At 62.0% G+C, this 56,718-nt stretch carries 51 protein-coding genes, 1 tRNA gene and 2 pseudogenes (2 of these 54 cut by a window edge); 24 read left to right on the top strand and 30 right to left on the bottom strand.

Going from position 1 to position 56,718, the window contains the following annotated elements; all coding sequences use genetic code 11:
* Both K1X12_RS09550 and K1X12_RS09555 read left to right on the top strand, forming a co-directional pair.
* On the top strand, window positions 1-266 hold the final stretch of the coding sequence (locus tag K1X12_RS09550; protein ID WP_220987372.1) for an RNA degradosome polyphosphate kinase. 1,909 nt of this gene lie to the left of the window's left edge; only the last 266 of its 2,175 coding nucleotides appear in the window; the start codon falls outside the window, past its left edge; the stop codon is at window positions 264-266.
* Window positions 263-1,750: a Ppx/GppA phosphatase family protein gene (locus K1X12_RS09555; RefSeq protein WP_220987373.1), complete on the top strand. Its 1,488-nt coding sequence runs from the start codon at window positions 263-265 to the stop codon at window positions 1,748-1,750. The genes K1X12_RS09550 and K1X12_RS09555 overlap by 4 nt, the downstream gene beginning before the upstream one ends.
* A 6-nt stretch (window positions 1,751-1,756) precedes the next feature.
* Here K1X12_RS09555 and rnd read toward each other — a convergent pair whose 3' ends face one another.
* Window positions 1,757-2,923, bottom strand: a complete 1,167-nt coding sequence (rnd, locus tag K1X12_RS09560) for a ribonuclease D (protein WP_220987374.1) — start codon at window positions 2,921-2,923, stop codon at window positions 1,757-1,759.
* Window positions 2,924-3,020: 97 nt separating this feature from the next.
* Here rnd and aspS point away from each other — a divergent pair, with 97 nt between their 5' ends.
* Entirely contained in the window at window positions 3,021-4,850 is a 1,830-nt protein-coding gene (aspS, locus tag K1X12_RS09565; protein WP_220987375.1) for an aspartate--tRNA ligase, read from the top strand.
* A gap of 89 nt (window positions 4,851-4,939) precedes the next feature.
* On the opposite strand, the gene K1X12_RS09570 is transcribed toward aspS, so the two are convergent.
* Together K1X12_RS09570 and K1X12_RS09575 are read right to left on the bottom strand one after the other, a co-directional pair.
* Window positions 4,940-5,677, bottom strand: coding sequence for a pentapeptide repeat-containing protein (locus tag K1X12_RS09570; RefSeq protein ID WP_220987376.1), 738 nt, complete (start codon window positions 5,675-5,677; stop codon window positions 4,940-4,942).
* A gap of 160 nt (window positions 5,678-5,837) precedes the next feature.
* Entirely contained in the window at window positions 5,838-8,108 is a 2,271-nt protein-coding gene (locus K1X12_RS09575) for a TSCPD domain-containing protein (RefSeq protein ID WP_220987377.1), read from the bottom strand.
* A gap of 220 nt (window positions 8,109-8,328) precedes the next feature.
* Here K1X12_RS09575 and K1X12_RS09580 point away from each other — a divergent pair, with 220 nt between their 5' ends.
* The 3 genes from K1X12_RS09580 to K1X12_RS17200 are packed head-to-tail and all read left to right on the top strand — an operon-like array spanning window position 8,329 to window position 9,813.
* A complete protein-coding gene (locus K1X12_RS09580; RefSeq protein WP_220987378.1) occupies window positions 8,329-8,721 on the top strand; it encodes an NADH:ubiquinone oxidoreductase subunit NDUFA12 in 393 nt (130 codons plus the stop codon).
* Window positions 8,714-9,262 carry an outer membrane lipid asymmetry maintenance protein MlaD gene (mlaD, locus tag K1X12_RS09585; RefSeq protein ID WP_220987379.1) on the top strand — a complete coding sequence of 183 codons (549 nt, stop codon included), beginning with the start codon at window positions 8,714-8,716 and terminating at the stop codon, window positions 9,260-9,262. The genes K1X12_RS09580 and mlaD overlap by 8 nt, the downstream gene beginning before the upstream one ends.
* On the top strand, window positions 9,259-9,813 hold the full coding sequence (locus K1X12_RS17200) for a DUF2155 domain-containing protein (RefSeq protein ID WP_369426084.1): 555 nt from the start codon (window positions 9,259-9,261) through the stop codon (window positions 9,811-9,813). The genes mlaD and K1X12_RS17200 overlap by 4 nt, the downstream gene beginning before the upstream one ends.
* 11 nt (window positions 9,814-9,824) lie before the next feature.
* Here K1X12_RS17200 and aat read toward each other — a convergent pair.
* The 4 genes and pseudogenes from aat to aroQ form a co-directional block, all read right to left on the bottom strand.
* Window positions 9,825-10,433: pseudogene (aat, locus tag K1X12_RS09590) on the bottom strand (leucyl/phenylalanyl-tRNA--protein transferase); the annotation flags it as partial.
* 70 nt (window positions 10,434-10,503) lie between these two features.
* Entirely contained in the window at window positions 10,504-11,880 is a 1,377-nt protein-coding gene (gene accC / locus K1X12_RS09595) for an acetyl-CoA carboxylase biotin carboxylase subunit (RefSeq protein WP_220987381.1), read from the bottom strand.
* Window position 11,881: 1 nt separating this feature from the next.
* Window positions 11,882-12,355 (bottom strand): acetyl-CoA carboxylase biotin carboxyl carrier protein, encoded by a 474-nt coding sequence (gene accB / locus K1X12_RS09600; RefSeq protein ID WP_220987382.1) that lies wholly within the window; start codon window positions 12,353-12,355, stop codon window positions 11,882-11,884.
* Window positions 12,356-12,361: 6 nt separating this feature from the next.
* Window positions 12,362-12,805, bottom strand: coding sequence for a type II 3-dehydroquinate dehydratase (gene aroQ / locus K1X12_RS09605; protein ID WP_220987383.1), 444 nt, complete (start codon window positions 12,803-12,805; stop codon window positions 12,362-12,364).
* 62 nt (window positions 12,806-12,867) lie between these two features.
* Between aroQ and thiS the strand changes: the two genes are divergently transcribed.
* From thiS to K1X12_RS09625, 4 genes are all read left to right on the top strand, one after another.
* Window positions 12,868-13,080, top strand: coding sequence for a sulfur carrier protein ThiS (thiS, locus tag K1X12_RS09610; protein ID WP_220987384.1), 213 nt, complete (start codon window positions 12,868-12,870; stop codon window positions 13,078-13,080).
* Between the two features lie 116 nt (window positions 13,081-13,196).
* Window positions 13,197-13,994 (top strand): thiazole synthase, encoded by a 798-nt coding sequence (locus tag K1X12_RS09615; RefSeq protein ID WP_369426086.1) that lies wholly within the window; start codon window positions 13,197-13,199, stop codon window positions 13,992-13,994.
* Window positions 13,995-14,036: 42 nt separating this feature from the next.
* Window positions 14,037-14,669 carry an HAD hydrolase-like protein gene (locus K1X12_RS09620; protein WP_220987385.1) on the top strand — a complete coding sequence of 211 codons (633 nt, stop codon included), beginning with the start codon at window positions 14,037-14,039 and terminating at the stop codon, window positions 14,667-14,669.
* Window positions 14,670-14,796: 127 nt separating this feature from the next.
* On the top strand, window positions 14,797-16,338 hold the full coding sequence (locus K1X12_RS09625) for a leucyl aminopeptidase (protein WP_220987386.1): 1,542 nt from the start codon (window positions 14,797-14,799) through the stop codon (window positions 16,336-16,338).
* A gap of 81 nt (window positions 16,339-16,419) precedes the next feature.
* On the opposite strand, the gene K1X12_RS09630 is transcribed toward K1X12_RS09625, so the two are convergent.
* Entirely contained in the window at window positions 16,420-17,367 is a 948-nt protein-coding gene (locus K1X12_RS09630; RefSeq protein ID WP_220987387.1) for an isopenicillin N synthase family dioxygenase, read from the bottom strand.
* 139 nt (window positions 17,368-17,506) lie between these two features.
* On the opposite strand from K1X12_RS09630, the gene K1X12_RS09635 reads away from it, so the two are divergent.
* A complete protein-coding gene (locus K1X12_RS09635) occupies window positions 17,507-18,901 on the top strand; it encodes a GumC family protein (protein ID WP_220987388.1) in 1,395 nt (464 codons plus the stop codon).
* Here the strand turns inward: K1X12_RS09635 and K1X12_RS09640 are convergent.
* The 9 genes and pseudogenes from K1X12_RS09640 to K1X12_RS09675 form a co-directional block, all read right to left on the bottom strand.
* Window positions 18,898-19,695, bottom strand: coding sequence for a TlpA disulfide reductase family protein (locus tag K1X12_RS09640; protein ID WP_220987389.1), 798 nt, complete (start codon window positions 19,693-19,695; stop codon window positions 18,898-18,900). The two genes, K1X12_RS09635 and K1X12_RS09640, sit on opposite strands and share 4 nt — an antisense overlap.
* A 217-nt stretch (window positions 19,696-19,912) precedes the next feature.
* Window positions 19,913-20,617: an IS6 family transposase gene (locus tag K1X12_RS09645; RefSeq protein WP_220987390.1), complete on the bottom strand. Its 705-nt coding sequence runs from the start codon at window positions 20,615-20,617 to the stop codon at window positions 19,913-19,915.
* Window positions 20,618-20,675: 58 nt separating this feature from the next.
* Window positions 20,676-21,212 (bottom strand): hypothetical protein, encoded by a 537-nt coding sequence (locus K1X12_RS09650; RefSeq protein WP_220987391.1) that lies wholly within the window; start codon window positions 21,210-21,212, stop codon window positions 20,676-20,678.
* A gap of 89 nt (window positions 21,213-21,301) precedes the next feature.
* Window positions 21,302-21,388, bottom strand: a pseudogene (locus K1X12_RS17205) (IS6 family transposase); the annotation flags it as partial.
* Window positions 21,389-21,726: 338 nt separating this feature from the next.
* Window positions 21,727-21,816: transfer RNA gene (locus K1X12_RS09655), tRNA-Ser, on the bottom strand.
* 190 nt (window positions 21,817-22,006) lie between these two features.
* Window positions 22,007-22,690: a P-loop NTPase family protein gene (locus tag K1X12_RS09660; RefSeq protein ID WP_220987392.1), complete on the bottom strand. Its 684-nt coding sequence runs from the start codon at window positions 22,688-22,690 to the stop codon at window positions 22,007-22,009.
* 125 nt (window positions 22,691-22,815) lie between these two features.
* Entirely contained in the window at window positions 22,816-23,520 is a 705-nt protein-coding gene (locus K1X12_RS09665; protein WP_220987393.1) for a hypothetical protein, read from the bottom strand.
* Entirely contained in the window at window positions 23,505-26,453 is a 2,949-nt protein-coding gene (locus K1X12_RS09670; RefSeq protein WP_220987394.1) for a hypothetical protein, read from the bottom strand. Before K1X12_RS09670 ends, K1X12_RS09665 begins: the two co-directional genes overlap by 16 nt.
* Complete coding sequence (locus tag K1X12_RS09675; RefSeq protein WP_220987395.1) at window positions 26,450-26,896, bottom strand: hypothetical protein; 447 nt, start codon at window positions 26,894-26,896, stop codon at window positions 26,450-26,452. Before K1X12_RS09675 ends, K1X12_RS09670 begins: the two co-directional genes overlap by 4 nt.
* 147 nt (window positions 26,897-27,043) lie before the next feature.
* On the opposite strand from K1X12_RS09675, the gene K1X12_RS09680 reads away from it, so the two are divergent.
* A complete protein-coding gene (locus K1X12_RS09680; RefSeq protein ID WP_220987396.1) occupies window positions 27,044-29,431 on the top strand; it encodes a serine/threonine-protein kinase in 2,388 nt (795 codons plus the stop codon).
* Here the strand turns inward: K1X12_RS09680 and K1X12_RS09685 are convergent.
* From K1X12_RS09685 to K1X12_RS09710, 7 genes are all read right to left on the bottom strand, one after another.
* Window positions 29,426-29,986, bottom strand: a complete 561-nt coding sequence (locus K1X12_RS09685; protein WP_220987397.1) for an ECF-type sigma factor — start codon at window positions 29,984-29,986, stop codon at window positions 29,426-29,428. The genes K1X12_RS09680 and K1X12_RS09685 overlap by 6 nt on opposite strands.
* A gap of 96 nt (window positions 29,987-30,082) precedes the next feature.
* A complete protein-coding gene (locus K1X12_RS17080; RefSeq protein ID WP_255563934.1) occupies window positions 30,083-30,211 on the bottom strand; it encodes a hypothetical protein in 129 nt (42 codons plus the stop codon).
* A 131-nt stretch (window positions 30,212-30,342) separates the two neighbouring features.
* Window positions 30,343-31,185: a fumarylacetoacetate hydrolase family protein gene (locus tag K1X12_RS09690; RefSeq protein ID WP_220987398.1), complete on the bottom strand. Its 843-nt coding sequence runs from the start codon at window positions 31,183-31,185 to the stop codon at window positions 30,343-30,345.
* Window positions 31,186-31,196: 11 nt separating this feature from the next.
* Window positions 31,197-31,934, bottom strand: coding sequence for an SDR family oxidoreductase (locus K1X12_RS09695; protein ID WP_220987399.1), 738 nt, complete (start codon window positions 31,932-31,934; stop codon window positions 31,197-31,199).
* 1 nt (window position 31,935) lies between these two features.
* Window positions 31,936-32,778, bottom strand: a complete 843-nt coding sequence (locus K1X12_RS09700) for an amidohydrolase family protein (RefSeq protein ID WP_220987400.1) — start codon at window positions 32,776-32,778, stop codon at window positions 31,936-31,938.
* Window positions 32,775-33,764, bottom strand: coding sequence for an aldo/keto reductase (locus K1X12_RS09705; RefSeq protein ID WP_225907930.1), 990 nt, complete (start codon window positions 33,762-33,764; stop codon window positions 32,775-32,777). The genes K1X12_RS09700 and K1X12_RS09705 overlap by 4 nt, the downstream gene beginning before the upstream one ends.
* On the bottom strand, window positions 33,764-35,065 hold the full coding sequence (locus K1X12_RS09710) for an enolase C-terminal domain-like protein (RefSeq protein WP_220987401.1): 1,302 nt from the start codon (window positions 35,063-35,065) through the stop codon (window positions 33,764-33,766). Before K1X12_RS09710 ends, K1X12_RS09705 begins: the two co-directional genes overlap by 1 nt.
* Window positions 35,066-35,434: 369 nt before the next feature.
* Between K1X12_RS09710 and K1X12_RS09715 the strand changes: the two genes are divergently transcribed.
* On the top strand, window positions 35,435-35,764 hold the full coding sequence (locus K1X12_RS09715; RefSeq protein ID WP_220987402.1) for an L-rhamnose mutarotase: 330 nt from the start codon (window positions 35,435-35,437) through the stop codon (window positions 35,762-35,764).
* A gap of 4 nt (window positions 35,765-35,768) precedes the next feature.
* Here K1X12_RS09715 and K1X12_RS09720 read toward each other — a convergent pair whose 3' ends face one another.
* From K1X12_RS09720 to K1X12_RS09735, 4 genes are all read right to left on the bottom strand, one after another.
* Window positions 35,769-36,545, bottom strand: coding sequence for an IclR family transcriptional regulator (locus K1X12_RS09720; protein WP_220987403.1), 777 nt, complete (start codon window positions 36,543-36,545; stop codon window positions 35,769-35,771).
* Between the two features lie 112 nt (window positions 36,546-36,657).
* Window positions 36,658-37,353: a TetR/AcrR family transcriptional regulator gene (locus K1X12_RS09725; protein WP_220987404.1), complete on the bottom strand. Its 696-nt coding sequence runs from the start codon at window positions 37,351-37,353 to the stop codon at window positions 36,658-36,660.
* A gap of 63 nt (window positions 37,354-37,416) precedes the next feature.
* Complete coding sequence (locus K1X12_RS09730) at window positions 37,417-38,865, bottom strand: MFS transporter (RefSeq protein ID WP_220987405.1); 1,449 nt, start codon at window positions 38,863-38,865, stop codon at window positions 37,417-37,419.
* 10 nt (window positions 38,866-38,875) lie between these two features.
* Entirely contained in the window at window positions 38,876-41,446 is a 2,571-nt protein-coding gene (locus K1X12_RS09735) for a TonB-dependent receptor (protein ID WP_369426088.1), read from the bottom strand.
* Between the two features lie 210 nt (window positions 41,447-41,656).
* On the opposite strand from K1X12_RS09735, the gene K1X12_RS09740 reads away from it, so the two are divergent.
* Genes K1X12_RS09740 through K1X12_RS09760 form a run of 5 tightly spaced genes read left to right on the top strand, consistent with a single transcriptional unit; the run spans window position 41,657 to window position 46,347 of the window.
* On the top strand, window positions 41,657-42,817 hold the full coding sequence (locus K1X12_RS09740; RefSeq protein ID WP_220987406.1) for a DUF2891 domain-containing protein: 1,161 nt from the start codon (window positions 41,657-41,659) through the stop codon (window positions 42,815-42,817).
* On the top strand, window positions 42,814-44,028 hold the full coding sequence (locus tag K1X12_RS09745; protein ID WP_220987407.1) for an Nramp family divalent metal transporter: 1,215 nt from the start codon (window positions 42,814-42,816) through the stop codon (window positions 44,026-44,028). Before K1X12_RS09740 ends, K1X12_RS09745 begins: the two co-directional genes overlap by 4 nt.
* Complete coding sequence (gene pxpA, locus K1X12_RS09750; RefSeq protein WP_220987408.1) at window positions 44,025-44,777, top strand: 5-oxoprolinase subunit PxpA; 753 nt, start codon at window positions 44,025-44,027, stop codon at window positions 44,775-44,777. Before K1X12_RS09745 ends, pxpA begins: the two co-directional genes overlap by 4 nt.
* Entirely contained in the window at window positions 44,774-45,409 is a 636-nt protein-coding gene (locus K1X12_RS09755; RefSeq protein ID WP_220987409.1) for a 5-oxoprolinase subunit B family protein, read from the top strand. The genes pxpA and K1X12_RS09755 overlap by 4 nt, the downstream gene beginning before the upstream one ends.
* Window positions 45,406-46,347 carry a 5-oxoprolinase subunit C family protein gene (locus K1X12_RS09760; protein ID WP_220987410.1) on the top strand — a complete coding sequence of 314 codons (942 nt, stop codon included), beginning with the start codon at window positions 45,406-45,408 and terminating at the stop codon, window positions 46,345-46,347. The genes K1X12_RS09755 and K1X12_RS09760 overlap by 4 nt, the downstream gene beginning before the upstream one ends.
* Here K1X12_RS09760 and K1X12_RS09765 read toward each other — a convergent pair whose 3' ends face one another.
* Window positions 46,348-46,494 (bottom strand): hypothetical protein, encoded by a 147-nt coding sequence (locus tag K1X12_RS09765; protein ID WP_220987411.1) that lies wholly within the window; start codon window positions 46,492-46,494, stop codon window positions 46,348-46,350. It lies immediately after the preceding gene.
* 516 nt (window positions 46,495-47,010) lie between these two features.
* Here K1X12_RS09765 and K1X12_RS09770 point away from each other — a divergent pair.
* From K1X12_RS09770 to katG, 3 genes are all read left to right on the top strand, one after another.
* The gene (locus K1X12_RS09770; protein ID WP_220987412.1) at window positions 47,011-47,658 is read left to right on the top strand and encodes a TetR/AcrR family transcriptional regulator; all 648 of its coding nucleotides are present in this window, start codon (window positions 47,011-47,013) and stop codon (window positions 47,656-47,658) included.
* 118 nt (window positions 47,659-47,776) lie between these two features.
* Window positions 47,777-48,874 carry an NAD(P)-dependent alcohol dehydrogenase gene (locus tag K1X12_RS09775; RefSeq protein WP_220987413.1) on the top strand — a complete coding sequence of 366 codons (1,098 nt, stop codon included), beginning with the start codon at window positions 47,777-47,779 and terminating at the stop codon, window positions 48,872-48,874.
* 176 nt (window positions 48,875-49,050) lie between these two features.
* Window positions 49,051-51,210, top strand: a complete 2,160-nt coding sequence (gene katG, locus K1X12_RS09780) for a catalase/peroxidase HPI (protein WP_220987414.1) — start codon at window positions 49,051-49,053, stop codon at window positions 51,208-51,210.
* Between the two features lie 157 nt (window positions 51,211-51,367).
* Here katG and K1X12_RS09785 read toward each other — a convergent pair whose 3' ends face one another.
* Window positions 51,368-51,940 (bottom strand): TetR/AcrR family transcriptional regulator, encoded by a 573-nt coding sequence (locus K1X12_RS09785; RefSeq protein ID WP_220987415.1) that lies wholly within the window; start codon window positions 51,938-51,940, stop codon window positions 51,368-51,370.
* A gap of 136 nt (window positions 51,941-52,076) precedes the next feature.
* Here K1X12_RS09785 and K1X12_RS09790 point away from each other — a divergent pair, with 136 nt between their 5' ends.
* The 3 genes from K1X12_RS09790 to K1X12_RS09800 form a co-directional block, all read left to right on the top strand.
* Window positions 52,077-53,267: an efflux RND transporter periplasmic adaptor subunit gene (locus K1X12_RS09790; RefSeq protein ID WP_220987416.1), complete on the top strand. Its 1,191-nt coding sequence runs from the start codon at window positions 52,077-52,079 to the stop codon at window positions 53,265-53,267.
* A 64-nt stretch (window positions 53,268-53,331) separates the two neighbouring features.
* The gene (locus tag K1X12_RS09795; RefSeq protein WP_220987417.1) at window positions 53,332-56,538 is read left to right on the top strand and encodes an efflux RND transporter permease subunit; all 3,207 of its coding nucleotides are present in this window, start codon (window positions 53,332-53,334) and stop codon (window positions 56,536-56,538) included.
* Window positions 56,535-56,718, top strand: the 5' portion of a protein-coding gene (locus K1X12_RS09800) for an efflux transporter outer membrane subunit (RefSeq protein ID WP_220987418.1). The gene runs 1,220 nt beyond the window's last position; 184 of the gene's 1,404 nt are visible here — the first part of the coding sequence; the start codon lies at window positions 56,535-56,537; its stop codon lies off the right edge, out of view. Before K1X12_RS09795 ends, K1X12_RS09800 begins: the two co-directional genes overlap by 4 nt.

A 56,718-nucleotide genomic window follows, 5' to 3' on the forward strand; every position in this document is an offset into this window, starting at 1 on the left:
GTGTTGAAGTGCTCGTGCCTGCCACGAACCCAACCGTTCATCGCCAGATCGTGAACCAGATCATGGTTGCCAACCTGAATGACGAAAGCCAGACTTGGCTGATGCACTCGGATGGCACCTATGAGCGCTTCCACAGCGCGGACCCCGAAACTGCTTTCTCAGCCCACGGATACTTTATGGACAATCCAAGCCTTTCAGGCCGGGGCAGCGCGCTGGAGGTCAGCCTTCCGCCGCGCCTTTCCTATCGTGAGACCCATCCGAAATGAGTTTTCCCCGGTCCAAGCTGGTGGGTATTATCGACATCGGGTCCAACTCGGTGCGCCTCGTCATTTGTGAAGTGATGGGCGCCTCGATCCTGCAGAACTTCAATGAGAAGGTCATGGCAGGGCTCGGAGAGGGGTTGCCGAAGAATGGGCATCTTTCGAAGAAAGGCGTGGAGGCTGCGCTGAGCGCGCTCAGCCGTTACCGCGCCATCCTGCGCGCGCTGAATGTCGAGACATGGCAGGCTGTGGCAACGGCAGCCGTTCGCGTCGCCAGCGATGGGCCGGAATTTCTCAAGCATGCCGGCAAGGTGCTTGGGCGCCCCGTGCGGCTGCTCAGCGGTGAAGACGAGGCGCGGCTTTCTTCGCGCGGGGTTGATCTCAGCATCCACAATCCGACCGGCCTGATCGGCGATCTTGGCGGCTCCAGCCTTGAACTGAAGCGGATCGGCCAGGAGAATGGTCCGGAAGAGGGCGAAAGCCTGATGCTCGGGCCGTTGGCGCTGGGTGATGTGGTCAATGATCCGAAGGAACTACGCAAACGCATCCGCGAGGCCCTCGCCGCCAGCGCCGTTATGCAGGGAACCAAGGGGCGTTTCTACGCTGTCGGCGGCGCCTGGCGCGCCTTTGGCCGCCTAGTGATGGAGCTGGAGCGGTACCCACTGCATGTGCTTCAGGGCTTCCAGATCAATGAGGGGCAAGTGGTACGAGCGGCCAAACTTTGCGTCGACTCCTACACCAATGCAAACGCGCGCCAGCAATTGGAAGTGATCGACAAGAAGCGCGCCAAGCATCTGCCGATGGCAGCCATGCTGATGGAAGAAATCCTCTCCCACAGCGCGCTGGAAAGCGTCATCGTTTCGGCCACTGGCGTGCGTGAAGGTGTTTTGCACGACCTGTTGAATATGCAGCTCGATGATCCGCTGACGGATGGGATAGTTGCCTATGCGCGGCTGGACCATAACCAGATCGCATTCGGGCGCGCGCTGCACAACTTCATCGCGCCAGCGCTACTCGCGCAAACCGATCTGTTCGGCTCGCCCGATGCCGATGTCCGGATTGAGAAGGCGGCCTGTATGATGGCGGACAGTGCTGGCCGTTTCCATCCCGATCACCGTGCCGAGATGGCCTATGACCAGGCCTTGCGCGCGCCCTATCTGGGCGTCACCCATCCCGAGCGCGCGATGATCGCGCACGCGATCGGGTGCCGCTATGAAAAGGACTTCAAGCGCCCCTCAGAGCATATCATCCTGACGACCGAGCCGCAGGCCGAGCGCGCCAAGCAGATTGGCCTGCTGATGCGGCTGGGGGCTGTGTTTTCCGGGAGGTCTGGCCCGATCCTGCAGCGTGCGTCCTTGCGGCGCAAGGGCGATGTGCTGACGCTGGAAGTGGGCCGCAAAGATCAGGATCTGCTGTCCGACACGGTGCAGCGGCGCCTCTCTCAGGCGGCAAGCGTGTTGCGGGTGAGGCCGGCGACGGCGGTGCGCTAGCGCCGCTTACACATCGAACAGGCGAACCTGTCCGCCCTCGAACGAAACAGCCAGCTTGCCGGACAGCAACGCAATCGCGCGCTTGCCGAACATCTCATAGCGCCATCCGGTCATTGCGGGGATGTCCGTGGTCGTCTCGCCGCGGGCGATGCGATCGATGTCTGCCGAGTTGGCGATCAGGCGCGGAACAACATTGTTCTCGTCGGAGACGTGTTTCAACAGGACTTTCAGAAGCTCCGGCGCGCCGGCGGGGATCTGGGGGTTCTGAACGGGGCGGCCCATCTCAGGTGCGAATGCATCGGGGTTGGCCAGTGCGTCGCGGATGGCGTCCACGAGGCCGTGACCATGCTTGGAGCGGACAAAGCCGTTGGGAACCGCGCGCAGCTGGTTGAACTCGTCTTCGGTGCGCGGCTTCTGCGCGGCGATTTCCTGGATTGCGTCGTCCTTGAGGATGCGGCGGCGAGGCTTGTCCAGCTCCTGCGCCGTGCGCTCGCGCCAGGCGGCCACGGCAACCACGACGGCGGCATAATCTTTCTTCGGCATACGCAGTTTGAGGCGCTGCCAGGCATTCATCGGGTCGGTGTCGTAGGTAGCCGGGTCTTCAAGCTCGGCCATCTCCTCGCGTACCCAATTGAGGCGGTCGGTCTTCTCCAGCTCGTCCCGCATCTTCTGATAAGCGTCGCGCAGATGGGTCACGTCGCCCAGCGCGTAGACAAGCTGTTTCTGGCTCAGCGGGCGGCGCATCCAGTCGGTAAACTGGCTCGATTTGTCGATCTGCTTACGCAGGACACGCTGGATCAGGTTGTCGTAAGAGATCGAATCACCGAAGCCGAGCGCCATCGCGGCGACCTGCGTATCGAAGATCGGGCCGGGCGGATGGCCGATCAGCCGGTTGAAAATCTCGATGTCCTGACGGGCTGCGTGAAACACCTTCAGCTGCTTGTCCGAGGCGATCAGGTTCAGGAACGGCCCGATGTCCAGATCTTCCGCGCGTGGGTCGATCAGGCCCTCAACCCCCGGTGCAGAGGCCTGAATCAGGCACAGTTCCGGCCAATAGGTTGTTTCCCGGTGGAACTCGGTGTCCACGCAGATAAACTCGGATTCGGAGAGCGCGCCGCACAGATCTTCGAGCGCCGACTGCTCTGTGATGGGGGTCAGGGTGTTGTCAGTCATCCCCTGAGCGCTTATCGCACCAGCTTGACAAAGGCGAGGGGGTCTGTGCCCTACGCCGCTTCTTTCTGTTTGACCGATTTTCCGGAGTTTTCGCCCGATGCACGCCTATCGCACCCATACCTGCGGGGAGTTGCGCAAGTCCCATGTGGGAGAAACCGTCAAGATTTCAGGCTGGCTGCACCGCCGCCGGGACCATGGCGGCGTCATGTTCATTGACCTGCGCGACCATTACGGCCTGACGCAGATCGTGTTCAATCCGGGCTCTGCGGGCTTCGCCACGGTTGAGCGCCTGCGGGCCGAGAGCGTCATCACGGTTGAGGGCAAGGTGGTTGCCCGCGACGCCGAGCTGGTTAACACGAACCTTGGCACGGGCGAGATTGAGGTGGTCGGCGCGGCGGTTTCGGTCCAGTCGGAAGCCGCTGAGCTGCCGATGCCGGTGTTTGGCGACCATTCCTATCCCGAAGAGATCCGCCTGAAGCACCGCTACCTGGACCTGCGGCGGGAGCAGCTGCACAAGAACATGATCCTGCGCAGCCAGGTGATCGCCAGCCTGCGCCGCCGCATGGTGGCCGAGGGTTTCACCGAATACCAGACGCCGATCCTGACGGCTTCCAGCCCGGAAGGCGCGCGCGACTTCCTGGTGCCGAGCCGCCTGCATCCGGGTGAGTTTTATGCGCTGCCGCAGGCGCCCCAGCAGTTCAAGCAGCTGCTGATGGTGTCGGGCTTTGACCGCTATTTCCAGATTGCGCCGTGTTTCCGCGATGAAGACGCCCGCGCAGACCGCTCACCCGGCGAGTTCTACCAGCTCGATATCGAGATGAGCTTCGTGACGCAGGAAGACGTGTTCGGCTCCATCGAGCCGGTCATGCGCGGCGTGTTCGAAGAATTCGCAGACTGGGAAGGCAAGGGTCGCAAGGTCGCCGAAGGCCCGTTCCCGCACATTCCTTACGCCGAAGCGATGCTGAAATACGGCGTCGACAAGCCGGACCTGCGCAACCCGATCATCTGCTCGGATGTCTCCGACATCATGCTGCGCGATGACGTGACGCTGGGCGTGTTCAAGAAGATCGTTGGCGGCGGCGGTATCGTGCGCGCCATTCCGGCGCCAAATTCGGGCGAGCAGCCGCGTTCGTTCTTCGACAAGATGGACGCCTGGGCGAAGAAGGAAATGCAGGCGCCGGGCCTCGGCTATATGCGCTTCGTGGAAGAGAATGGTGCGCTGACGGCAACCGGCCCGATCGCGAAATTCTTCGAGCCGGCGGCGCTGGCTGCGCTGGCAGAAAAAGCCGGCGTGAAGGCGGGCGACGCCCTGTTCTTCTCCGCTGGCGACAAGACCGCCGCTGTACGCCTCCAGGGACAGGCGCGTATCCGCGTGGGCGAAGAACTCGGCCTCATCGAGCCGGGCATCTTCCGCTTCTGCTGGATCGTCGATTTCCCGATGTATGAATGGGACGAAGACAACAAGAAGGTGGATTTCAGCCACAACCCGTTCTCGATGCCCCAGGGCGGCATGGAAGCGCTGCTGGCAGCAGACACGGTCGAGAAACAGCTGGACCTCAAGGCGTTCCAGTATGACATCGTGTGTAACGGCGTGGAGCTGTCTTCCGGCGCGATCCGGAACCACCGCCCGGAAGTGATGCTGAAAGCCTTCGAATTGGCCGGGTATGGCCCGGAAGTGGTCGAGGCGAAGTTTGGCGGTATGCTGAACGCATTCCGCTTTGGCGCCCCGCCGCATGGTGGCATCGCGCCGGGTGTGGACCGTATCGTGATGCTGTTGGCGGAAACCGAAAGCCTGCGCGACGTGATCCTGTTCCCGATGAACCAGCAGGCCCGCGACCTGCTGATGGGCGCGCCGAGCCCGGTGGACGAGCGCCAGCTGAAGGAGCTCAACATCCGCCTGGCGCCGGTGGTGAAGCCGCAAGGCTAAGCCACTGCCTCAGGGCAGCGCTCAAAAACAAACCGCCGGGTGTTGAGCCCGGCGGTTTTTGTTTTGTGGCTTCAATGTCTGGAAGAAGCTCAGTCCGCCTCGTCGAACTCAGCGCCCGCGCACATCGGCAGGGACATATTCGCAGGCAGGCGGGTGGTGAGCGATCCGCAAGCGCCGGCGAAGTCCGCCGTCTCGGCGCCGGTAACGCCCGTCAGGTCAGCGCCCGGCAGGCGCGCATCGCGGAACGAAGCCTGGGAAAGGTCGGCCCCGGTGAAGCTCACAGCCGTCAGATTTGCACCATTGAACACCGCGCCGCGCAGGGTGGCCCGGTCCATCACGGCGTCGGTGCAGTTTGCGCCGGACAGGTCGGCGGTATCGAGGCGGGAAAACAGCAGGGTGGCGCCCTGGAAGTTCACACCGATCAGCTTTGCACGCTCGAGGTTGGCACCTTCCATGCGGGCGCGGCTGAAATCCGCGCCGGAGGCGAGTACGTTCTGCATGCGGGCATTGTTCAGGACTGCATCTGCAAGGCGGCCGCTGGTCAGATCTGCGCCGCGCAGATCTGCGCCTGTGATGTTGGCACGCTGCAGGTTCACAGCCGTCGCCCGGACACCGCGCATGAACGCATAATCGAAGCGCGCGCCGGAATAATTGGCACCGTTCAGCGTCCAGCCAGTGAGGTTTTTGCCAGAGAGGTCGCAATCAGCGCAGGAGCCACCATAGCTGGGGGACCAAGCGACCGGCTGGCTTTGTGCCAGGGCGGTGTTGGCAAACATAGCCGCAATGAGACCGGCTAGAGAAATGAGACGCTTCTGTGGCGTAAACATGTGACTTGGATAATGGCAATTCCGAAAAGTCTAAACTGAACAAACAGTAAGAAGTGTAAAAGCCCGGTAACTGTTGCAGGCGTGCAATATGTTCTGACGCAGCGGCATGGTTAACCGCCCCGCATTTTGCGGGCTTCAAAGGCAGAATTCGCCTGGCGCGCTACTGGCTGGCGCGGCTTTCCTCGCCACAGGTGTCGCACGCATGCAGGCCGCCGGGCGTGGCTTCATACAGCGTGAATGACCCGCAAGCCGGGCAGGCCTGGTTGAGATAGGCTGGGGTCAGGTCGGTTGCTTCGCTTTCCGTTTCCCCTTCCTTCCCTTCCTCCGCTTCCTCGGTCGATTTTTCGCCGCGGCGTGCGCCCAGGATCACGATATTGTCCGGCAACTGCCCGCGCGAGAAACCGCGAGAGATCAGCTGCGCGGCCTCCCCGGTGAAGGCGGCGGCCTGCTGCTCGGCGCGTGTCGCGTCGCCGGCGCCCCGGCCAAGGCCGTCATGGGTAACATCGGCTTCCGCCAGATCTTCCCGGGCGAGGTAGGACACAGCAAGTTCCCGGAAGATATAATCCAGGATCGAAGTTGCCCGCGTGATCCGGTCGTTACCGGTCACTTCGCCAGCCGGTTCGAACCGGGTGAAGACGAAGGCATCGACATACTCTTCCAGCGGCACGCCATATTGCAGGCCGAGCGAAACAGAGATGGCGAAGTTGTTCATCAGGCTGCGGAAGGCGGCGCCTTCCTTGTGCATGTCGATGAAGATTTCGCCGAGGCTGCCATCATCGAATTCGCCGGTGTGCAGGTAGACCTTGTGGCCGCCAACGGTCGCTTTCTGGATGTAGCCTTTGCGGCGGTCGGGCAGGCGGATGCGGCGGACGGGCGGGCCGGACTCCGTCAGCGCCGGCATTGGGGGCAGCGCCTCGGAATCTTCGACGATTTCGTCTGCCAGGGAAATGATCTGCTCCATCCGCTCGCGCACATCTTCCGATGGCGGGGTGCGGTGGCCGGTCAGCAGAACAGAAAGGCCGGCCGCCATTGTCGACTCGGCCATCTTCAGGCTTTCGGTGGCGGGCACGCGCAGCATCGTCAGCCCGTTCAGCACTTTGGCGACGGCGGAGGAAAAGCGTAGCTCCGCGTCCATCGAAACCGTGAGTGGCAGGTCGGCGCTCGCAAGCGCCTTGCCGGCTATGTCTTCCACCGCGCCGTCGATTGCGGCTTCTGCGGCGGCAATATCTTTCTTCGAGAACCCGACCGCAGAGAGCAGCGCACGGCCATCGGAGTCGAAGCGCTCAGGTGGAAGGCGAAGGTCATTCGAGATGATCTCGTCGCCCAGAACCCAGCGGGAGAAGGCCGCATTCAGGGGCAGGCCATCGCCAATCGCGCGGGTCACGCGCTCGATCGCTTCGTCCGTGAAGCCCCGGTCGCGCAAGCGGACGCGGCCAAGGGCTGCATCGAGATCCTGCTCGCCAGCGCGGGCGAGACGGTCCAGCAAGACAGGCAATTGCTCCGGTGCGCGGCGGGCCATGCCAAGGCGGGCGGCGCGGCTGAGTGCAGGCGTTTCTTCGCCATAGGCCAGCACCGTGCGCACGGGCGCAGCGCCTTCGCTTTCGCAATCGGGTAGCAGGTTGGCGAGATCAGTCAGTGGCAGGATCGCCACCTGGCAGCCGCGGCGCCCGCTCGCCTTGATCGCTTCAAGACCCAGCACGCGGGCCTGCGCTGCCGGGAAGGCGGCGCCAGTCGCAGCAGAGCGGACCAGCGCTGTGATGGCTGCGCCAGCGGCAATGCCGGCGTCGGAGGCGTAGTCGAGGCCGAGCGACATGACCGCCGCGCCAAGGCCGGCAATCGCCAGCACGCCATCGCCCAGCGCGCGGGCGGCAGCATCGGCCGAAGATGTCAGGTATTCCGCTTCCAGCCCGCCCGGGCCGATGGCGACAGCCACATCGATCACGCGGCAGCGCGTGCCTGCATCCGGCAATGCAGACTGTGACAGGTGGATCTCGGCGCCCTCATCCAGGGCGGCTTCAAGCGCTGCGCTGAGGGCGTGATCCAGATGGCCGGTCTCGAACACGCCGGGGCGCGGTGAGGGGGTGCTGACGGCGGCTGCACGCAACGCTGCAGCCGTTTTCTGGATACCGCCCGGCTGGCGCAGAGCTTCTTCCAGAACGTCTTGCGGCAGGCCGGCGGCGATCGTTTCTGCAAGCTCTGCATTGCGGGGCGCTTCACCGAGGCGTTCAAGCATTTCAGCGGTCGCGAGCTGTGACACGCCGAGAAGGTTTGCAGCGGACCAGGCGGAGCGAACCTGCTCGAGCGCCTGCGGCGTCAACGGCTTCAGCGCGCGCCCGGCTGAGCGGACGATGTCCCGCATCCGCACCTCGCGCGAGATCAGGCCGTCTTCTTCTGCCGCTTCCAGGATTTCCGCATGCGATTTGACTGCCATCTGTCCCGCGCCTCCTGCCGAATCAGTTCCAGTCAGGGTGCCTGCTAGCCCCCCCTCCGGCAACCGGTTTCAGGGCACACAAAGCAGTGAATTGCCCGTAATCATCGGCCTTCAGCGCCCGCGTCGCATTGCCTGCCCGGCATGGATGGATTAATCGCCCATCAACGCCATATTGGCATCGCCATATTGCGGCCATCAAACACGGTCAGGAAAGCCAGAGATGCTGAAGCAGATTTTCACCTGGTGGAGCGGAAACACGGTCGGAGCCGCCTTCGACATCAAGCGGCGTTCGACGTTTGTGGGCACCGACGAGTACGGAAACCGCTACTTCGAAGAGAAGAAGCCGTCCCTTGAAGGCCGTCGCCGTCGCTACGTCATGTATCACGGCCTGGCCGAGCCCTCGAAAGTGCCAGCTGACTGGCATGGCTGGCTGCATCACACGCTGGATGCGCCGCCGACCAAACAGCCGCTGGAGCGCCGCGAGTGGGAAAGCGACCACACACCCAACATGACCGGCACGCCCTACGCCGTTAAGCCGAAGGGCGCTCTCTCGGGCGACCGTCAGCGTCAGCGTTCGGATTCGGATTACGAGGCGTGGACACCGGATGCGTGAGTCGTTTTTCGAGACGCTGATCGGTGCAATCGTCGTTGCGGTTGCCGCAGTCTTCCTGTGGTTCGCGCTGGCGCGTGGCGGAGATTCGGCCGGGTCGAGCGCAAACCAGTATGAAGTGACGGCGCGCTTCAACAGCGTGTCGGGCATTTCGCGGGGATCGGATGTACGTATCGCGGGCGTGAAAGCCGGCGTGGTGAAATCCATCGATGGCGATCCGCAGACATTTGAAGCCGTGCTGAAACTCTCGCTCGATTCGAAATGGGCGCTGCCCGACGACACCGATGCCCGCATCTCGACGGATGGCCTGCTCGGCGGCGCGTATATCGCGCTCGAACCCGGCGCCGGTTTCGACAACATCCCGCAGGATGGCACTGGTGAGATCCAGTACACGCGCGGCAGCGTTGACCTGCTGACGCTTTTTGCATCCTTCGCATCAGGTGGCGGTGGCGGCTCGTCCTCCTCCTCTTCGTCCGCCGCAGATGATGATGGTCTTGGCCCGATTGATCCGCCTGACGTTCCCGAAGATGGAGCTGTTGAATGAAAATCGCCTCGCGTCTCTTGGCTGCTACCGGTCTTGCCGCGCTCGTCGCACTGACTGCGTCAGCGGGCACAATGGCGCAGAAGAACCAGGCGACGCTGCGCGCGCTCGACAAGATCACGGGCCGTTCGACGGATATCGTGGTCAAGGTCGGCGAGCCGGTGATCTACGGCTCGCTGCGGGTCGAGCTGAAAACCTGCTATCAGGCGCCGCCTGAAGAGATCCCGGAAAGCGCCGCTTTCCTGCGCATCGCTTCGACCCAGCCGGTGGCGATGGAAACGATGGAAGCAGCGGTTTCGGCCAAGGATGTGCCGGCGGATGCTGCGAATAATCCGGTCCTGTTTTCAGGCTGGATGTATGCGTCTTCGCCCGGCCTTAATGCGCTTGAGCATCCGGTTTACGATATCTGGGTGATCCGCTGCACCGCGCCCGATCCGGTGAAACTGCCCGAGCGCGTGACCATCCCGGAAAGCGTCGAGCCGTTGTATGACGACATGCCGGCAGGCGTGACCGAGACCGAAACACCGCCGGATGAGGACATGCCGATCGACTGATCGGACGCTTCTCCGGCGACGCCACCATGAAACTGCGCATCGATCTTCAGGGCCGCCTTCAGGCGCCCCTTGAAGTCGTCGCGGCTGATCTCGAGCAGGCCGAACTGTTCCAGGTGCGGATTGTGGAATTGCGCGTCGAGCAGCACATAGCCGCGGTCGATCAGGCGGGCGACAAGGTGCACCAGCGCGATCTTTGAGGCGTCCGGCGCGCGGGAGAACATGCTCTCCCCGAAAAACGCCCCGCCCAGCGACACACCATAAAGCCCGCCGACCAGCTGGTCTCCGTCCCAACACTCGACCGAGTGCGCGTATCCCTGCCGGTGCAGCGCGCTGTAGAGATTGATGATGGCGGAGTTGATCCAGGTGTTGGGCCGGTTGTCGTGCGGCTCGCCGCAGGCTTCCACGACGCGCGTAAAGGCGGTGTCGAAGCTGACGCGGAACGGATCCTGGCAAACCCGGCGTTTGAGACGTTTGGGAATGTGGAACGCATTCAGCGGAAGGATGCCGCGTAAATCCGGATCGACGAGGAATAACCGCGGATCGTCGCGCGAGTCGGCCATCGGAAATACGCCCCGGCGATAGCAGGCGAGCAGGTCCTCAGGTCCGAAACGGGCTGTCATAGGTGCAGATATGATTTGCGCCGCGCTTTATGTAAACGCGGCGCAATCGGCAGGAGTTGGGCTGGTGGAATTATTCCCCGTCAGCAGACAGCTTGTTTTCCGCCAGGAATTTTTCCAGCCAGTGAATGTTGTATTCCCCCGCCTGAACATCGTCATTGTCGACGAGGCGGCGGTGCAGGTCGAGCGTGGTGTGAACCCCGCCAACCACCATTTCTGACAGGGCCCGGCGCAGACGCATCAGGCACTCGCGGCGCGTACGCCCGTGAACGATCAGCTTGCCGATCAGCGAGTCGTAGTGCGGCGGAATGCGATAGCCTGCATAGGCCGCGCTATCGAGGCGGACATCGGGGCCGCCCGGCGCGTGGAAATCCGTGATCAGGCCCGGCGAGGGCACGAAGGTTTCCGGATGCTCGGCGTTGATACGGCACTCGATGGCATGGCCGACCAGCATCACGTCTTCCTGGCGGAAGGACAGCGCCTTGCCCTCGGCAATGCGGATCTGCTCGCGGACGAGGTCGATGCCGGTGATCATCTCGGTGACCGGATGCTCCACCTGCAGGCGGGTGTTCATTTCGATGAAATAGAACCGGCCATCTTCGTAGAGGAATTCGATCGTACCGGCGCCGCGATAGCCGATCTTCTGCATCGCGCGGGCACAGATGCCGCCGATTTCCTCACGCTGCACCTGATTCAGGGCCGGCGAGGGGGCTTCTTCGAAGACTTTCTGGTTGCGCCGCTGCAGCGAGCAGTCCCGCTCCCAGAGATGGGCAACGTTGCCGTGAGTATCCGCGATGACCTGGATTTCGATGTGGCGCGGGCCCTGGAGGTATTTCTCCAGATAGACAGCATCATCCCCAAAGGCCGCCTTGGCCTCGGTCTTCGCTGTTTTTACAGCGTTTTCCAGGTCGGATTCTGTCAGTGCGAGCTTCATGCCGCGCCCGCCGCCGCCTGCAGAGGCTTTGACGAGGACGGGGAAGCCGATCTTCTTGGCCGCTTTCTTGGCGTCCGCGATGGTTTCGACGGCGCCATCAGAGCCCGGCACGCAAGGCACGCCTGCTTCGATCATCGCCTGTTTGGCGGCGATCTTGTCGCCCATGATGCGGATGTGTTCTGCCGTTGGGCCGATGAACGCAATGCCGTGGGCCTCGACCATCTCGGCGAACTGGGCGTTCTCGGAGAGGAAGCCGTAGCCGGGGTGGATGGCGTCTGCGCCCGTGATTTCAGCAGCCGCAAGGATGCGGGATTTCTTCAGATAGCTATCCGGCGATGGGGCCGGACCGATGCAGACGCTTTCATCCGCCAGGCGTACAGCCATGGCGTCGCGGTCTGCTTCGGAATGAACGACGACGGTGGAAAGGCCCATTTCCTTGCACGCGCGGTGGATTCGCAGGGCGATCTCACCACGGTTCGCAATCAGGACCTTCTGGATGGGACGCGGGGCGGCCATACTATTCGATCAGCACCAGTGCTTCGCCGTATTCGACCGGCTGGGCGTTCTCGACATAGATCGCCTTCACGGTGCCGGCGCGGTCGGCTTCGACGGGGTTAAAGGTCTTCATGGCTTCGATGAGCATGAGCGTGTCGCCCTTCTTCACCTTGTCGCCAACGGAAATATACGCCTTCGAGTTCGGATCGGGCGACAGGTAAACCGTGCCCACCATCGGCGATTTCACGGCATTGTCGGGCACCGAAGCGGCGGCCGGAGCTGCAGCGGCAGCAGCAGGCGCAGCAAGGGCAGGCACCGGCATGGCAGCCGCGGCAGGCGCAGCAACAGCCTGCACAACGGCAGGCGCCGCAGGCTTCGACACGCGAACGCGCAGGCCTTCATGCTCGACTTCCAGCTCGCCAAGATCGGCTTCGCGCAGGATCGCCGCCAGTTCCCGGATCAGGCCGGTATCAAGCTTGTTCTTGGTTGTACTCATGTTTTTTCAGCTCCTAGCCTCTCCCGATAGCCTCAGGGCCGCGCTAAGCGCGAGTTCATATCCATAGGCACCTAGCCCGGCAATTGTGCCAACTGCAACAGGCGCAACGTAATTCACATGTCGGAAAGCCTCGCGCGCGGCGGGGTTTGACAGGTGAACTTCGATAACCGGAATTTTCAATGTTTTCAGGGCGTCATACAGCGCGATGGAGGTGTGCGTGTAAGCCGCCGCGTTGAGGATCAGGGCGCGCGCCTCGCGGTTCGCTTCCTGCACCCAGCTTACCAGCTCACCTTCGGAGTTGGTCTGGCGTGCGATGATTCCCACATCGCCAGCCAGCGCCGTAAGGCGGGCGTGGATATCGTCGAGCGTATCCCGCCCGTAGATTTCCGGCTCGCGCGTACCCAGAAGGTTGAGGTTCGGCCCGCCGAGGACATATACCGGTTTCGACATGTGCCCTCGTTTGCGCTGTAACGGCGGGCGTGGCAAGAGGGCAACACTCAAGGATTTGCGCGATGAACATTACGCTCAACGGTGAGGCGATTCAGATCGACCCCGGCATGACCGTTTCCCAGCTTATCCACCGGATATCCGGCGAGACGGGGCGCGACCCGCGCAGTGTGGCTGTTGAGCTGAACCTCGAGATCGTGCCCAAGTCCGAACATACCATGACCGTGCTGGAGGATGGCGACCGGTTGGAGATCGTGCAGTTCGTCGGGGGTGGATAAGGGGCCCAAAAAACTCCAACGGAAACTCCAACCATCGCCCCGATTCCTCCAACGATCCTCCAATCTTGCTGCCTCTTTACAGCCGTTTTGAAAGTCCCAGTCAGGAGACACGCCCCGTGCCCGACACCGCCTCCCAGTCACCCATCACTGACCCGTTGGTCATCGCCGGCAAGACGTATAGCTCCCGTCTCATCGTGGGCACCGGCAAGTATGCCTCCTATGAGCAGAATGCCGATGCCGCCCGCGCCGCCGGCGCTGAAATCGTCACCGTGGCGCTGCGCCGGGTGAACCTGTCGAACCCGGCGGAGCCGCGCCTGACAGACCATGTGAAGCCGGACGAGTTCACCTACCTGCCCAACACGGCGGGCTGCTTCACGGCAGACGACGCCGTACGTACGCTGCGCCTGGCGCGCGAGGCGGGCGGCTGGAACCTCGTGAAACTCGAAGTGCTGGCGGACCAGAAAACTCTGTACCCGAACATGCCGGAAACGCTGACAGCCGCCGAAGCCCTGATCAAGGATGGCTTTGAAGTGATGGTCTACTGTTCTGACGATCCGGTCTATGCCCGGATGCTGGAAGAGGCAGGCTGCGTTGCCATCATGCCGCTGGGCAGCCTCATCGGCTCGGGCCTTGGCATCATGAACCCGGTGAACATTCGCCTGATCATTGAAGCCGCGCGCGTGCCGGTGATCGTGGACGCAGGCGTGGGTACGGCTTCGGACGCCGCCATCGCCATGGAGCTGGGCTGCGACGGCGTGCTTATGAACACGGCCATTGCGCAGGCTAAAGACCCCGTGCGTATGGCGCGCGCGATGAAGCATGCCGTGATTGCGGGCCGTGAGGCATATCTGGCTGGCCGGATGCCCAAGAAACGGTATGCTGACCCGTCCAGTCCGCTGGCGGGTTTGATTTGATTTTCCGCTCCCTTATCGGGGGCGTTGGGGTGAGGGGAGCAGATGACCACAAAACCTGATCTCATCATCTTCGATTTTGACGGGACGCTGGCAGACAGCGTCAGCTTTTTCCGCGCCTTGTTGCCGGAGCTTTCGCGCAAGTTTCATTTTCGCCTGCCAAGTTTCGAGGAACAGGAGGCGATGCGCGGGCATGCGCCGCGCGCCGTGATGCAATCGCTGGGCATTCCGGGATGGAAGTTACCTCTGATCGCTGTGCATGCGCGCAAGCGGGCGAAGGCGGCAGATGCCTTCCCGTTGTTTGACGGCACGCTGGACCTTCTGGGCGCGCTGATCGAGCGGGGCATTCCGGTCGCGGTTGTGTCGTCGAATGCCGAAGCAGTGGTGCGCCGGGCGCTGGGGCCAGAAATCAGTGCACGGATTTCAGCCTGGAGCTGCGGCGCGGGTATGTTTGGCAAGGCAAAGCATTTTCGTGATGTGATGCGCCGGATGAAGGCGAGCCCCGCACGTACGCTGGCCGTCGGCGATGAGATCCGCGATATCGACGCGGCGCGCGAAGTGGGCATCCGTTGCGTGGCGGTGAGCTGGGGCTTTGCGCCAATAGAGGCGCTTCGCGCCGCTGAGCCCGACCATGCCTTCGAGGATGGGGCATCGCTGAAGGCGTTTCTGGCCGGATAGCACGCAAATCAAATAGTCGTGACCGGAATTCGCATGATCTATGCCCCAAAAAGGCTGGACAGGCGGGTGAATTTTTCCGACGCAAAGTCCACAAAAAATAACAAGCCAAGACGGAAGGACTTCTCCCATGAAACCATGGATTACCGCTGCTGTGTCTGCGCTGGCGATTGCAATGCCGGCCGTTGCGGAGGCGCCTGCGATCGACTTTGCGAAGGCCGCGCGCCCGTCGAGCGGCGCGATTGTTCTGCCGGTCGGCAAGGACGGCGCGCTGCACGGTATTTCCAAGGATGCCGACAAAGCTGCCAAGGGCGCCATCGCAGAGGCGATCGCCACAGCAGGCTTCAAGGGCGACGCCGGCCAGACCCTGACATTGTACGGCGCTGGCCCGTATGCCGCCGTCCTGCTCGTCGGCACGGGCGAAGGCCTGGCGAATGCCAATGACCTGAAAGTGTATGGTGCCATGGCGGCCAAGGGCACTTCGAAGTGGAATGCGGCAGTGAATGTGGTCGTGCCGGATGCGAAAGACGTGGCCGACGATGCCGCCATTGCCGCGCTGGGTGCACGCCTTGGCACGTACAACTTTGGCAAATGGGGCAAGGCGGCTGAAGAGTCGGGCGAGCCGAAAGCCGCGCTGACCTTCCTCGCGCCGGATGCTGCCGCCGCGCGCCGCGCCTGGGAAGGCGATGCCAGCGCAATTGCCGATGGCGTCTATTTCGCGCGCGATCTCATCTCCACGCCCTCGAACATCAAGTCGCCCGCCTGGTTTGCCGATCAGGTGGTTGCGAAGTTTGAAGGCGTGAACAACGTTACCGTCACCGTGCTTGACGAGACGGAGATCGAGGCCCTCGGCATGGGCGCGCTTTATGGCACCGGGCAAGGTTCCGTGCGCCCGCCGCGCCTCGTCGCGGTAGAGTATAAGGGCGGCAAGGCAGGCGATGCGCCGATTGCGTTTGTCGGCAAGGGCATCACCTTCGATACGGGCGGCATCTCGATCAAGCCGAGCAGCAATATGTGGCGTATGCGGATGGATATGTCCGGCGCGGCGGCCTCCGCCGGCGCTGTGCTGACGCTGGCCGAGCGTGACGCAAAGGTCAACGCCGTGGCGATCCTGGCGCTGGCAGAAAACATGCCGGACGGCAACGCGATCCGCCCCGGTGATGTGCTGACCTCAATGAGCGGGAAAACCATTGAAATCATGAGCACGGACGCTGAAGGCCGTCTTGTGTTGGCCGATGCGCTCTGGTGGGCGCAGGAAACCTACAAGCCGAAACTGGCCGTGACGATTGCGACCCTGACAGGCTCGGTCGGGGGCGCGCTGGGGCCGGACTATGCCGGCCTCTTTACGAAGGATGATGCGCTAGCCGAAACCTTCATCAAGGCAGGTGAGACGTCCGGTGAGCCGCTGTGGCGCCTGCCGTTGCATCCGAACACCTTCAAAGCCCTCCGCAGCGATGTGGCTGACCTGAAAAATGGTGGCGAAGGCGCGCCGGGCGCTTCTGTCGGGGCCGCGTTCATTATGGAGTGGGTGAAGGAAGAAACCCCCTTCGTGCACCTCGATATTGCGGCAATGGCCTGGCAGAACTCCGGCACGGCGGTCGATCCGAAAGGCGCGGTCGGCTATGGCGTGCGCCTGTTCGATGAAATCTCGCGCGGCTATGAAGCGAAGTAATCGCCTGATTTAATCCGGAAGCGGAAAAAGAAACGCCCTCTCCAGCGGAGAGGGCGTTTTGATTTGGCGTAGCGCTGAACGTCAGCTGCGCTCTTTGACCAGGCCGATTTCGCGCAGGCGCTCCATCAGGAAGTCCTGCGCAGTGATCGGCGGTTGCGCCTTGCCGCCTTCGGCAAGGCAGCCGGGCAGGGCCTCGATCAGGAAGTCCTGATTGAAATGCAGGAAGAACGGCGTCGAATAACGCGGGAAGCGCGACCGCTCCGGCGCCGGATTGACGACGCGGTGGGTGGTGGAGGGCAGGACGCCGCCAGCATAACGCTGCAGCATGTCGCCGCAATTGATCACCAGCGCGCCGGCGGGCGGGTTCACGGCCAGCCATTCGCCGGAGCGGTGTTTCACTTCCAGCCCGGCTTCCTCTGCGCCGAGCAGAAGCGTGATGACGTTGATGTCTTCATGTGCTGCGGCGCGAACCGTGCCGGCAGGTGGCGGGTCCATCTGCGGCGGATAATGCAGCAGGCGGAGGATCGAATTGCCGAAATTGACCTTGTCGGAGAACCAGTCTTCGGCAAGGCCGAGATGCAGGGCAACGCCCTTCAGCAGGTCTGCGCCGAAATCGTCCAGCGCAGTGTAAAGCGCCCGTGTTGCGCGGTCGAAGTCGGCGACTTCGGCCACATGCGGCGTGTCCTTCATCGTGGCGCGATAGGGCGATCCTTCGGGCAGCGCGCGGCCGGTGTGCCAGAATTCTTTCAGGTCGGCCTGCGCCTGGCCTTTGGCATTCTCGGTGCCGAAGGGCGTGTAGCCGCGCTGACGCCCGCCGGGGGCATCATGATAGGCTTCTTTCGCCTCCGCCGGCAGCGCAAAGAAGGCTTTCGTGGCGGCAAGGTTGTCGTCGATGACTTTCTGGGAAACCGGATGGCCGGTGATCACCGCAAAGCCGGTCTCGCGGAAGGACTTCCCGAGACGGTCGGCAAAGGCGGCCTTGTCGGTATGCCAGAGCGGATAGGGGATGGGTTCGAAATATTGGGTCATGGGCCGGTTTTGCCAGAAGATCGCCAGCCGAGATAGTAGGGGTATTCACGAGGCCAAGGGCCCTGATGCTTAAGGAAATATCAAACGCGCTATGGCACCTGTGAACGGCTAGAGTACCCGCAAGGAGCGGCGCGCGTCCATGTCCCAAGCCGAACCCGGCCAATCAGTTGCCCGGCCCGCGCCGTCGCGCGTGCGCCCGCAGCTGGGGGCTGCGGATCTGGCGCAGCATTTGTGGCGCGCCAAGTGGTTGATGTTGCTGGTATTTCTTCCCTTGTTTGCGCTCGGCCTGTTTGCAGCGCTGATCCTGCCGGAGCGCTATACGGCCACCGCCCGATTGCTGGTTTCCCCGGAAACGGCGGCGCAGGCAGAGCTGGAACTTCTGCGCAGTCCGGTCGTGCTTTCTGCGGCGCTGGATAAGGTCACGCTCGCCAAGGCTTTTCCTTCCATCGCGGCGGGCTGTGCAGGCGATGATTGCAAGCGCGCCGGCGCTGAGGCGCTTGGCGCCGTGCTGACAACGCAGATTGCGCCGGGCGGCCGCGCCATCCGCCTTGGCCTGACCCATCCCGACCCGGTGATCGCCGCTGAGCTGCTCAACGCGCTCACCCGCGCCTATCTCGACTATCGCCCCGCAATCCTCGGCGAGGAGCCCGCCCTCGGCTTCGGTGCCCAGCGTGAGCGGTTCGAGCGGGAGGTGGCCGACGCCGAAGCCGCCATTCGTACCTATCTGGCCGACAATGGCCTTACCGCCCTTGAGGCCGAGCGCGAAACGCTGCGGCGTCTCTATGAAGCCGCCAACCTGCAGCTCATCGCGGCCACCAGCCGGCAGGCCCAGCTGGAAGCGGAGCTGGCGAGCTATCGCCGCAAGCTGGGCGCCATCCAGCCTGACCAGACCCTCTATGAGGAAGACAGCTCGCGCGAGCGGCTGCAGGAGCTCTACATCCAGCGCGAAGAGCTGCGCGCGCGCCTTGCGCCGACTGCGCCTGCACTGCGCGACCTTGATGACAGGATCGCGCGAATTGAAGGTCTGCTGAGCAATCAGGAGCAAACTGCCGGCACCGTCCGCCGCGGGCCAGACCCGCTGTATCAGGAAGTTCAGGCGGCCATCGCCCGGCTGGAAGCCGAAGTGCAGGCGGCTGCCCGTCAGCAGGCAGAGCTTCATGCACAGATCGCCAGCCTCGAGGCGCGCGATCAGCAGATGCGGGAGCTGGCTCCCGGCCTTGGGGAGCTGCATCGCCGCCGGGACGCCGCCGCCGAAGCCGCACTGACCTACGCCAGACGCGCCGCCGATGCGCGTGCCCGCAGCGACCTTGCCCGCGAAGGCGCCGGCGATGTGCGCCTTCTGGAGCGGGCCTATGTGCCACTTCGCGGGCACAGCCTCAGAATTCCGGCGGCCATTGCGGCCTTCCTGTTGGCTGGTCTCGCGGCGCTGGCGGTGGGCATGATGTATGCCTTCTCCCAGCGAGGCTTCGTCACGCCGCGCTCATTGGAGCGCACGGTCGGCGTGCCCGTCCTGGCGTCCGTCCGCCACCACTAGCGTTCCAGTCGGCGCAGTCCGTTCGCGAACGCGGCGCGGGATATTTCTCCCGTATGCACGTCCACAATCGCGCCATCGGCGCCAACAAACAGCGTCACGGGCAAAGCGCGTGAGCCGATGGCCGCGCCAAGCCCGCTTGCCGGGTCCAGCAGGATGCGCTCTGCCGGCAGGCCTGCGCGCTCAAGGTAGGCCTCGATCGCTGCAGGCGCTTCGCCCTGATTGACGAAATAGACCGGCACGGGCGCGCCCTCGGCCTCCTCCATCATCATCGGCATTTCGCGCCGGCAGGGGCCACACCAGCTGGCCCACAGATTGACGACATACCCGCCCGCCTGCGCCGCGCCGGGATCGGCGGGCGACCCGTCCAGCGCACGCAGCGCCACATGGCTGGGGAAGGGCTGTGGCTCATAGCGCAGCAGGGTGGCGGAGGTAAGCGCGAACACGCCCGCGAGTATTCCCGCCGTAACGGGCAGGGCCAGCATCGCCAAGCCCGGCCGCGTGCGCCAGGCCGTGAAGGCCGCTGCCGCCAGCACGCCCACAGGCGCGGAAAACCCGCCCTGCCAGATCGCCAGAATGCTCAGCGGCTCCGCCAGATAAGCGGAAGGATTTGCCAGCACCCATCCCGCCCGCGCCGCCAGGATGCCTACGATCACGCCGCCTGTCGCCGCATCGGAAAAAGGCGCCTTCCACCGCCGCGAAAGCCGACCCGCGACCAGAAAGAACACACCGATCAGCGCAATCACCAGCAGGCGATCCGCCGAAAACGCTAGTGGTCCAATCGAAAGGGTTTGCATACGGATAATCCTGGCTGGATTGGCGGCGGTGCCCACAGTCGGACGGGCGACTTCAAGCTATGGCCCCAACCGCCCGGTTCAAGACGCCATCAGATCACATGTCGGTGGGGTAGGCGGTATGCTTTCCGCAGGTGCTACAATTTCCCGGAGAATGGCGCGCTGGCGGTGCTGTCAGACGAATGCGAACCAGTCTCCGATATTCGCGCGCGAGCGGGCCTCAGGCAACGAGAAGTTCCCGCCATTCGCGAAGCGCGGCGTCTCGCAGCGATTTAAACCGGGCTCTCCCTTCGATATTTCTCTGCTGGTTGAAATGATTGTGTACCGATGAATGTGCCGACGCGAATTTCTGAAGACTTCGCATTCTCGGGAAACGCGACATCGCCCGTTCCCTTCGTCGACGCGGAAGGTGTGAATTTTCGGCACGGTTATTGAGATATCGGCCGGCTTCATGGCGATGCTCATTGCCGAGCTCTTTCAGAGCCGCGCCGTAAGACCGGAGTTTGTCTGTGACGATACCTTCGGGGCTCCCGTAACGCTTCATCGCTTTTCTAAGGAATTTCAAGACCGCAACCTTGTCCCGCTTCTTCGTGACGTAAGCCTCCAGAACCTCACCTTCGTGATCCACCGCACGCCACAGGTAATGCGTTTCTCCCCGGATTTTCACGAACACCTCGTCCAGAGGCCAGCGCCACTGAGGCACCTGCCGCAACGCTTCTGACCTCCGCTTGCGGATCTTACTCGCGAAATAGATCCCGAAACGATCGACCCAAAGTCTTACGCTTTCGTGGCAAACGTCTATGCCGCGCTCGTGCAGAAGGTCCTCGACATTCCGTAAAGATAGCGGAAATCGAACATACATCATCACCGCAAGCTGGATGATCTCGGGGGATGTCTTGAAATAGCGGAACGGTGATCTGGCCATTTTCAGAGGCCAAGCCCGGGATTTGGCCTCTTCAAGCCCGCTTGCGCTGACAATGCCCCTATTTCAGTTCAACTGAATAGATACCGATACCCATTGCACAGGTCTCTGTCTCGCACGCAACCATGTCAAGAATGATCCCAATTTCACGCGATTTGTCGGAACTCGGGATTGCAACGACTGGCCTAGCATCGGATCGACGGTCGTGCTCGGTCCACCAACCGTCATTCGAGTCCGATAGTTCAAGGTCGATGTTCGTACAATTGGCGTCACACAGTCCGTACACGAAGTACATTCTTCCGGGTTCAGGCACGAAGGTCGTAAAGCCTGTCTCGCCCGTCGCTGCATCTACAATCTCAAAGTCTCGCGCAAGTTTTTGATATGATGGGTCTGCTGCGGCCGTAAGTTGTTCACGCAACATGCCACGCACATCTTGGGCCGACGCGCCACTTGCTGCAAGAAAGGCTGTGACCATAAACGCAACAGCCAGCCACCAGAATCTACCGCTTTTCATATCTGCACATCTATTCCCGACAATCTGGAGAAAATACATCGCGCGGGCTGTTCCTGTAATCGTCAGCCTAGTCGGTAAATTCATGGGCGAGTCAAGTCCCGTTGAGCTGCCCCAAGGTTTTCGGACCAGTTCTTGCTTGGGACTGACCTGTCCCTGCAATTTCCGACATTGCCCGACAACGGAAATCGGACATACATCATGACCGCGAGTTGGATGATCTCGGGTGACGTTTAGAAGTAGCGGAAGGGTGACCTGGTCATTTCACGAGACTAAGCCCCGGATTTGGCCTCTTCAACCCAGGTTCCCCTGACAACGCCTGATTTAGGGAATTTACGCCCTACGCCTTGAATATACGCGAGGAAAATCAGCAGGCGGCCGCAGGTTCCCTGTTGTTTTACGCTATTTCCCTGTAAATCGCCCCGTAACAGGGAAAACGCGCAAAACCGAACTGCTGCAAATGGCAAACGGAGACTTCGGCCCAGAAACGACCTCAAAATACGCTGATACGGAAAACAGAGACGCCTGCGGATGAAAAAATCCCCGTGTTTCCGGGGACTTGTGGCACATAATCTTAACTGGATTTCGTTGCTATTTTAGGTGGCGGAGAGGAAGGGATTCGAACCCTCGATACGCGTTAACGTATACGCCCTTAGCAGGGGCGCGCCTTCAGCCACTCGGCCACCTCTCCAGCGCTGAAAGTCCCTACAAAGGCCGGGCATCGGGCGCAAGCGTGGAATGTCACGAAATTCGCCCGGAATTATGTCCAGCGGCCTGCCGGACCACTGATTCTGCGCCGGATTCTGCTGAAAGGGCGCCCGAAGGGGCATGAATTCCACAGGGGCAAGGCCGGGTGGCAGGGGGCAGGGCGGAGCCCCGGATCAGCCCGTTTGGCGGGGGCGGTGGCCCGATTTCATCTGGTTCATCACCGCGCCGATAACCGTTCCGCCCGCCCCTTCGACGGCAGCGCGCAGGTCTTCCACATCGCCCGCGCCGGTGGCGCCTGCCTCGACCACCAGCACCACGCCGTCGGTCATCGGGGCAAAGGTGAGGCCGGCGGCGGAGCGGGCGAGGGCCGGGGCGTCGAGGATCGCCCAGTCACAGCTGCGGCGCAGGGCGCCCCACCAGCCGGGCGCAGGCTGCAGGCGCACGCGCTGGCCCGGCGCAAGGCGCTCATTGCGGAACCGCGTTACCAGAAGGCGCTGGCCGTCGATCTGATGGGCCGTAAGCAGCTTCTGCATCGCCGGAACGGCTTCGGTTCCGGGAACGGAATAAATCTGCTCTGTGCCGAGCGAAGCGTCCAGCGCATGGCCAGGCCGGCCAGTATCCTTCAGGATGCCCTTGGCAAAGGCGGTGTAGAGAGGGTTGGCGCGCAGGTCGAGGTCGATCAGCCAGGTCATCCGCGCGGCGCGCGCGCTGGCCATCAGCGCGAAGGAGGCGGCCATGCTGCTGGTGCCTTCGCCTTCGCGCGCGGCCATGAACATCAGGACACGCCCACCCGACCGGGGCGGCACCCGGGCGGCGGCCTGCCAGAGGCCGGAGAGATCCTGACGCAGGTCGAGCATTCAACGCCTTCGCGTGTTTCCTTCCGGAGCGCTAGCACGCGATGGTTAATGCGTCTTTAGAAAAGGAAAGACCCGCCGGGAGGGGGCGGGTCTTTCTGGCTGGCCTGTGAAGGGCGGCTGGGGGATCACTCCTCCGGGCACATTCTCTCGTCATTCCAGCGGAAGGCGCGGTCTGCGATGAGGCCGCCGCGATAGCCGTTCCGCATTTCGGGGTTCGCCAGCTGCTCGCGCATGATGGGCTCCATCGCCGCGCGGGACTGGTCGTCATAGCCGTCCAGCGTCGAGAGAACGGCTGCGTCGATTTCCGCGCCCGTCGGGTCCGGCGCCCAGCAGACATACCAGCCGATGGCGCAGGCCACATCGCATTGGCTGGACGCCGGCCCGGCCACCTGTTTGGCATAGCCATCGCAGCTGCAATCACAGCCCGTGCCCATCATCGCCTCGTTGAGCTCGTCTTTCGAGACGCAGGCCCGCGCCGGCGGCGCTGGCAGTTTCTCCTTGCCGACGCCCCAGCGGCTGCTCACCTGCGTTGGCGCCACGTCGCTGCCAAGGTCAGGCGCCGCGCCGAAATCGTCGGGATTGATATCCGTCTCGGAGACCGGCTGGGGCGACTGGCGGTTCATTTCTTCTTCGACGCGGGCGCGCACATTGTCCGTGATGCTCTCAAGCACGGCGGCTTCGGCAGGCGACATGCCGGGCGCCGTGATGGAAGACGGCGCGCCGCCTTCGGGCTTCGTGCCGCCCTTGCCGAGGGACACGGCAACGCCAGCGATGGCAACCGCGCCGACAGTGCCGGCGGCGATCAGAGCGATGATCAGTCTGCTGGGCATTTCTTTCCTTGCTCCTTGAAGGCTTCAAGCTGTGGGCGGATCACGAGGCGCAGCGTGTCCTGGTCCATTGTGGTCAGCTGCTTCTGCATTTCGCTTCGCATCTGGGTCTTCATCGGCTCGGGCATGTCCTGCGAGAACAGGTCGAGGTAGCACGCCTTGTCCGCTTCGGTGACGAGGTCGGCGCTGCACGCTTTCATGATCGCGGGAAACGACTCGCGGCACAGCGGGTCCGCGTGGCTCAGCGCCGAGCAGTCGCTGGGGCAGGCATTCAGCGTCTTCTCCAGATCCGCGCGCTTGCGCCCGCGGCCCACTTCACGATCCATCACGCATTGTGGCGCGATGACCTGGAAGTCCATGCACTGCTCGGCGCAGAGGGAGTTGCGCGTGGGGTCATTGAAGGTCGTGCACGAACAGTCGCACCGTCCGCCGCCATAGATTGTGCCGCCGCTGGTTGTCGCGCTGGCATTCATCGCCTCGGCGCGTGCCTTGCGGCCTTCCTCGATGGCTTCCTTCTTCTGCGCCTCACTCATCATCCGCCATATGGTCGGGTTCAGCGTCGTCAGAACGTCCGGCGGCAGGGCCACGGCGTTTTCGCGGAATGGCAGGGCACTGACCAGATCGAACACGAAGGTCATGCCGCCTGACGCCGTGCCGTCGCAATCGGCCTGCTCCAGCGTCGCTTTTGGCGGCACTTTCAGGTCCACCCGGCCGCGCAAGCGGGTGTCTGTGCGGATCTGGAAGGTCACGACGCCCTCCATGAAGACCGACGTATTGCCGCGATAATCGATCTTGCCGCTGCGACGGGCCGCGGCCAGCGAAGGATCGAAAATTTCGACATTCGCCTCAACCGGGATCGTCGTCGCCTTCAGGTCCAGCGCTGCGCCGCCCTTCGGTGTCAGTTCGATGCCCATAACCTCCGGCTGTTTGGGCTCTTTGGACATCACGGCTGTCACAGCCGTCAGCTGCCCAAGGCAGGATTGGCGGCTGGCATCGGGCGCGTCACGCTGCAGGCCGATAGCCAGTTCGTTGCGCGCATTCAGGGCGCCGCTCATCGTCTCGGCGGTGCACATGGCCACCTGGATGGCGGCGTTCGTCAGCGGGCTGTCCTTCGTGCGCGCCGCAAGGCCCAGCAGGGAGGTCAGCGAGCCATCCTGCTCCTGCAGGCCAAAGGGATGCGCTACCGGCCCATAGAGGGGCGGCGAGGTGATCGTCTGTGGGCGGCATTGATCGGTTGAGCCGGCCTTGGATGCGTCGGCCACTGTCTTCACCGCACCGGAGCCGGAGGTAAGCCCCGTGCCCAGCGTCACGGTGATCGTGCGCGGCTTGGTCTCGGCCACTTTCGGCGCCACGTTGGCAATCGCCAGCGTCATCCACTCGCTTTTCTTCAGGTCCGTGCGATACGGCATCGTCCACCATTTGGCGGCATCGCGTGTTGCCTGGTCCATGATGGTCAGGCCGTTCATTTCGCCTTCGGAGCTGGCGATCAGGATCGAGTCATAGTCCTCCGGCGTCATGCCCGCGCCCTTCACGGCCAGCTGAACCGGCGGCCCGTTGAAGCCGGGGCCATATCCCTCGCCCGTCCAGCGCACGCGGATGCAGCGCGAGGCGACCTCCGGCAGGGTGATCTGCATTTCCTGCACGGGATTGTTCAGGCTGAAGGAAAAATCCTGGCACGGATGCTCTTTGTAGATTTCGTCCAGATAATCTCCATTCACGAAGGAAGAAGGAATCTGGCGCGTGAACGCCGTATTTTCCATGCGCCGGGGCAGGGCGATCAGGTCGGACAGCGCCGTCACATACGCGCCAGCAAAGCCGCGCTCGGCGATGAACTGGGTGTGGCCCTGCCAGGTGCCCTGCTTGTTGCCGGATTTGCGGATCTGCCCGTCCAGCCAGCCAAGCCATTCCTTCACGCTGCGCCCGCCGCTCGTCTCCTTGTAGGGGAAGGGGTCGTTGATTACGGCATGTACCGCGCCCGGCCCGCCATTGGACAGCACAGACGCCATCACGCCGGTGATCGGCCCGATGGCGACGTTGGTGGAGGTGTATTCATATTCCGGCAGGCCGGCCCAGGCGTCGGCCCAGGTCGTGCTGATGCCGAGGATCGCGGCGGGTGTCGGCCCGTATTCCTTGATGCCGCGCTTTCGGAAGTCGTCGAAGTCATAGCCATAAACGAAGTCGTAGGGCTTGATCGAGCCGGTCACGTGGCCCATCAGCTGGACTTCAGACGAGCCATACTTTGTCAGTGCAATGACGGTGCCGTTGAAAATGGCGCTGCCCACCGCGTCGCCCCGATCGTCGCCGGGCCGCCACAGGCGAACCTTGTCCCCGCCGCCTTCAATCTGCTGCAACGCCACACGCATCACGGCTTGATTGGCCAGCATATAGGCAATCGGCGTGATCGTGTTGCGCCAGGCGTAATGATAGTTTTCGGGGCCGTCGCCCCGGTCCAGGCCCTGTGTGATGCCGGCCATCCAGTCGAACATCACGGTCGGCTTGTTGCTGGTGGAGCGGAAGGCGCGCGGCGGAATGAATGTGCCGCCGTCCATCACAGGCCCGGCAGACGGCGCAATGCGGTTCACAGGCTGAATGCGCGCAGCTTTCAGGTCGAAGGCTTCGCCGTCCTGGCCCACCTTGCTCAGCGCGAAGAAGCCGTCCATCGCGAGACGTGTATGGATCTCGTTGATCTGGCGTTCCAGAACGCGCGTTGCCGTCTTCCGGTCCGGATTGTCAAACGCCTTGGCGCTCGTTGGCTCGATGCGTCCATCGCCGGAAGAGGTGACCCGGAAATCCGGGTCTGTGCCTGACTGGTGGATAATCCAGTAGGTCTTCGCCACGGGCGATTGCGAGTTGGCAACCATCCAGGGCGTGCCGAGCAGTGCCGCGCCCAGAAGCGCGCCCCCCACCGCTGCGGAAAACTTGGTGCTCAGTTTCATGCGATAACCTCCAGGCAGGCTTCGATATCCGGAAGGGCTTCATTGATGGCGAGCGGCGAGGCCAGCACGCGGGTCGAGGAAGACAGCAGGGCATCCTGCTCGGCTTGGCTGAGGCCAGCCGCGTCTGCACGGGCAAAGGCTTCGCTCGTCCATTTGGCGGCGGTGCCCATGGTGATGCGGTTGAGGGCCTCGGCGCGGTCTGCTTCCGGCAGGATGGTGCGCGAGGCATAAGCGGCTGAAATCACGCCGCGACACATGAAGGCAAACTCCACCTCTTCGCGGGTCCAGTCGCGGGCCGCTGCTGGCGGCTTGGCTTCCGCGGGCGGCGCCGTTTCGATCAGCGCGGCAACCGCCTGCGGCATTTCGCTGGCGGGCTCCTCGGCGCCGGAGCAGGCGGCGAGTCCAACGCCAAGCGCGGCGGCAAGGATCAAGGGAAGGCGCATGATGGTCTCCGGCTATTTGTGCTTAGAACAGCGTCCGGCGCCAGAAGCGGACATTGCAGGCAGATAATTCTGGACTTGCGCAGAATGGCGAGTTGCGGCCACTTCTGGCGCCAGGTCATTGGCCAGATCATTCAGGAGTGCGGGCGTATGGATGCAGCGCAGTGGAAGCGTTTGTCGGCATTTCTCGACGAGGTGCTCGACCAACCCGAATCTGCACGCGCCGCCTATATCGACCAGCACACAGCCGGTGACGCGGCCCTGCAGAAAGCCGCCCACGAGATGCTCCGCAAGATGCAGGAGAGCGGCGATTTCCTCGAAACACCGCCCACACTGGTCGCGCCCGAAACCGTGCTGGAAGGCCAGCGCTTCGGCGCCTGGCAGATTGAGGGGCTGATCGGCCGCGGGGGCATGGGCGCGGTCTATGCCGTCTCCCGTCAGGAAGGCGGCTTCGAGCAGCGCGGCGCCCTAAAACGCCTTCCGGAAGGCGACGCGGAAGACCGCTGGCGCTTTGAAGCCGAACGTCAGATCCTTGCCCGGCTGGATCATCCCGGCCTCGCCCGCATCCATGATGGCGGCGTCGATGCCGGCGGCCAGCCCTGGATGGTGATCGAGCGGATCGATGGCGGCCCGATCGATGAATGGTGCCGCGCGCAGAATGCAGGCTTTGCCGAACGCGTCGGTAAGGTGCTGGAAGTCGTCGACGCCGTGGCCTTCGCCCACAAGGCGCTGGTGCTACACCGCGACCTGAAGCCCGCCAACGTGCTGATCGACGCCTCCGGACGCAGCCGCGTCATCGATTTCGGCATTGCCAAGCAGATGGACATCAGCCAGCGCACGGAAAACGTCCTGCCGCTATCGGCGCCCTATGCTGCGCCGGAGCTGCTTACCGGCGACCCCGTCGGCCCGCCATGCGATGTCTATGGCGCGGGCGCGCTGCTCTATGAACTGCTCGCCGGGCGTCCGCCGATTGATCTCGATGGACTCCCCGTCGCGCTCGGCGTTGGCCGCATTCTCGATACCGCGCCGCCTGCGCTGTCGCGCCAGTCCTCTCCCATTCTTGCCGAAGCCTCTGCCAGCCAGACCGAAGACATCAACGCCGTGCTCCAGAAAGCGCTGCGCAAGCCGCCGGGCGACCGCTACCCCACGCTTGATGCGCTTGCGGACGATCTGCGCCGCGTGCTGCAGGGCGCCGGCGTTGCCGCCCGCGCGGGCGAGCGCGGCTACCGTCTCCGCCGCCAGCTCTGGCAATGGCGCTGGGCCGTCGCCGCCACTGCCGCCATCATGCTCAGCCTCGCTGTCGGTCTCGTCACCACACTCTGGCAGCGCAACGAAGCCATCGCCGCGCGCGACGCCGCCCTTGCCGAAGAAGCCCGCGGCGACGCTGTCCGCCAGTCGCTTTACCTGCTGCTCAGCGAAAGCGCCGAGGCAGGTGGATCAGACGCGACCGGCCGCGATGTCCTCCGCCGCGCAACCGCCCGCCTGCAGCAGCAATACATATCCACACCCACCAAAGCTGCGCCTGTCCTCCACGCGCTGGGTGAGCTTTATTTCTACCTGGGGGACTATGAAGAGGCGATCTCCGTACTCGGTCCCCTGGTGCTCAACGGCGAGGAGTCCGGCGTTCCGCCTGAAACACTCGCCTCCGCCCGCTACGACCTTGCCCAGTCCCTCGTGCGCACCGGCAATCTTGAAGAAGCCACCAGCCTTCTGGCGGAGGCGCAGGCCTTCTGGCAGCGCGACCCTGTTAAATGGCGCATGCGTCTGATCGACAGCCGCCTCGTCGAAGCGCAGATCCTGCGCGCCACAGATCCAGAAGCCGCCGCCCGCTTGCTGGAGCAGGCTCTCGCTGATCATATCGATCTACACGGCACGGACAATCGCCTGGCGGGCATCTTCCAGAACAATCTCGGGGTCTCGCTCCAGTCCATAGGCGATCTCGATGGCGCCCGCATCGCCTTCAACAAGGCGCGCGAAGCGTGGATCGCGACCGGCCTTACCGAAACGCCCGATGCTCTCAACACCGCCAATAATCTCGCCGCTATCGAGACCCTGCAGGGCCGTCCGGAAAACGCCGCGCCGCTGTTTGCCGAAGCGCTCACCCTCCGCCGCCAACTGTTCGGCCCTTCGGCGGCCACCGCCGCGCTGATGAGCAATTACGGCAAGGTGCTGATGCAGCTTGGCCGACATGCCGAGGCCCGCCCATTGCTCGACGAAGCGTCCAAGATGGCCGAGCGCTTTTCAGGTGCCGGGTCCATGCTGCATGTTGCAGCGCTTTCCGGTCTCTCTGAGGCCGAACTCGTTGACACAGGGGAGGGCGAGGCAACCGCTGCGCTCGCTGTCCAGCTCGCCGGGGAAAATCCGGCTGCTCGCGCCATGGCAAGCATCGCTTACGCCCGCACGCTGGCCCATGCTGGCCGCAAGGAGGCGGCAGTCGCCGCTCTGGCGCAGGCTGAACGGGATATTCCCGCCCTTGGGCCGGCTGGCGCGCGGCTCCAGCAGGCAGCAGGCGCGTTGCGCGCCGAATACGGCTTATAGAGGAATATCGCTATCGCCGGTTTTACCGTCTTTGCCATCTTGCATGATCATTAGCAGGAAAGCCTTGGCCTTCACCCAGTCTCGCCGCACTGTACGGTCGGTGATCCCCATCAGCGCGCCGGTTTCGGCTTCGGAATAGCCGGCGAAGAAGCGATATTGCACGATCTCGGCCAGCCGCGGAGAAACCTCCGTCAGCTGATCAAGTGCCTCGTTCAGCTCCACCAGCCGCTCATCGCTTTCCCAATAGACCGGCATGTTCTCGTCCAGCGGGTCGAGCTTGCCGCCGCCTCGCCGCGCGGCCAGCCGCGCCTTGGCATGGTTCACCAGGATTTGCCGCATGGCGAGCGCCGCCGTGCGCAGGAAATGCTTCTCATCAACAAAGCCGCTGGACCGGCGCAGCTTCAGGAACGCCTCATTCACCAGCACCGTGGATCGCAGGGTCTCCGGCGAACCTGCCCGCCGCCCCAGCGCTGCCGCGGTGCGCTTCAACTCCGGATACAGGGAGGCGATAAGGCGCTGCACCTCTTCGCTATCCGGTTGCGTCCTGTCTGACACCCGCATTGTCCATGGCAGTTTCTACGGCCCAACTCCTAGCCGCCGCCGGGACGGGGAGCAAGCGGACCTTGCTGCCATGGTAAAGGAAGCCTTGCCCTAGAAGCGCAGCGCCGCCGACGCGCCCACATAATGCACGGCGCCCTCTTGAGTGAGATCCACATCATAAAGAAGCACGCCGCGAAGATGCTGGAGCTTCTGAACCAGTCTTGCTGCAAAGAGGGCCACCACGTTCAGCCCGGATAGTTGGAAGAGTTCCCTTTGTCCGCGCCCCGAAAACGTCAATTCAGACACTAAACAACGCGGGTATGCCCGGCCTCAGTTCCCGATACTGCCAAATTTGAAATGCAAAAGGGTGTTTAGGCGTCGACGCAGAGTTGGCGTTGCTGTCCAAGGCCTTCGATACCCAGCGTCACGACATCGCCAGCCTTCAGATATTGCGGTGGATTGCGCGACAGTCCGACGCCGGGCGGTGTGCCGGTGGAGATCACGTCGCCGGGTTGGAGGCTCATGAACTGCGATAGATAGCTGACGATGTGGGCAACGCTGAAAATCATGGTTGAGGAGGAGCCCCGCTGCATCGGAGCGCCATTCACGTCCAGCCACATGGAGAGGTTCTGCGGATCGGGCACCTCGTCACGGGTGACCAGGTAGGGGCCGATCGGGCCAAACGTATCGCAGCTTTTGCCTTTCACCCACTGCCCGGTGCCTTCCAGCTGGAAGGCACGTTCGGACACATCATGGATGACGCAATAGCCCGCAACATGGTCCATCGCCTCGGCTTCACTTACATATTTGGCCGCTTTGCCGATCACGACACCCAGTTCGACTTCCCAGTCGGTCTTCTGGGAGCGGCGCGGAATTTCCAGATTGTCATTAGGCCCACAAATCGCGCTGGTCGCCTTGAAGAACACGACCGGTTCTGCAGGCACATCTGCGCCTGTTTCGGCGGCATGGTCAGCATAGTTAAGACCGATACAGATGAATTTACCGACATTGGCCACGCAAGGGCCGATCCGGCTGGCCGCAGGGAGTTCGGGAAAACTCGTCAGGTCTACCTGGCCAAGTTGCGAGAAGACGGCGTCGGAAAGCGCCAGGCCGTCCCAGTCGTCCACCAAGTCGCTGACATCGCGAAGTGTGCCGTCGGGTGTGAGCACGGCGGGTTTCTCGCGTCCCTGTGGTCCGACTCTTAAAAGCTTCATTGCTTCAACTCCTAATTTGTCCAGCCGCCGTCGACGATGTGAATTGCGCCGGTGGTGAAGGCGGCTTCGTCCGAAGCGAGGTAAACGGCGAGGTGGGCGATTTCTTCCGCTGTGCCGAGGCGGCCCATCGGTTGCCGCGAGATGAACATGTTGCGCGCTGTCTCGTAGTCGCCCTGCGCCGACATGCGGCCCTGCAGGGACGGTGTATCCACCGTTCCCGGACAGATCGCATTGCAACGAATGCCGCGCGCGGCATAGTCGGCGGCGATGCCTTTGGTAAGCCCGATAACGCCAGCTTTGGTCGCGCCATAGGCAAACCGGTTTGGCGCGCCTGTTACGCTGGAAGCGACAGAACTCATGTTCAAGATCACGCCGCCGCTGCGGGCCAGCATATTGGGCAAGACGGCTCGAGAGGTTTCGTACATGGATGTGAGATTGATCAGCAGCGAGCGATCCCAATCCTCCCGCCCGCAATCTTCTATCGTTCCGTGGTGAACCCATCCGGCAACATTGAAGAGGATATCAAGGTCTTTCGCGGCTCCAACCGTCGCCGCAATGGCGGCCGGGTCGGTCACGTCCAGAACCCGGGTTTCAATATTCGGTGTTCTATTCAGGCCGGCCAATGCGTCTGCGCTGATATCCGTCGCAATCACCTTGGCGCCTTCACGCGCGAACGCTTCCGCGGAGGCGCGGCCGATGCCGGCTCCTGCGGCGGTGATCAGTGCTTTTTTTCCGGAGAGCCGGCCCATGTCAGAATTCCGATTTGCTGAGATAAATGCGTTTCGCGTTGCCCGCCCACACCGCTTCACGATGCTCCGGGAAGAGACGATCTATAATGCGCTCGCTCTGGGCGGCCCATCCTGAATAGCTGCCCGCGAGGTTCAGCACCGGCCAGTCGCTGCCCCACAGCACACGGTGCGGTCCAAAGCAGTTTCGCACATGCCGGGCAATTTCGCCGATGGCCTCGTCGCTGGTTCGATGGCCGGCTTCCGTAAGCAATCCTGAAAATTTGCAGGCGACGTTGGGGCGTTTGGCAAGCGCTGCGATGTCGGCAAACCATTGCGCCAGATCGCCAGTATCGATGCGCGGCTTCCCGGCATGATTGAGGACGATCTGCAGCGACGGGTGCTGGTCGGCCAGCTGCGTCATAACGGGGATCAGGTCTGCGCGGGCGTGTCCGTCAAGCACTAGGCCGCACTGGGCCATTTGGTCCAGCAAGGGGACGAAATCGCGCCTGAGTATCCAGCCCGGGTCCGGCACGTCCGCGATCATGGGGCGAAGGCCAACCACTCGCGGATCATCCGAACGCCGCTCGATTTCGATGGTGGCATCGGCCGCTTCAAAGTCCACCCAGCCAACTACCCCCGCGACGCGTTCATCTGTGGCGGCGGTCGCAAGGAGGAAATCTGTTTCTGCGGCAGTCGCGGCGGCCTGGACGAGGATCGTTCCGGTAACCCGGGCAGCGCTAGCCTGCGCCCAGGCGTCATCGACGGCGTAGTCCCGATGGATAGCGCCGAGATCCGGCGTCATCCAATCATAGTCGCCCCGCGCAAGGGTCCAGATATGCATATGGGAGTCGATGCGCTCGATCATGGTACCGGCGCCCCGGCAGCAATCAGGCCTTTGTCTTTCAGCTCTGTCCAAAGCGCTGGGTCGATATCATCGTCCGTCCACGCCTTTATCTGGCGGACCTGCTCGGCAGACCGCGCACCGGGGATAACAGACGCGACCGCTGGATGTGCAGCGCAGAATTTGAGGGCCGCTGCGGGTAGTGTCGTGCCGTGCGCCTCGCAAATCCGGCGAAGTTCCGCTGCTCGATTGACGGCCCATTCGGGCGCGGCTGCGTAGTCGTAATATAACGGTTCGTTTCCAGAGGCCGCAAGCAGGCCGGAATTGAACGCGCCACCGACAATGATGCGCACGCCGCTGCGATGGCATTCATCCAGGAAGGTCAACGATTTCTCGTGTTCCAGCAATGTGTATCGTCCGGCGATCAACAGCGCATCGAGATCAAAGTGCTCAAGCACTTCACGGCAAACGTCCAGCTCATTGACGCCAAGGCCAATCCAGCGGGTTTTGCCCTCCCACTTCATGGCTGCCATTTCCGGCAGGGCTTCTTCCAGTGCCTGTGAGAATATTTGGGGGTGTGCGTCGCCATGCGTCATCCGGCCAATGTCATGCAGGAGGAGAATATCGACTGAAGGGACGCCAAGGCGCGCCTGGCTGCCTTCGAATGCGCTGCGTATGCCGTGGGCGGAATAATCGAACACCGGAATGTTCGGAGCCGGGGAAACGAAGCCATTCTCAGGGATGGGGCGCGAGCCGGCAGGCTCCAGGCGGCGGCCCACTTTGGTGGAGATTTTCGGATTGATGCAGTTTTGCCAGGTATGGGCGCCGACGCGCTGCTCGCTGAGGCCATGGCCATAATAGGGGGCCGTGTCGACATAGCAGAAGCTTGCAGCGTCTGCCGCCGTCAGGATAGCCTCTGCTTCTGCATCGGAAATGGCGGAATACAGATTGCCCAGCCCCGCCGCGCCGAGGCCGAATTTCGGCAACTGCATGGGGGGCGGCGGCATCATCAGGCTACGGACTCCTCAACCCAGACTTTTCCATTGGGGAAGGAATGATCGGCTATGCTCTGCGGCCAGAGGTCAACGGAGTAGCCTGGCGCGAGCGGAGCCATATAACGCCCACTGCGGATTTCAATTGGGTTGCGGAAATGCTGGTGAAGATGAGCAGCGTGCTCAATCACCCGCCCCTCCATCGTTCCGGAAATGCAAACATAATCGATCATCGAAAGATGCTGCACATATTCGCAAAGGCCAACGCCGCCGGCATGTGGGCAAACGGGAATGCCCGCCTTGTCTGCCATCAGCATCACGGCGATCACTTCGTTGACACCAGCGAGGCGGCAGGAGTCGATCTGGCAGAATCCAATCGCCTGCGCCTGCAAGAATTGCTTGAACATCACCTTGTTGTGCGCGTGCTCCCCAGTCGCCAGCTGGATCGGCGCCACCTGGCGGGCGATTTCTTTGTGGCCCAGAACATCATCGGGGCTCGTGGGTTCTTCCACCCAGTAGATGTCGTAGGGCGCGATTGCTTCGATGGCCGTGACGGCTTGGTCGATGTTCCAGACCTGGTTTGCGTCGACGCTGAGTTTCACGTCGTTTCCGAGGGTTTCCCGAAACAGCGCGCACCGGCGAACGTCGGTCGCAAGGTCGCCGCCTACCTTGATCTTGAAGTGGCGCCAACCATCCGCATACGCGCCTTTCAAAAGTTGTACGATTTGGGCATCGGAATACCCGATCCAGCCTGCCGATGTCGTATAGGCCGGGTATCCCTCTTTGAGGAGGCGTTCTATTCGGGCGGCCTTTCCTGGCGCCTGCGCCGTGAGCCGGGCAAGGGCTTCTTCCTTGCTGAGGAAATCCGTGATGTGCCGGAAATCTATAGCGGATACGATCTGCTGCGGTGTCATGTCGGCAACATAGCGCCAGAGCGGTTTGCGAGCGCGTTTGGCCAGTGCATCCCAAACGGCATTGATCAGGGCTGCGGCGGCCAGGTGCACGACACCTTTTTCGGGCCCGAGCCAGCGATACTGGCTGTCATTAAGCACAAGGCGCGATGCAAGGCTGAGATCGGCTTCAAACTCATCCAGGCTGCGCCCGATAAGGTGCTTACCCAGTCCTTCAATGGCGGCAACGCAAAGGTCATTGCCTCGGCCAATCGTAAATGTCAGGCCGTTTCCATCCGGATCGCCACCACTCATTCTTAAGGTCGCATACGCGCAAGAATAGTCCGGGTCCGGATTCATGGCATCGGAGCCGTGGCTTTCCCGTGATGTGGGGAAGCGGATGTCGTGTGCTTCAATGCGTTCTATCATTCAGGAGGCTCCGGTCGGTTAGTCGATTGTGTCGAGCTGCTGAGCGCGGGAGAGGGGGGGCGGCGGCACAACGCCCGGGAAAATTGGGAGGCGGCGATCCCTGAGCGCCCGACCGCCAGTCGAGGCGGACTCGAGCCGACGGGGCACAGCTTGGGCTGATCCTCATGTTTTCCTCCCTTCGGGTGCCTCTTTGCGGGCGCCTTCTGGATCCGAGTTAAGCAAATTGCGTTTCATATGCAAGTATAATGATTGTATATGAACTTGAATGACCTCGCGGCAGGTGGCCAAATCATGTGTCTGGCAATGTGAGGCATGCCATGCCAACCACCCGGCTAAACGCACGGGGTAAAAATGATCAGGAGGAATGAAATGCAGCGCAGGGCGATGATCATCCGGCTCAATCCGGAACAGAAGGAAGAGTATAAGCGCCTCCACGCCAATGCGTGGCCTTCAATTCTGAAACAGATCACCTCAAGCAATATCCGCAATTACAGCATCTTCCTGCGCGAGCCAGAAAACCTACTTGTCGGCCTATTCGAATATCATGGTACAGACTATGAGGCCGACATGAAGGCCATGGCGGAAGACCCCGAAACGCAGCGCTGGTGGGCGTTGACCGATCCTTGTCAAACGCCGCTGGAGTCAGTGGGGGCTGATGAATGGTGGGCGCCGATGGAAGAAGTTTTCCATCACGATTAACGCGTCAGCGAGGCGGCGGCGCCGGCCGGCCAAGAGCTGCGGAGATGCGCTGCGCTGCTTCGACAACCAGGTTGGGAGCTTCTCCCAGTGAGACGCGCGCGCGGCGCGTTACGACAAAGGGAACTGTCAGGCTCGCGACAGCACTGCTGCTGATGGCATTGAATATAGGCGCGCTGATGTCTGTAACGCCGTCCACCATGCGCGAAGGCATGCTGACGAAGCCCTGTTCTCGAACCTGCTTTGTCTGGGCGTAAAGCGCATCCAGCTCTTCCTGGCTAGCGCCGGCGGCTTTTAAGTCTTCCAGCATCTTGGCTTCCTGGACCGGTGACGCAAAGGCAAAGAGTACGATGCCGGAAGCAGATTTCATGATGGATCGGCGGTGCCCTAGGCGTACGCTGAAGCCCACATCGTCGGGACTTTCCGTCCGCGCAATGACGACTATCTGATCTGCGCTGACAACAGCCAGCTGGATCGACTGCATCATGCGGGCAGCCAGGGTCGACATTTCGGGCAGGGCGGCTTCATGCAGGTCCATCTTCGGCGGCGAGCGCATGCCCACTTCGAATAGGCGGTTTGAAAGCTGCAGCTTTTCCGGGTCGTCGGTACGCTCAACATACCCGCGCATTTCCAACACGACGACCATTCGGTAGATTTCGCTGCGTGATCGCCCGATATGCCGCGCAATGTCGGAAATCGACTGCGGCGTACGCAGGCTGGCGAGACACTCCAGAATATCGAGCCCCTTTTCAAGGGCGGGGGCTTTGTAGGGGGCTTCGGTCATCGTCTTATCTGAGTGTATATGCTAAAATTTAGCTTTTGTGTTTCATATGTAAATCAAGTGTCCCGGCCTGTCCCGGAATATTTGAACGCGAGCGGGTTCGTAAATGCTCGCTTCAGCCCTTTGCGGCGCAGGCATCGTAGGATTTAAGGACCAGCCTGGCTGCAATCTCTGCGGCCTCCACGCCCTTGGCGATTTCGTCCGCCAGTTTGCGCTTGGCGGGGGCTTCGGCCCATCGCTCATGGGGGAGGACGAGGCATTCCACCATCATCGCGGCCAGCAGATCCGGCACATAGTCCGTCGCGCGGTCCAGCTTGTATTCCTGGCAAATATAATCCGCATACACGCTTTTCTGTCCGTGCTCGTAAATCGCCCAGGCAAACGCGAACTCCCGGTCATGACGCAATCCGCGCCACATGGCGGCGTGCGGTTGCCCGGCATTCTTCCGCACGGCGGCATAGGTCATTGCTTCGTCACGGAAGAAGTCAAAGAAGGTTTTGGCAGGCTGCGCCGCCAGCGCATGTTCCCGCAATTCTTCAACCGCATTTTCGGCGAGAACGGTCGCCAGGTCATTCTTGGAATTGAAGTGCATGAACAAGGTGGTGACGTGAATGTCTGCCGCGTCCGCAATGTTCTGCATGGTGGTCGCAGAAAAGCTCGACTTCAGGAACAGATCCGAGGCGGCGCGCAGGATCTTCGTGCGGGTTTTCCGGCGGCGCTCTGTGCGGCGAGGATATTTTACGTCGGCATTGTTTTCAGCGGACATCATCTGCTCAGGCGTTGGCTTTTCCGTTTGCGGGGATTTTGCCATGTTCAATTCTCTCGCCGGGGCACTCGTGTCATTGTTCATAATCTAGGGTGGAGCGGCAGCAGATCAAAGTGGTCCAGCCCGCCGTTGGGCCAGTGTTTCGACCGCTGATTCGTGATCACTCCTAGATACAGGATAAAAGCTCATGAAGATGAGCGCTGTCGTTGTGAAGATAAAGGTCGCAATTGTCAGCGCAAGTGCCAGATTGTCGACCGTAGACTGTGCGACTGCGCCCGGTTTTGCGTCATCAGGAAACCCGACCAATGTGAGCATCAGCCCAGACATCAGCACGCCCATGCCCGATACGGTCTTGCCGATAAAGGTTGCCGCTGAAAACAGGAGGCCTTCGGACTGGCGGCCGGTGGTGAGCTGGATCTGGTCCGTGGCATCGGCAATCATCGAAGCTGTCAGGATCGAGGCAGCAACCACCGACATCGATACGAACGCCTGGAAGGCGAACAACAGCGGCAGCAGATTCGCTGCGCCGTTTGCCGGAAAAAAGCCGGACAGCCGGAGAGCAACAGGCGCCACAATTCCCAGCAGCGTTACGGAGAATAGCGCCAGCGTTGTCCACTTCTTTCCAAATACTTTGGAGAGCGGCAGCGCAATCACCAGCGCCAGGATTACGCCGAGCAGTCCTGAGGATGTCAGTACCGCGATCTGATCGCCATTCAACTGCCAGAAGTAGGTCTGCATATAGATTGTCAGCGCTGCATAAAGGCCGCCGCCCATGGAGCCGAAAATGCTCCCGATAAAGATCGGTGCATTGACGCGGTGAAACAGCGTTCCGGCCATTTCTTTGAGTGTTTGGAGCAGCGATTTCCGCTCCGGTCGGGGAGGGGTAAGAAGGCTGGAAATGCGATTGTGCGTGCCGATGCTGGATATGAAAATCGCAATTGCCATCAGCGGCGCTGCGATCCAGGCATAGGTGTGGTATCCTGTCTGGTCGAGTAGGCCGCCCGTCGAGGCCGCATCATCAGAGAAGATGGTGCTGAACACGAAGATGCCCATGGCGATGCCGCCGGCAACTCCGAAGAAGTAGCGGTAGGATACGAGTTCTGTGCGCTCGTGGTAATCCTGCGTGAATTCCGCCAGAAGTGCTGTGGACGGAATTTCGTAGATGCCAATGAAGGTGCGTGTGATCGATGTCATCACCAGCAGATAGGCAAACAACATGACGTGCGAGGCCCCCGCAGGCGGGAACCAAAGCAGCATGTAGAAGATCGCAACTGGGATGACGGAGGCATACATGAAGGGATGCCGCCGCCCCCATTTGCTGCGAAAATTATCAGACCACTGACCTACCACCGGGTCCAGAATGGCGTCCACGACCATGGCAAGCATGATCGCGGCGCCGACCCAGGCTGCTGGCAGGCCCAGAACCTGATTGTAGTAGATCATCAGAAGGGCGTTGAAACCATGGTCCTTGATACCAAACGCTATGGTTCCAACCCCGTAGATGAGCTTGGTGCTCCAGGGGAGTTTTTTTGCCTTGCTGGTCACCGGTTCAGCCATGGTCTGATGGTTAGAACGAGACTTGCAGCTGCACGCCGAACACGCGCGGCGGCGTCAGATACAGCGTCTTGGAAACGTCTCCCGGCGGAACAACCATCAATGTGCCAGTGGCGCCTTCATAGCCTTGTTCATCGAACACGTTCTTTACGTATCCAACAACGCGGTAGCGGTCCGTTGGGCTCGTCCACATGGCGACAAGATCCACCTGATCGAAGGCGGGCGTCTCCGTGTAGGAACGGTTGAAGATGCCGTGATATGTGTCGTCCTGCCAGGAGTAGTTGCCCGAAAGCGTCAGGTCGCCCTTCGCGCCAAGCGGAATGTCATAGCTGACATTGAGGCCCAGCTTGTGGGGCACTGTGCGTGGCAACATCTGTCCTTTCAGGTTCTGAGTCCGGTTGCCATTGGCGTCGACCGGGCCGACCGGCTGCGCGCCGGGCTGAAGGCCGAGCGGGTCTGCAATGTCTACAAAGCAGCAGGCGCTACGCACTTCGGAGTCGTTGTAGGCATAGCTGCCCAGAACGCGAAGATGATCCATGGGGGTCCAGACCGCTTCCAGCTCCAGGCCCTGCGCGCGTGAGTCTTCGATGTTGAAGAAACGCGTCAGGCGAACCCCATTTTCCACGACATCCAGCGGCACCTGCAGGCCATCATAGTTGTAATAGTAATAGGTCGCGTTCAGCTGGAGGTCCGCGCCGAAGGACTTCTTGGCGCCGATTTCGAAGGCGTCGAGCAGCTCCTTGTCTGTGAGCGGGAACTGGCTGATGCCGCCGGCATTGAAGCCGCCGGATTTATAGCCGCGGCTGTAGCGGAAGAAGTAGTTTGTATCCTCCGTCGGCTGCCACTGGATGCCGGCGACGCCGGAAACGGCGCTCCAGTCATGTTCCAGTTCGCGCCGTGCAAGGCCGGTTGCCGGATCAATCGTCACTGCGCTCGCAACGCCGGGCGCGTCGAGATAGGAAACCAACGCCGCAGTCAGGTCCAGCACAGGGGCGAGCGAGCCGGAGCCGCCCAGCGAGAAGCCGTCCACAATGCCGAAGCCCAGCACGCGCAATTGCTCGGAGCCTTCCTTCTTGTCCTTGGAGTAGCGCAGGCCACCTGTCAGTGTCACGGTATCGTTCACCGAATAATCGAACTGTCCGAACACGGCATAGGATTTCGTCGTGAGATCAGAAATCGCTGTAACATAGTCACCGCTCGGATTGGCAGGCGCGGCCAGTGGCGCCAGCATCTGCGGCTGGGCGGCATTGCCGAAATGCGATTCCTGATGGGCATCTTCCTCGTACGAATAGATGCCGGCAATCCACCACAGATCGGAATCGGTGTTGGATTGCGCCGTCAGTTCATGGCTCCAGTATTTCCGGTCTTCCACGTAGCCGAAAGCGCGGCTGGGATTGACGGTCGCCGCGCTGCACACGGGGCCGACATTCGCAAGCAGCCAGGCGCAGTTCGGCCCACCCGTCATCACTTCGCCGGCCGCAAAGTTCGCCGGGTCGAGCGGGTACTCATAGGACAGCATGTCAGTGCCATCATCATCGCGGATTGAGTTGTAATCGAAGGTCCGATAGCCGCCGAGATATTTGACATCGATCGTCGGCAGGCTCCAGGTGGCGATTGCCGAGAAGCCGTAATTGCCATCGATATTGGATTGCGTCGGCGTGTTTGCGTTGAATTTGCGGATGTCATTCACGCCTGGATTGGTCGTTGATGATCCGGCCTGCGTATAGCCGGGCATCAGGTAGCCGAACGCATTGCCGGGGGTCAGGTAGCCCGAGGGGAAGGGGAAATAATCGTAAGGCGATTCCGAATTTGTGTTCCGGTTGCGCATTGATACGTCGAGATAGTCGCCCTTGAGCCAGAGGGAGAAATTCTCCGTCAGGTCCATGTCCAGTTGCAGTTCCGCATAGCTCGTTTCGTTCGCGCCGCCTTCGCTCGGCCCGCCCGCGACGTTTTTGTAATAGCCGTCTTCCTGATTGCGGAACGACGCGCCAAGCTTGGCGCGAACCTTGTCGCTAAGTGGTCCGGAGACAGCGGCTTCAATCTCGCTCATCTGGTAGTTGCCGATGCCGAGGCGAGCCTCTGCGGTCAGTTCATCGGTGGGGCGTTTGGAAATTACGTTGATCGCGCCGCCAATCGAGTTGCGGCCATACAGCGTGCCCTGCGGTCCACGCAGGACTTCCACGCGCTCGACGAAGAAATCGCTCTTGGAAACCGCAGATGTCGCCGAATCGTAGATGCCGTCAGCATAGGTCGCAATGCCGGGATCGGAGCCATTGGTGTTGGTCTGGCGGCCCACGCCGCGCACGAACACCCGGTCATCGCCGGAGGAGAAGGTAAGGCTGGGTGTGAAGCGCGCAAAGTCCGAGAGACTGTCAAGCCCGAGTTCCTGGCGCATGTCGCTTGTGAAAGCGGTCACTGCGACGGGCACGTCGTTCAGGTCCTGCTCGCGCTTTACGGCGGTCACGGTCACCTGTTCGAGGCGCTTCGCTTCGGTGGTATCGTCTTGCTCCTGCGCGATGGCCTGGCCGGATGCGACAATGGCAAGCGCACTCGCGGCTGCCCACAAGGTAGGTTTCTTGATCACGTTATTTCCTCCCGATCATCCGTTATTATTGAAGCCTGCGGCGTGGATGAATTTGAATAGAATAAGATCGATTAATCTACTTGCATAGTGTTACTTTGGGGAAGGCATGGGCGTTGCCATTCGTGGCCTCTTCGGCCTTTGGAAAATCGTCCGCTTGCCTGGCCGCTTTGCCTGCTGTTACCGATAGAGGGGGAAGCAAGGGAGTGGGCGATGAAACGCTTTATTTTTGCTGCAGGTTTCAGCGCGCTGGCTTTGACAGCTTGCGCGCCCAGCCCGGTAACGGATGCCCCGCCGGCGGCGCAGGATACCCAAATGGAAGCTGATCCGCTTGTCGGTCTGCCGGCGCCTAGGGAGGGCGCTGTCACCGACAGGTTTGCGCGCCTTGCGCTCTCTTGCATTCACAAGCCTTATCCCAACAAAATTTCCCATGTCCTGAATTCTGATGCCGACGCTCAGCCGCCCCGCCAGCTTTACCCCGCATTTTATGGTTGCTTCGACTGGCATTCATCGGTGCACGGCCACTGGCTTCTGGTGCGCATCCTGAACACCGATCCTGAAACCCCTTACGCGTCCGCCATCGTAACGGCACTTGGTAAAAGCTTCACGCCGGAGAACATCGCGGGCGAACTTGCTTACTTCCAGGCGCCAGACCGGGCATCCTTCGAGCGCCCCTATGGCACGGCCTGGTTCCTGCAGCTGATGACGGAACTGCGTCAGGCGGATTTCCCGGAAGCAGCTATCTGGGTCGAAACGCTGGCGCCGCTCGAAAGCCTTGTTGCTGACTATACCTCCGCCTGGCTGCCAAAGCTCGTCTATCCCATTCGCGCTGGCACCCATAACCAGACCGCCTTTGCTTTCGGTCTGATGATCGACTGGGCGGACGCCACCGGAAATTCGGCCTTCCGTGAACAGATTGCCGCCAAGTCGCTGGAATTTTACGGCAAGGATGTATCCTGTCCGCTCAGCTATGAGCCGTCGGGAGAGGATTTCCTCTCGCCCTGCCTGATGGAGGCAGATATGATGCGCCGGGTCATGAACCGGGAAGACTTTGCCGCCTGGCTCACGGCTTTCCTCCCGCTTATCCCGCAGGATGGGGGCGACGATTGGCTTGCGCCCGGCGTGGTGCTTGACCCGACCGATGGCAAGCTCGTCCATCTCGATGGGCTAAACCTCTCGCGCGCCTGGGCGATGGAAGGCATCGCCTCCGCGCTACCCGAAGCGGACCCGCGCCGCGCCGCTCTGCTCGCCGCCGCGGTGCGCCACAAGGATACCGGCATCGCCGCGGTCAGCGACGCGCATTATGCTGGCAGTCACTGGCTCGCCAGCTTCGCCACCTATCTGGAAACGCAACGGGGCATTCACGGCGAATGATGCCAAAAGTTTCCATCGGTCCGGGCGCGCTTGTGGCTGCGGCCTTCATTGGCCCAGGGACCGTAACGGCCTGCACGCTGGCCGGAGCGAATTTCGGCTTCGCGCTCATCTGGGCGCTGGCCTTCGCCACAATCGCAACCATCATTCTGCAGGAAATGGCCGTCCGTCTCGGCCTCCTCGGTGGCGCGGGGCTCGGTGAAGCGTTGGTTTCTCCGGGCACGCCCCCGGTCATGAAATGGGCGGCTGTGCTGCTGGTGCTGGCGGCGCTGGCGCTCGGCAATGCGGCCTATGAAGCCGGCAATATAACGGGCGGCGCCCTTGGCCTGCGCGCGGTTTTTGGCGGGGATGAAACTATTCAGCGCATCGCCGCCATCGCCACCGGCCTTATCGCCGCCGCCGCTTTGCTGCTCGGCCGTTACAAGGTGCTGGAGCGTTTCCTGATCGGGCTCGTCATCCTCATGAGTCTCGCCTTCGCGGGCAGCCTCATTCTCGTGCGGCCGGACTTCGGCTCAATGCTCGGCGGTCTAAAGCCTCAGATCCCTGAGGGTGGCCTGCTGACGGCCATGGCCCTCATCGGCACGACAATCGTGCCCTACAATCTGTTCCTTCACGCCGCCGCCGTCCGCGAGCGCTGGAAGTCCGCTTCGCCGGAAAGTCTCGCTGCCGCCGTGACAGATACGCGTGTATCTGTCGGTCTCGGCGGTCTTATTTCCATCCTTATCCTGAGCACCGCCGCCGCCAGCCTCTTCGGCACTGGTATCCTTATCAACAGCGGTGCAGACATGGCCTCTGCTATCGAGCCTGCTTACGGCCCCGCCGCGCGCGCACTCGTCGGTGCGGGTCTCTTTGCGGCGGGCCTCTCGTCGTCGATCACGGCGCCGCTCGCGACCGCCTATGCCGTTTGCGAGGTAACGCGCATTTCGAAATCCAGCGCCGCCTTCAAGGCGATTGCGCTCCTTATCGTTGCCATCGGAATGGGCGTCGCGCTGCTCGGCATCCGCCCGGTCCAGCTGATCCTGGTGGCACAAGTTGCAAACGGGCTGCTCCTGCCAGTTGTCGCCATCTTCCTCCTCATTACCATGAACCGTAAGTCAGTGCTCGGTGAAAACACCAATGGACCCCTTCGGAACCTGCTCGGGGCGGGCGTCGTGCTGATCGCCGCATTCCTCGGCCTGCGTCTGATCCTGCGTGCGGCGGGCATCTGGCCATGACGCGCAGCATCTGCCTCAATGCCGATATTGGCGAGCTTCCGGGCGCGGCGGGCAGGGCGCTGGACCGCGCCATTCTGCAGGTCGTCTCCCGCTGTTCCATCGCCTGTGGCGGCCATGCGGGGGATGAAGAATCAATGGTGCAAACGCTTTCCATGGCGATGGACGCCGGCGTCCTCGCTGGCGCGCATCCGTCCTATCCGGACCGGGAAGGGTTTGGTCGCTCACGGAACAATATAAGCCTTCCTGCGCTCAAGGCATCTTTGGAAGCGCAAGTGAGGAACCTTCTGGAAGTCGCCGCGAGGGCTGGCGCTCAGGTCAGCCATATCAAGCCCCATGGCGCGCTATACAATGAAGCGGCAAAGGATGCGGGGCTTGCCCGCCTTGTTTCGGACCTTTGCCTCTTTTCCGGCATTCGCACGCTGCTCGGCCCGCCGGCCAGTGAAATGCAGCGCGCTGCGGAGGCGGCCGGTCTCACCTATCTCCCCGAAGGTTTCGCCGATCGCGCCTATGAGGCAGACCTCAGCCTCACGCCCCGCAACCGTCCTGGCGCTGTGATCGAACGCCATGAGGACCAGATCGATCAGGCGCTCGCTATGGTGCTGCGCAGCGAAGTTGCCACGCGCACCGGCGAAGTCGTCCCGTTGCATGTCGCCACGCTCTGTCTGCATGGCGATACGCCGGGCGCAGCCGAAAATGCCGCCCGCCTGCGCGCGGCGCTTGAGCAGCGCGGAGTTGCAATCGCCCCATGAGCGCGCCTGCAATCTGTTTCGTCGGCGATGACGCGCTTGCGGTTCGGATCGTCAGCCGCCCGGCTCGTCACGCGCTCGCCGGTTGGCTCCGCGCATCTGGCGTATGGCTTGATGTGGTTCCTGGAAAGCAGGACGTTATTGTCCAGTTCGATCCGCTGGCCCTCCCGCCTGGCGTCGCTCTTGATCAGTTCACACGGCAGGTTCACGAAAGTCCGCCGCCGGAAGAAGTTGCGCCTCACGAGACGACGCTTCACATGCAGGTGGATGCCGCCTCTGCGCCGGACCTTGCTCGTATCGCCGCCGAAAATGGCCTCACGCCGAAAGTATTCCTGCGGCGGATTACGGCCAGTGATCTGGTGGTCGATATGATGGGTTTTACCGCCGGCTTTGCATATGTCGCCGGCGCCGATCCGAAGCTTGTTGCGTCCCGTCTCGATATTCCGCGGCAGAAAGTGCCCGCCGGTTCGGTGGGGTTTATTACCGGTCAGCTCGGGCTCTATGCCCTGGCGGGGCCGGCCGGCTGGCCCATAATCGGGCGGATTACGGAGCCCTTGTTCGACGCAGGCGCGCAGCGTCCATTCCGGCTGGAGGCGGGGGTCAGTCTCAGGCTGAGGGTAGGGCGCGCGTCATGATCCTCGACATCGTGAAGCCCGGCCCCCTTGCAACGCTGCAGGCGGGCGCCCGCGCGGGCCTGCGCCATCAGGGCATTCCCGCGAGCGGCCCGGCAGATCCCCTCTCGATGGCTCTTGCCAACCGTCTCGCCGGCAATGCACCGGATGTGCCGGCGATCGAAATCACTTTTGGCGGGGCCGAGTTCCGTTTTCTTGCGGACACCGCCTTTGCTTTGGCGGGCGCCGCGCCGCGCGGTGACCTCTCCGGGCAGATCGTGCGCCCACATGAAACGCTCAGCGCACGCGCTGGCGACATACTCCATATCCCTCATCCGCCCGCCGGTGTCCGCACCTATCTCGCCATTCCCGGCGGTTTCCACGCTGACGTGGCCTTCGGTAGCGCGTCCACATTCATCCCGGCGGGCTTCGGTGGGCATTCCGGTCGGGCCCTCAGGGCGGGAGACGTATTGGCGGCAGCCGGGAATCCATCGCAAGCGATCCCGCAGCTCGCTACGCCGCCGGCGCTGCGTCCCCATATGAGCCATGCGCATACCCTCCGCGCTGTGCCGGGGCCGGACTATGAAATGGCCGCCGCCGCAGCCTGGTCGGAAACCTTCCGTGCCAGCAACAGGATGGACAGGACAGGTCTGGAGCTCGCGGGTGCCTGGCCTGCCTCGGTGGCAGGCGCGCTGCGTCCCAGCGCGGCGCTATTTGCCGGCGCTGTGCAGCTTACGCCGTCCGGTAATGCTTTCGTGCTCTTGCCGGACGCGCAGACAACCGGTGGGTATCCCCATGTCCTTCAGGTTATCCGCGCAGACCGTCACTTGCTCGGGCAGGTGGCGCCCGGTGATCGCGTCCAGTTCCTGAAGAGGTCCGTGAACGAAGCGTCTGATGATTTGAGGTCAAAGGCGGAGTACTTCGCCGATTGGCTTCCGGGCGGCGTGTTTGGTGGTCAGTGATCAAGCCTCGTCTTCGGCAGGGGGCGCAGTGTCTGCGCACCCGTTCATTTGACGCTCGCGCATGTGGGCTGCCAGCCACCATGCCCCAAAGACGAAGCCGAAGCTTCCCCCAACCCAGAACATTACGATGTTGATAATCCACGACACGTCGGCACCTCCTTGGAAGCAATTTCGTATGGGATTGCGGCCCTGAGAACTATCTTGCTGCGCCTGTTTTCCAATGCCTATCCCCAGCTTGTTGCCCTGGCTTGTGAATAGGGTGGATCATTGCGTGAATATCTGGGTCATCCGTGTGCGTTGGTTATCGGCTGTTATCCATAAAATCCGGTTACGGAAAATTCATGTCTCGATGTGTGCCGGAACTTTGGGGTGAAATGTGCCCAGGCTGACGCCGTGTTGTGCCGATATGGGGCGGGCGATTCTTTTTGTTTGTCAGGAGGCGCGCGTCGGCGCTTCGCGGCGGCCAGTTCATTTGGGGCGGGCATTGTGCATCTGCAGCAAAATTTTGGGTGAGTGCGCGTTCGCCGGTATCTGCGGCGGCGCATGCGGATGCTGCCTCATGGGAACATTTGACACGCGGCATGAAAGTGTCATCAGTAATGTATAGGCGTACATAAAATAGCAGGGTGGCGAAACAGCTGCACCTGATCCTCGGGGGAGGACATGAAGCAACACGAACGGCGCAAGCAGTCGTCCGACAAGCTGATTCAGGCTTGTCTCGACATCGCTTCGGAGCAGGGCGTTTCGGCGCTAACATTCGATAATATTGGCGAAAAGGCTGGCTACAGTCGCAACCTGGCTTTCCAGAAGTTCGGTTCAAAGGGCGGATTGCTGGAAGCAGTCATCGAGCATCTTCATGTCGTCATGACAGAGCGCCGGCGTAGCCAGGATGCGGAACACCTTTCCGGCCTCGATGCGCTTCTGCTCTACTGCGATGTGCACATTGCCGCTGTTGAGAAGACGGCAGACATGCGTGCCTATTTTGTCCTGATGAGTGAGGCCATCGCGGCGATGTCGGAAATGCGCGATCAGTTCGTGGCGTCTCACAAACGATCCGCTGCGGAAATTACGCGTCTGGTGAAGCTCGGTCGAGAGGATGGTTCAATCCGGTCCGATACAAGTGCCGAGATGGCGGCCCAGCTGATCGGCACGCAGCTGATTGGCTTGTCTGCCCAGTCGCTGATTGAGCCTGCCTTCAATCTGCGAAAGGCCCGCAAGGAACTGCACCACCTTATCGTAACGGCGTATGGTTCAGGCGATCGCCCACCGATGGTTCGACGCCTGAATTCGGTTGCCTTCGCCCGGCGTTGACGCAAAGGCAGTTTGCTCCGTCTACGGTAAGGAAGATGATCTGGTTGACGCTTGTCTGGCCGGCGCCTAGCGTCCCGCTCAGCGATGGTCCGGGCGATGCCCGGCATGGGAGAGAATCATGAAGACAGATGCTGCGGTTGCTTATGCGGGCAAGCCGGGATTCAGCTTTGAAACAGTGGAGATCGAGGCGCCGCGACCCGACGAAATTCTCGTCCGCGTGCTGGGTGTAGGTCTTTGCCACACTGATCTCGTTTTCAGTTCAGGTGCGGCGCCCTATCCGTTTCCAGCCGTCTTTGGTCATGAAGGCTCCGGCGTGGTCGAGGCTGTCGGCGCGGAGGTAACCAAGGTTTCCCCGGGCGACAGTGTCCTCATCACTTTCCGCTCCTGCGGCGCCTGCGACCGGTGCGCGGATGGCGACGCCGCTTACTGCCGGACCATGCCGCTGCTCAACTATACCGGCGCCCGCACGGACGGCACCTCCGCGCTGCGTAACGAAGCCGGCCCCGTCGCGTCCAATTTCTTCGGCCAGTCCACCTTTGCTGGCCATGCCATCACTTACGAACGCAACGTGGTGAAGGTCGATCCGTCGCTGCCCGTAGAGATCATGGGCCCGCTCGGGTGCGGCATCCAGACGGGCGCTGGCGCTGTCATACGTTCCCTCGCGGCGAAGAAAGGCTCTGCCTTTCTGGTCACGGGCGGCGGCTCAGTCGGGCTCAGCGCAGTTATGGGCGCAAAGATCCAGGGCTGCGCCACGATCATCCTGGTCGAGCCGATGGAATCCCGCCGCCAGCTCGCCATGGAGCTTGGCGCCACTCATTGCATTGATCCGGCCGCTGGCGATGTCGCCGCTGCCGTCCGCGCGATTGTTCCCGCTGGTGTCGATAACGCGCTGGACACGACCGGCATCCCCGCCGTTCAGGCTGCGGCGCTTGCCTGCCTCGGTTCGAAGGCAACGCTGGGCCTCGTCGGGGTCAGCGCGCCGGGCACGCTTCTGCCGGGTGATGTGAACACGGTGATGACCTTCGGCCAGTCCATCAAGGGTATCATCGAAGGCGATTCCGATCCCGACGAGTTCATTCCGGAGCTGATCGAACACTTCAAGGCGGGCCGTCTCCCATTCGACAAGCTGGTCAGGAAATACCGTCTCAGCGAAATCAACCAGGCGATTGCCGCTCAACATCATGGCGAGTGTGTGAAGGCCGTCCTCATTCCCTGATGGGTGTCGCGCCGGGCATCCGGCTCTGCGCAACAACTATGACACTTATTGGGGCTGGTAGTGGCAATATCTATATGATGGTGGGCGATAATTGATTTGATCTATGTCGCATCGTGGGGGAACGTGCAGCGATAGAGTTAGAAATACACGCAGCAACTCGAAGATTGGGAGACAACATGGACCAGACAACGAAGTGCCCAGTGATGCATGGCGCAATCACGGTGGCCGGAGAGTCCAACACGGCCTGGTGGCCGGAGACTCTGAACCTCGACATCCTTCACCAGCACGACACCAAGACCAGCCCGCTGGGCAAGGACTTCAACTATCGTGAAGCGGTCAAGACGCTCGATTTCGAAGCGCTCAAGAAAGACATGCTCGCCCTGATGACGGACAGTCAGGAATGGTGGCCGGCAGACTATGGCCATTACGGCGGCCTGATGATCCGCCTCGCCTGGCACTCGGCGGGCTCCTACCGTCTCGCCGATGGCCGCGGTGGTGGCGGCTCGGGAAATATCCGTTTCGCCCCGCTGAACTCCTGGCCGGATAACGGCAACCTCGACAAGGCTCGCCGCCTGTTGTGGCCGATCAAGAAGAAATACGGAAACAAGATCTCCTGGGCCGACCTGATCCTCCTCGCCGGCACGATGGCATATGAGTCGATGGGTCTGAAGACCTTCGGCTTCTCCTTCGGCCGCGAAGACATCTGGGGGCCGGAGAAAGACGTTTACTGGGGCGCTGAGAAGGAATGGCTCGCGCCATCTGACTCGCGCTATGGCGATGTGTCCAATCCCGAGACGATGGAAAACCCGCTTGCCGCCGTGCAGATGGGCCTCATCTACGTCAACCCGGAAGGCGTGAACGGCAAGTCCGATCCGATGAAGACCGCCGCCCAGGTCCGCGAGACCTTCGCCCGTATGGCAATGGATGACGAAGAAACCGCCGCGCTCACCTGCGGTGGCCACACCGTCGGCAAGGCCCACGGTAATGGCGACGCTGGCGCCCTCAGCGCCGCGCCGGAAGGCAACGACCTCGAAGCGCAAGGCTTCGGCTGGCTGAACCCCAACATGGGTGGCAAGGCGACCAATGCCGTCACGTCCGGTATCGAAGGCGCCTGGACGACCCATCCGACCAAATGGGACATGGGCTACTTCAAGCTCCTGTTCGGGTATGAGTGGGAGCTGACGAAGAGCCCGGCTGGCGCCGGCCAGTGGCGCCCGATCAACATCAAGGAAGAAGACATGCCGGTCGATCCGACCGACTCTTCCAAGCGTGTCATGCCGATGATGACGGATGCCGACATGGCGATGAAGGTGGACCCCGCCTACAACGCTATTTGTCAGAAGTTCATGGCAGACCCGGCTTATTTCGACGACTGCTTCGGCCGTGCCTGGTTCAAGCTGACCCACCGCGACCTTGGTCCGCGCGTGCGTTACATTGGCCCGGATGCGCCGAAGGAAGAGTTGGTCTGGCAGGACCCCGTTCCCGCTGGCAGCACCTCCTACGATGTCTCTGCCGTCAAGGCGAAGATCGCCGCCTCCGGCCTCTCGCTGGCCGATATGGTCTCCACCGCCTGGGACAGCGCCCGCACCTATCGCGGCTCTGACATGCGCGGCGGTGCCAATGGTGCCCGCATCCGTCTTGCGCCGCAGAAGGATTGGGAGGGCAACGAGCCCGCCCGCCTCCAGAAAGTGCTCTCAGTGCTCGAGCCCATCGCGAAGGAAAGCGGCGCCAGCCTTGCGGATGTGATCGTCCTGGCTGGCAATGTAGGTGTTGAGCAGGCTGCCAAGGCAGCCGGCGTTTCGGTCACAGCGCCGTTCTCGCCGGGCCGCGGTGACGCCAGCGACGCGCAAACCGATGCGGATTCGTTCAGCGTGCTTGAGCCGCTGGCGGATGGTTTCCGCAACTGGCTGAAGAAAGACTATGTCGTGAAACCGGAGGAGCTCCTCCTTGATCGCGCGCAGCTCATGGGGCTCACCGGCTCTGAGATGACGGTCCTTCTCGGCGGCATGCGCGTCATGGGCACGAACCATGGCGGCACCAAACATGGTGTGTTCACGGATCGTGTCGGCGCCCTCACGAACGATTTCTTCGTCAACCTGACGGACATGTCGTATCGCTGGGTTCCGAAAGGCTCGAACACTTACGATATCGTGGACCGCAAGTCGGGCCAGACGAAGTTCACCGCAACCCGCGCTGACCTCGTCTTCGGGTCCAACTCCATCCTTCGGGCCTATGCCGAGGTCTACGCCCAGGACGATGCGAAAGAGAAGTTCGTGAAGGACTTCGTCGCTGCCTGGACCAAGGTGATGAACGCAGACCGGTTCGATCTCCACTAGGAGGCCCCGCATCGGACTGGTGCAGGAAGGGCGGCCTTGATGGCCGCCCTTTTTCTTGGCTGCTGCTTTGTGGGTATCCCGTTGCCGATGGCGGCGTTCGGCATGCTTTTCGCCAGTCGCCGAGCCGGCGGTCTCGCGGACTTGGCGGGGCAGGGCGTCAGAGCGGCGCGATGGCTTTGCGGATGATGTCGGCCAGCCGGCGCTTCAGCTTCTCGCGCAGTTCCGGGCAGTCCGTGATGTCCCCCGAAATTTGCTGGCTGATCGACAGGCCGAGCAGGATCGAGCCAAAAAGCTGGGAACGTTCTTTGGCGCTTTCCCCTCCGATTACGCTGGCAAACGGATCGTGAAACCGTTCGTCAATGGAGGCGCGCACAATCGGGCCGGCAATTGGTGAATTCCCCGAATGCAGCATGATGAGGATATCCTCCATGGACTTTCCCTCATCATCGGGATCGAACATCAGTTCGCCAACTCGTTCCGGCAGGCCTTCCAGCTCAGTGCCAATCACGTCCACGCCGCGCTCTCCGGAGCTGAGAACCGCCGTGAACAGCTCCTCTTTCGAGCCGAAATAGCGGGAAACCAGGGCGGCGTCAGAGCCGGCCAGGGAGGCAATCTCCCGGATGCCGACATTCTCGTAGCTGTCGCGGGCAAACAGGGTGCGCGCCGCGCAAAGAATGGCCGATTTGGTTGCGGCGGCGTCCCTGCGCCGAATTGGCTGATTACATTTCATACGTTTCCCTACCCCATAGAAATTAATTTGTCATCACCTGTTGACTTAGGGCTCCCCCAACGTCATATGCGGGTCAACAGCTGATGACTTATGGCGGAAAATCCACCGTTTCGCCTTGTTTGTGAAGGAAAATATAATGCGCTTGCGCAATTTTGGTACCGTTTCCATTTTGGCGACGGCATTTGTGCTTGGGGCTTGCAGCGCCCCTCAGGCACAAGAGCAAGGCGGTCCTCCCCCGCCACAAGTTGAAGTCGCCGTCCCCCTCTCGGCCGAAGTCTCTGACTGGAACGGTTATACTGGCAGATTCGAGTCTGTGGAGCGCGTAGAAGTACGTGCCCGCGTCAGCGGATACGTCAAATCCGTCAATTTCGAAGACGGCAGCCGGGTGAAGGCCGGAGAGTTGCTCTTCACCCTGGATGACCGCCCGTTCCGTGCCTCGTTGGCGCAGGCCGAAGCCGGTTTGGCTCAGGCGCGTGCCGAGCTTTCCCAGGCCCAGTCCGATCTTGAGCGGTCCGAGAAGTTGCGCGAATCCGGCGCCATCTCGGTTGAGGAACTCGAACAGAACCGCACCCGCCTGGCCAGCGCGCAGGCAACCGTCGCTTCGGCTCAGGCCGGCGTCGATGCTGCCCGTCTGGATCTCAGCTTCACGCGCGTCACAGCGCCGATCGATGGCCGCGTCTCGGCCCGCAATGTGGACCCCGGCAACCTCGTTACCGGTGGCAACTCGGCGGGCGATATCCTGACCACCATCGTGCGCGATGATGAGCTCTATTTCACCTTCAACGTCTCGGAGTCTGACTATCTGCGCTTCATGCGTGCCGAGCAGTCTGAAGGTGCGGTGAAGGCGGAGGCCCGCCTACAGGACGAAACTTCCTTCACACGTCCTGGGGAAGTGGTCTTCGCCGACAACCGCATGGGCGACACCACCGGCTCGATCCGCGTGCGTGCCCTCATCGAAAACGAAGACGGTCTCATCCGTCCGGGCATGACCGGCGAAGTCCGTATGAATGGTTCGGCGCCTTACAACGCGCTGATGGTGCCGCAAACGGCTATCCAGACAGACGGCGCCCGCCGCACCCTGTTTCTCGTCAACGAGCAGAACGAAGTCGAAGTCGCAACCGTTCAGCTTGGTCCGCTCAGCGGCAACATGCAGGTGATCTCCGGTGGCATCGAAGCCAACGACCGGGTGATCGTCAACGGTCTGCTCCGTGCCCGTCCGGGTGTGTCGGTCAACCCTGTTGCTGTCCAGCTTGACTATGAAGCTGCCCCCGAAGATCCGGCAACGGTCCAGAGCCGTCCGGCCATGAGCGCCCGCCGCGTGAACTGACACGCGGCGGCAGCGCCTGCTGCCTGATCATACCCTTTCTCTTCCTCCCAGAGACAAGTTTCCCATGCGCCTCTCTCACTTCTTTATCCGGCGACCCATCTTCGCCGCAGTGATTTCTGTTGTCATAACACTGCTCGGTGCGTTCGCGTTCCCGCGTCTGCCGCTTGCCCAGTATCCTGAAATTGCTCCGCCGACTGTGATGGTCGTCGCCAGCTATCCCGGCGCTTCTGCCGAGGATCTTGCCAACCAGGTCGCTGCGCCGCTGGAGCAGGAAATCAACGGTGTGGAAGGGATGATTTACATGACATCCTCGTCCACCGCCGACGGCGTTGTGCAGCTGACCGTCACCTTTGAGCCGGGTACGGATCTTGATACCGCCCAGGTTCAGGTCCAGAACCGCGTCGCCCGCGCTGAGCCGCGCCTGCCAGAGCAGGTGCGCCAGACGGGCGTTTCGGTGAACCAGCAAGCGTCCGGCTTCCTCCTGCTTGTCGCGCTCACATCGCCCGGCGGCCAGCTGGATCAGGACTATGTGGCCAACTATGCCGCCTCCAACATCAAGGACCGGCTGTTGCGTATCAACGGGGTTGGCGGTGTCGAAGTATTCGGCGGCGGCAACTATTCGATGCGCATCTGGATCAATCCGGAGCGCGCCGCAGCGCTTAACCTGACCTCGGCTGACATCGTGGCCGCCCTCCGCGCCCAGAACATTCAGGCTGCCGGCGGTACGCTCGGCCAGCCGCCCTTCGCTGAAACGGGCGCAGCGCCGTTCCAGATTCCGGTCCAGGTGCGTGGTCGCCTGATCGAGCCGTCCGAATTTGGCGATGTTGTCATCCGCCGGGATGCCGATGGCTCCGTCGTCCGCCTGCGTGATGTCGCGCGGGTCGATATCGGCGCCGAGACCTATCTCATGCGATCCTATTTCGATGGCCAGCCCGGCCTTGGCCTCGCCATCTCCCAGCTGCCCGGCTCCAACGCGCTCGAGGCTGCAGAGGAAGTGCTGGCCGAGATGGAGCTTGCCGCGCAGGAATTCCCGGCCGGTCTCGAATATATGATCCCCTATAACCCCACGGAGTTCGTGGAAGCCTCCGTGTCGGCTGTGGAGCACGCTCTCATTGAGGCCGTCTTCCTCGTGATGATCGTCATCCTGGTCTTCCTCCAGACCTGGCGTGCGGCGCTCATCCCGATCCTTGCGATCCCGGTCTCGATCATCGGTGTGTTCGCCGTCCAGCTGGCGCTTGGCTATTCGATCAACTCGCTGTCGCTGTTTGCCCTCGTGCTCGCCGTCGGCATCGTGGTCGATGACGCCATCGTCGTCGTGGAAAACGTCGAGCGATCCATCCGCGAGGGGAAAAGCCCCATGCAGGCGGCCATCACCTCGATGAACGAAGTTGGCGGCGCCCTGATTGCGATGAACCTGGTGCTCGTCTCGGTGTTCGTGCCGACGCTCTTCATGGGCGGCATTCCCGGCATCTTCTACGAGCAGTTCGCCGTTGCCATCGCCTCGGCCGCCGTCATCTCGCTGCTGGTTTCACTCACCCTGTCGCCGGCCCTCTGCGCGCTGCTGCTGAAGCCGCACGAAGAACACGGCCACAAGAAGGGCAACCCGCTCTTCGCGCCGCTGCGTATGGCCGGTAATGCCTTCAATAGCGGCTTCGACTGGCTGTCGAACACCTACGGCACGGTCGTGTCCAAGCTCGTCCGTATGCTGGTGATCGTGATGATCGTCTATGCGGGCCTCCTGGCCACCACCGGCTGGCGGCTCTCGTCCACGCCCACGGGCTTCATCCCGGAGCAGGACCAGGGCTTCCTCATCGGCGTTGTCCAGCTTCCCGCAGGCGCCTCGCTTGACCGTACCAACACCGTGATGCTCGGCATCGTTGACGAGCTGATGGGGTCTGAAGGCATCCAGGGCGTAGCCGCCATGGTCGGTATGGACGGCTCCAGCTTCTCGTCTGCGTCGAATGCCGGCACCATGTTCATCCGCCTTGCTGACTTCGAAGATCGCAAAGGCCGGGACGATCTCACCGCCGCTGCGATTTCCCAGCGTCTCACGGGTCATTTCATGGCAGGGCTCCCGGAAGGCAACGCCTTCATCATTGCGCCGCCCGCTGTGCAGGGCATGGGGGCAGGTGGCGGCTTCAAGATGATGATCCAGGACCGTGCGGGCCTCGGCACCGAGGCGCTCCAGAACGCGACCTTCGCGATGATGGGCGCTGCCGCTCAGGAACCGCGCGTCACCAGCGTCTATACCACCTTCAACACCAACTCGCCCACAGTGCGGGTGGAGGTGGACCGCGACCGCGCCCTGCTGCTCGGCGTTGAGCCTTCCGATGTTTACGCCACCCTCGGCACAAACCTCGGTTCGACCTATGTGAACGACTTCAACTTCCTTGGGCGGACGTTCCGCGTCACCGCCCAGGCAGATGCACCGTTCCGCGAAACGGCCGCCAATATCGGCCAGTTCCAGGTCCGCTCGTCCACTGGCCAGATGGTGCCGATCTCGGCCGTCGCCCAGATTATCGACGGCTCCGGCCCGGTTCGCATGGTGCGCCACAACAACTTCCCGGCCATCGAGCTCAGCGGCCAGACGCCTGCCGGTGTTTCCACAGGCGACTCGCTGGCGGCTATGGAAGAGATTGCGGCGCAGGTGCTGCCCGATGGCATCAGCTATGAGTGGACCGAGATGGCCTATCAGGAAAAAGCCGTCGGCAACTCCTCCACGATGATCTTCGTGATGGCGGTTATCTTCGTCTTCCTCGTCCTCGCGGCGCAGTACGAAGCCTTCACCCTGCCGTTTGCGGTTATCTTCATCGTCCCGATGTGTATCCTCGCGGCCACCATCGGCATCAACATCGCGGGCATGGCCAACGATATCCTGGCCCAGGTCGGTCTCATCGTCCTTGTCGCCCTTGCGGCCAAGAACGCGATCCTCCTGGTCGAGTTTGCCAAGCAGCAGGAAGAAAATCATGGCGTCACGCCGCGTGAAGCTGCTGTCGCCAGTGCCCGCCTGCGCCTGCGTCCGATCCTGATGACATCCTTCGCCTTCATCTTCGGGGTGATGCCGCTGGCATTCGCCACCGGGGCAGGGGCGGAAATGCGCCAATCCATCGGTATCACCGTGTTCTCCGGCATGATCGGCGTAACGGTCTTCGGCCTCATCTTCACGCCCGTATTCTATGTCATTGGACGGATGGTCTCGAAGCTGCTGCCCGGATCAAACCGCGATCATGATGATCATACTCCCACGCCGGTCGAAGGAGGCCAGGCATGACCAAACTCAAAGTCACTACCCTGACAGCCGTTGCCGCCCTCGCGCTCAGCGCCTGTGCCACCGCGCCGTCTGCGCCGGAAAGCGCGCTCCCATCGCGCGCTGAAGGCCAGCTGGCCTCCGCTGAAGCTGCCGGCGTGGCGCAGGCCGCTGTCCCGAAAGACTGGTGGCGCCTCTATAACA

The sequence above is a fragment of the Hyphomonas sediminis genome, from assembly GCF_019679475.1.
GTDB lineage: Bacteria > Pseudomonadota > Alphaproteobacteria > Caulobacterales > Hyphomonadaceae > Hyphomonas > Hyphomonas sediminis.

Bases quoted from the DNA above. Each gene is read 5' to 3' on its own strand.
- K1X12_RS09555 (WP_220987373.1), top strand. From the start codon at position 263: ATGAGTTTTCCCCGGTCCAAGCTGGTGGGTATTATCGACATCGGGTCC.
- rnd (WP_220987374.1), bottom strand. From the start codon at position 2,923: ATGACTGACAACACCCTGACCCCCATCACAGAGCAGTCGGCGCTCGAA.
- aspS (WP_220987375.1), top strand. From the start codon at position 3,021: ATGCACGCCTATCGCACCCATACCTGCGGGGAGTTGCGCAAGTCCCAT.
- K1X12_RS09570 (WP_220987376.1), bottom strand. From the start codon at position 5,677: ATGTTTACGCCACAGAAGCGTCTCATTTCTCTAGCCGGTCTCATTGCG.
- K1X12_RS09575 (WP_220987377.1), bottom strand. From the start codon at position 8,108: ATGGCAGTCAAATCGCATGCGGAAATCCTGGAAGCGGCAGAAGAAGAC.
- K1X12_RS09580 (WP_220987378.1), top strand. From the start codon at position 8,329: ATGCTGAAGCAGATTTTCACCTGGTGGAGCGGAAACACGGTCGGAGCC.
- mlaD (WP_220987379.1), top strand. From the start codon at position 8,714: ATGCGTGAGTCGTTTTTCGAGACGCTGATCGGTGCAATCGTCGTTGCG.
- K1X12_RS17200 (WP_369426084.1), top strand. From the start codon at position 9,259: ATGAAAATCGCCTCGCGTCTCTTGGCTGCTACCGGTCTTGCCGCGCTC.
- accC (WP_220987381.1), bottom strand. From the start codon at position 11,880: ATGGCCGCCCCGCGTCCCATCCAGAAGGTCCTGATTGCGAACCGTGGT.
- accB (WP_220987382.1), bottom strand. From the start codon at position 12,355: ATGAGTACAACCAAGAACAAGCTTGATACCGGCCTGATCCGGGAACTG.
- aroQ (WP_220987383.1), bottom strand. From the start codon at position 12,805: ATGTCGAAACCGGTATATGTCCTCGGCGGGCCGAACCTCAACCTTCTG.
- thiS (WP_220987384.1), top strand. From the start codon at position 12,868: ATGAACATTACGCTCAACGGTGAGGCGATTCAGATCGACCCCGGCATG.
- K1X12_RS09620 (WP_220987385.1), top strand. From the start codon at position 14,037: ATGACCACAAAACCTGATCTCATCATCTTCGATTTTGACGGGACGCTG.
- K1X12_RS09625 (WP_220987386.1), top strand. From the start codon at position 14,797: ATGAAACCATGGATTACCGCTGCTGTGTCTGCGCTGGCGATTGCAATG.
- K1X12_RS09630 (WP_220987387.1), bottom strand. From the start codon at position 17,367: ATGACCCAATATTTCGAACCCATCCCCTATCCGCTCTGGCATACCGAC.
- K1X12_RS09635 (WP_220987388.1), top strand. From the start codon at position 17,507: ATGTCCCAAGCCGAACCCGGCCAATCAGTTGCCCGGCCCGCGCCGTCG.
- K1X12_RS09640 (WP_220987389.1), bottom strand. From the start codon at position 19,695: ATGCAAACCCTTTCGATTGGACCACTAGCGTTTTCGGCGGATCGCCTG.
- K1X12_RS09645 (WP_220987390.1), bottom strand. From the start codon at position 20,617: ATGGCCAGATCACCGTTCCGCTATTTCAAGACATCCCCCGAGATCATC.
- K1X12_RS09650 (WP_220987391.1), bottom strand. From the start codon at position 21,212: ATGAATTTACCGACTAGGCTGACGATTACAGGAACAGCCCGCGCGATG.
- K1X12_RS09660 (WP_220987392.1), bottom strand. From the start codon at position 22,690: ATGCTCGACCTGCGTCAGGATCTCTCCGGCCTCTGGCAGGCCGCCGCC.
- K1X12_RS09665 (WP_220987393.1), bottom strand. From the start codon at position 23,520: ATGCCCAGCAGACTGATCATCGCTCTGATCGCCGCCGGCACTGTCGGC.
- K1X12_RS09670 (WP_220987394.1), bottom strand. From the start codon at position 26,453: ATGAAACTGAGCACCAAGTTTTCCGCAGCGGTGGGGGGCGCGCTTCTG.
- K1X12_RS09675 (WP_220987395.1), bottom strand. From the start codon at position 26,896: ATGCGCCTTCCCTTGATCCTTGCCGCCGCGCTTGGCGTTGGACTCGCC.
- K1X12_RS09680 (WP_220987396.1), top strand. From the start codon at position 27,044: ATGGATGCAGCGCAGTGGAAGCGTTTGTCGGCATTTCTCGACGAGGTG.
- K1X12_RS09690 (WP_220987398.1), bottom strand. From the start codon at position 31,185: ATGAAGCTTTTAAGAGTCGGACCACAGGGACGCGAGAAACCCGCCGTG.
- K1X12_RS09695 (WP_220987399.1), bottom strand. From the start codon at position 31,934: ATGGGCCGGCTCTCCGGAAAAAAAGCACTGATCACCGCCGCAGGAGCC.
- K1X12_RS09700 (WP_220987400.1), bottom strand. From the start codon at position 32,778: ATGATCGAGCGCATCGACTCCCATATGCATATCTGGACCCTTGCGCGG.
- K1X12_RS09705 (WP_225907930.1), bottom strand. From the start codon at position 33,764: ATGATGCCGCCGCCCCCCATGCAGTTGCCGAAATTCGGCCTCGGCGCG.
- K1X12_RS09710 (WP_220987401.1), bottom strand. From the start codon at position 35,065: ATGATAGAACGCATTGAAGCACACGACATCCGCTTCCCCACATCACGG.
- K1X12_RS09715 (WP_220987402.1), top strand. From the start codon at position 35,435: ATGCAGCGCAGGGCGATGATCATCCGGCTCAATCCGGAACAGAAGGAA.
- K1X12_RS09720 (WP_220987403.1), bottom strand. From the start codon at position 36,545: ATGACCGAAGCCCCCTACAAAGCCCCCGCCCTTGAAAAGGGGCTCGAT.
- K1X12_RS09725 (WP_220987404.1), bottom strand. From the start codon at position 37,353: ATGGCAAAATCCCCGCAAACGGAAAAGCCAACGCCTGAGCAGATGATG.
- K1X12_RS09730 (WP_220987405.1), bottom strand. From the start codon at position 38,865: ATGGCTGAACCGGTGACCAGCAAGGCAAAAAAACTCCCCTGGAGCACC.
- K1X12_RS09740 (WP_220987406.1), top strand. From the start codon at position 41,657: ATGAAACGCTTTATTTTTGCTGCAGGTTTCAGCGCGCTGGCTTTGACA.
- K1X12_RS09745 (WP_220987407.1), top strand. From the start codon at position 42,814: ATGATGCCAAAAGTTTCCATCGGTCCGGGCGCGCTTGTGGCTGCGGCC.
- pxpA (WP_220987408.1), top strand. From the start codon at position 44,025: ATGACGCGCAGCATCTGCCTCAATGCCGATATTGGCGAGCTTCCGGGC.
- K1X12_RS09755 (WP_220987409.1), top strand. From the start codon at position 44,774: ATGAGCGCGCCTGCAATCTGTTTCGTCGGCGATGACGCGCTTGCGGTT.
- K1X12_RS09760 (WP_220987410.1), top strand. From the start codon at position 45,406: ATGATCCTCGACATCGTGAAGCCCGGCCCCCTTGCAACGCTGCAGGCG.
- K1X12_RS09770 (WP_220987412.1), top strand. From the start codon at position 47,011: ATGAAGCAACACGAACGGCGCAAGCAGTCGTCCGACAAGCTGATTCAG.
- K1X12_RS09775 (WP_220987413.1), top strand. From the start codon at position 47,777: ATGAAGACAGATGCTGCGGTTGCTTATGCGGGCAAGCCGGGATTCAGC.
- katG (WP_220987414.1), top strand. From the start codon at position 49,051: ATGGACCAGACAACGAAGTGCCCAGTGATGCATGGCGCAATCACGGTG.
- K1X12_RS09785 (WP_220987415.1), bottom strand. From the start codon at position 51,940: ATGAAATGTAATCAGCCAATTCGGCGCAGGGACGCCGCCGCAACCAAA.
- K1X12_RS09790 (WP_220987416.1), top strand. From the start codon at position 52,077: ATGCGCTTGCGCAATTTTGGTACCGTTTCCATTTTGGCGACGGCATTT.
- K1X12_RS09795 (WP_220987417.1), top strand. From the start codon at position 53,332: ATGCGCCTCTCTCACTTCTTTATCCGGCGACCCATCTTCGCCGCAGTG.